Genomic DNA, 45,893 nt, shown 5'->3' with positions numbered 1-45,893 from the left:
CCTGCCGAAGCCGAAGATCAATATTATGCTGCCGCAGACAACATCGATATGGCAGCGTGACTCACAACCCAACGCCTCCGGCAGACCCGGCGCGGTTCACAGCGCCTCGCCCGGGTGGAGGATGCGCAATGCGTCGGCCCAGCCCTGGTCGAGCAGCCGGAAATAAGCCGCGCGCACCTCGGGCGCGAACAGCGCGTCGTCGAGCCAGCGCTCGGGTTTGTAGACGTCCAGTTCGGTCGGCATGACGTTGAAATCCCCGGCGAGCATCACCGGCAGGCCGGTTTCAAGCAGCCCCGCAGCATGCGCGATCAGGCGCTCGAACCAACGGAGCTTATAGTCGAACTTGGGGCCGGGTCTGGGATTGCCGTTGGGTAGATAGAGGCCGCCGATCAGGATTCCGTTGACCGCCGCCTCGATATAGCGGATGTGACTGTCATCGGGATCGCCGGGCAAACCCCGGCGGGTTTCGTGAATCTCGCCGACACGGCTGAGGATGGCGACGCCGTTCCAGCTCTTTTGCCCGTGCCAGATCGCATCATAGCCAAGATCGCGGATCGCTCGCAGCGGGAATTTCTCCTGCGGCGCCTTCAATTCCTGCAGGACGACGATGTCGGGCTGGCGTTCGGCCAGCCAACGCAGCAGCACCGGCAAGCGGCCATTGACCCCATTCACATTGTAGGTCGCGATGATCACAGGTCGGGAAGGATCTGATCGGCGCGCCCCCAATGGGCAAGGTTCTTCGACGCCGCGCGCTTCACCATCTCCGCTCCATCGCCGATATGCCAGTGCGATGGCTTGTCGAGATCGCGCAGTTCCTCCCAGGTCAGCGGAACCGCGATCGGCGCATATTCGCGTGTCCGCGCGCTATAGGGCATGACTGCGGTCGCGCCGCGCTGATTGCGCAGATAGTCGATGAAGATTCTGCCCGTGCGCTTCGCCTTGGCCAACGCGGCGGTGAAGCGGCCCGGCTCGGCCTGGGCGAGCGCCAAAGCAAAGCGATGTGCGAAGTCCTTTACTACCGGCCATTCGGCCGAGGGCGTGAGCGGCGCGATGACATGGACGCCCTTGCCCCCGGTGACCATCGGGAAGGTCGTCAGACCCATCTGAGCGAGCACGTCCTGCACATGGAACGCCGCCGAGACGACATCCTGGAAATCCAGTCCCTCGTCGGGATCGAGATCGAAAACCAGGCGATCAGCCTTCTCGACATCCTCGATCCGCGCGCCCCAGCCATGAAACTCGATCGTGCCCATCTGGACGCAGGTGAGCAGGCCGGCGGGCGTATCGACGAACAGATAGGGTTCGTCATGGCCGTCCTTCTCGCGGATGCCGACTTGTTTGACGTCGTCGCCAAAGCTGCCGGCGTCATGTTTCTGGAAGAAGCATTTCTTCGATCGACCCTGCGGACAGCGTACGAGGCTGATCGGCCTGCTGCCGGCCCAAGGCAGCATGATCGGCGCGACGATCTCATAATAATCGGCGAGCTGGCCTTTGGTGAGCTTGCCTTCCGGAAAGATCACCCGCTCGCGATTGCTGATCTTGACGCTGCTGCGGGCCGGGGTGGTCGCGATGGCAACCGGTGTCTCGGTCTCCAGCACGACGGCTTCGGGCTTCTTGTCCTCGCGAAGCCCAAGATAGCTCGGATGACGCAGCACGCCTTCGTCGGTGAACTCGACAAAGGCGATCTCGGCCACAAGCCTGGGTTCGATCCAATGCGCGCCGCGAACAGCGGCGCGGGGCGCGTCGACGGTCGGGCCTTTGCGCGCGAGCGGCGCCATGATTTCCATGAGCCGCTCGATCTCATCGGCGGTAAAGCCGGTCCCGGCCTTGCCGGCATAGCGCAGCTTCCCATTCTCGTTGACGCCGAGCAGCAGCGAGCGGAACCCGCGCTGCTTATCCGAGGGCGTCCAGCCGACAATGACGAACTCCTGCCGGCGGATACACTTGGTCTTGAGCCAAGTGCCCGAGCGCGAGCCGCTGTATCGCGCGTCGGCGCGCTTCGAGATCACCCCTTCGAGGCCGGCGCCGCAGAAGCTGGCTAGCAGCTTCTCGCCATTGCCGACGATGTGATCGGAATAGCGGATGCGCCCTTTGGCTTCGCCGATCAGCGCCGCCAGCTTCTCCTTTCGCTCGATCAGCGGCGACCGGGTCAGATCCTCGCCGTCCAGTTCAAGCAGGTCGAAGGCGAAATAGTCGATCGCGTCAGGATCGCTTTTGAGCGCCGCCTGCAGGGCCTGAAAGCTGGTACGGCCGTCGGGAAGGGTCACCACCGCCTCGCCATCGATCAGCGCGCTGCCGACGTTCAGCTTCAACGCGTCGGTGATCAGCCCGGCGAACCGATCGGACCAGTCGAGACCCGAGCGCGTATAGGCGCGCCCTTCGCCGCCACCGATCGCGAGGAGCGTTCGATAGCCGTCATATTTGAGTTCGTGCAGCCAGCGATCGCCCGGTGGGACATGATCGACGAGCGCGGCCAGCTGCACCGGCTGAAACGGCGGCAATAGGCCAGATTTCTTGCGGCGGGCGGGCGCGGCGGCGGGCGTTCTGGAATTGCCGGCCGCCGCAGGTGACGCTTTGGCGCCCGCCTTGCGCTTGCGCACAGCCTTGCCCGCTGCAATCTCCTCCATCGTGCGCCCCGTATCGACGCTGGTAAGATGGGTGCCGATCAGATCGTCTGAGCCGCCGGCGAATTCATCCTGCACCTTTCGCAAAATCCAGTTCTCGCCCTTTTCCTTGCCGCGCGGCTTCAGACGAAAGAGGATCCACTCACCCTGCATCCGCCGGCCGTGAAGAATGAAGTGGAGGTGACCTTCGGGCAGCGTCTGGCGAGGATCCTTGCCGGGGATCGATTCCCAGGTGCCATTGTCCCACAGCATCACCGTGCCGCCGCCATATTCGCCTTTGGGGATCGTGCCTTCGAACCGGGCATAGTCGAGCGGGTGATCCTCGGTGCGGACCGCGAGGCGCTTGTCGTCGGGATTGCTGCTCGGCCCGCGCGTGACCGCCCAGCTCACCAGCGTGCCGTCCAGTTCGAGGCGGAAATCATAGTGGAGGCGCGACGCCGCATGCTTCTGGACGACAAAGCCGTTGCCGGTGGTCGGCTCGGTTGCGCCCGACGGTTCGGCCGTGCGGTCAAAGTCGCGCTTCTCGCGATATTTTGCGAGGCGCTCGTCGGCCGAAGTGATGTTCGCTCTCGAGGCTTGTGCCATATCGATTTCCGATCAGCCTGTTAATTCGTGCGGTGGCGAACTCGTTCCCCACTCGCCCCTTCGCCGATCGTGCGGACGAAGCGATAGCTTGCCTGTTCGAACTTCAGCGAGCGGAAGAAATTATGGCTGTTGTCGATCGTGATGTCGCTCATCGCCTCGATTTGACGGCAGCCGGCCTTGGCCAGCGCGGTCTCGGCGGCCGCCAGCATCGCCGTTCCGATGCCTCGACGACGGTGGCTCTTGTCGACTATGAGCACTGTCACGCGCCCGATCGGGCCGCGATGGATAGTCCCTACAACCGCCCATCCGCAGCAGCCGACGATATCGCCCAGCTCGGCGACTACCATTCCGGCCTTCGCCTTTCGGCCGGCTGCGAGATTGTCGGCGACCTGCGTGCTATCGAGCGATACACCGCTGAGCAGGGCGAAAAGCGCCGCCAGGGAACCGGCATCGTTCGCGGTGACAGCGCGAATACGCAGCTCCGGTTCGGGTGCGGGCATAGGCTCGGGATCGGGCTGGGGCGCTGGCTCAGCTTTTGGGACGAGCCGGAGTGAAGGCTTTGAACGCGCCTTCTTGGAAGGTTTCCGTGCCGGACCTGGCTCTTCTCGTCTATGCGGCGCCGAACGATCTCGTAACACCGGTTTTGCCCGGCGGCGGATGGGTTCCTCGTCCTCCTCGGGCTTGGGCGGGCGGGGTTTCTCTCTGGGGGCAGGTCGATCGGGAGTCGCGTCGGCCGACTGCTTCCATGTGCTTTGCTCGCTGCTTCGCAGATAGTCCTGGATGTCGTCGGCGCTCGCGGTCAGGCCATCGTCGCCGATACCGAGCAGCGCCTTGCCACCCGCATCGGTCAGGCCATATTTCCCGAAGTCGCCGGTGCCGGGCTTGCGTCGCCGCGACTTGACCAGCCTCAGCCCCCGGTGCTGCGCCATCTCGCGGAGCTCGTCGTCGCTGACCTCTGCCATCTTACGACGAGCCTGCGATGCCAGTATTTGTCAGTGCGGCAGGGGCGCCTCGGCGTCTTATGGGTTCCAGATGGCGCGACGCCCGGAACGGCACCCGGTGATGCGCGGTTCTCCAGATATGCGCGCGCATCCCTTCTCCCAATCCTCGATGATCAGCCGCATCGGCTTCGACGACGATGCCGGTATCCTGTCGATCTCGTTTCGCGATACTGGCACATATCTCTATTACGACGTGCCGGCCGAGACCTTCGAGGCCTTCTGCCATGCGGCTTCTGCCGGAAGCTTCTTCAATGAGCTGATCAAGGACCGTTTTCGCTACGCACGCGATCCCGAACGACGGCGCTTCGGGCCGAACGCCTGATCGCTCAGGCTTCGCCAAGGGCACGGTAAACCGACATCAGATGCCGAGAAGCGATGGCCCGCGCGCGCGGCGACCTGATCGTCTCCTCATTGGTCTCATGAAGCATGGTGAGCATGTCGAGCACTTCCTGGCGGGGCGTGCCCGTTTCTCGCAAGTGCGTGCCGATCAACGTCAACAGATTGGCCCACAGCGTGATGGCGCCTTCGGCAAATGCTGCATCGTCGTCGACGGTCGCCGCTACCGGGTCGGATCTGTCCGCCACGGATCAGGCCCGCTTGCGCGCAGCCGGTTTCGTGGCTGGCTTGGCCGCAGCCTTCTTGGCGGCCGGTTTCGCGGCAGCCTTGCTGGTCTTCTTTGCCGTCGCCTTGGACGAGCCGCCACCCGATGAGCCGAGCGAGTTCTTGAGGGCGGCCATCAGGTCGACGACGTTGGAACCACGCGAATCGCTGCCCTTGTCATCGCTCTCGATGTTAAGCGTCTTGCCCTTCTTCTTGCGCTCGATCAGCTCCTTGAGCGCGTCGGCATAGCGATCGTGAAACTCCCTCGCATCGAACTTGCCGGTCTTCTTGTCGATCAAGGTGGTGGCGAGGTCGAGCAATTCCTCGTCCGGATCGGTATCACCGATCTCGCGGAAATAGCTCGTCGCCTTGTTTACCTCGTCGGCGTATCGCAGTGTCTCCATCACCATGCCGCGCCCGCAAGCCTTTATGCTGACGACATATTCCCGTCCGCGCATCGCAAGCTGGCCGAGGCCGATCTTGCGGGTGCGGCGGAGTGCCTCGCGCAGGACGATGAAAGCCTCCTCGGCGAGATCGTCGGCCGGCACGACATAATAGGGCTTCTCGAAATAGATCGCGTCGATGTCATGGCTATCGACGAACTGGGTCAACTCGAGCGTTTTCTTGCTCTCCAGTTTGACCCCCTCGATCTCGTCGTCGTCGAGCAGGACATACTCGCCCTTGGCATATTCGAAGCCCTTGACGATCTCATCGACGTCGACAGGGCCGATCCCCGGCACGATCTTTTCATACTTGATCCGTTGGCCCGATGGCTCATGGATCTGGTTGAACGCGATCGTGGCGCCGCTCCTCGTCGCCGAATAGATTTCAACGGGAATGGAGACCAGCGCCAGTCGGATCTGACCTTTCCAATAGGGACGTGCAGCCATCGATCCTCTCCTTCGCAGATTCTCCTAATCCCTAATGCCTTCGGCTCGTTCCCGCGCAATCTGCATCGCCGCGTAATCTACGTCGCCGCACCAGGCAAAGGTGTCGATGACCGGTGCATGGGGCTGTCGCTAGCCCGCGATCAGCGGCTCGCTGGTCGGGATAAGGAACGGCATCAGCAAACTTTGCTTCCCTATGGTTGAGTGCTAGAAGGCGAGGGCGCTGCGAAAAGGGCAGGGCCGGGACTGCTAATCCCGCAAATGGCCAAGGAAGCTCGGGAAACTCTGTTTTCCGGGATGCCGCCGTGCATGTCCAAACCTTCGGGTGAAAGACGGCGGCGCATGTCATTTGCGTGTTAGCAGTCCCGGCGGCTCCCGCGTCCAGTGCGCGGGAGTTCGGGATCGTCACCGCATCCGCCTCGGCACTTCCGCCTCATCCGCCATGGATGCGGGATGGAGATTCCCATGCACGAAAGCCGTGGAGACGATGCACCTTCCCTATCGGGCCGTACGGGCGATCACGTCACTGTCGAGGAATTCGAAAAGCTGCGACAGCGCGTTCCGCCGCGCGTCATGCATCTATGTCCCCACGACCGAATAGCGATCGAGCGCACGACGCGGATATTATGTGCCTGTCTCGATGACGGGCAGGAACGTGCGTTCGGGTACGGCTCGCTCTACTGGCTCATGCTCGTGGGCGACAACGCCGATCCGCAAAAGATCGACAAGCACCAACTTGAACTCTCCAAATTCGAACTCTGGGCATTCGTCGATCCCGAGTTCAATAAGGGAAGGGCACGCCATCTGGATGAGGCCCGACATATCATTAAAGCGGAAGTGGATCACCTGGCGACGATCACGTTGTCCATCTTCACCATCGATGAGCCCAAACGGTTCCGCGTTGAAGACAACCACTTCCTGACGGATCGCTATGACACGGGCATCGTTCTCTACGACCGCGCAATGGATGGACCGCGGGAGCCAAAGGCGCAGGCGCGTTTTGACAGGATTACGGCCGCTGCCATGAGGCTGCCCGAACCGCAGCATTCTGCCTTCGCCTGGTACCGGCGCCATGGGCTGGGCACGGTCAAGGGACTGGCGAAGTGCACACGCAGCTCAGCTAAAGAAGAGATGCACCTCGCTCAGGCCTTTGGGAAATTGCTCGGGTGCATCGGGGACGATGCCCTCCCGCATTCGCTTCGTCCCGGAGCGCGCAATCACCCATCCCGCAACCTCAACCTCTATCACCGCCCCCAGGACTTCGACCGGATTCTGGCGGTGTCTCATTACCGTCACGCCCTGTATTTCCTGGAGACAGCGGAGGAGACCCTGCCGAAATACGGGCTTGATGTCCTCGTCCGCCATGCCGCCTATTCTACCGAGTTTGGGCTCAAGGCGATCCTTTTGAAGGCAGGCTACCACGACCACTTGATCCGCCGGCAAATCGGCCTCGATCTCGAGCATGCCTTGCTGGACGCCTTGAGGAACGGGTTGCCCGAGCCCTCGCCAGATCTGATGCGGTTGATTGGCCCGCTCTCTCGCTATCACAGCCAGGGCAGAACCCCGGAGCTGGCGCGGGCCGTAGGGGCGGCGGTGCCGCCTGACGAGATTGTGGGGACGGTCTGCGCGTTGATCCGGTCCGTAGGGTTGGTGACAGGCTATGAAGGGTTACCCGCCGATACCGGTTGAGGAAGCGTTCTGCGAAAGGAAAGTCCCGGAGTGGACCGCGCGCCGCACTGCATTGAAATGCACCGCCCAAGGTCCCGAATTACCGAGGATGTGAAGGGCTCCTCGACGGGAGAACCCTGCTGGCAGCTTCGTGGCATGTCGCAAGCCGTAGCCGGCAGTGATGAAACGGCAATGCATGTCGCACATGCCGCTCTCGTCCGCATGCGCATGTGGCAAGCGCGAGATCATCACGATAGGAGTGTCCTGCAGGAGGGCGCCCCGATTGATGCCTCAGTTCAAAGATATATTTCGATTCAACACGCATAGTGCTTTGTTGGCGATGCCAGGGTTCGCCCTGTTGCTTGTGGGCGGTGTGAGTGCCGGCGCCGCGATGCCGGCCTCCATCGCAGCGGGTGCGGCGTTCTCGGTCGGCTTCGGGGCGACCAAGCGAGTGTTTCATAATCGATGGGCCGCGATGACGCTGGCTGGAATCGGCATGACACTTGTCGCCTTTATCGGCACGATCCTTGGCAACGATCCATATGTGACACTGGCGGCGACAGCCCTAATGGGAGGCCTTTGCGGTGCGTTGATCAGCCGCGACATCGATTTGTGGTGGGTCTGGCTCCAGATCATCATTGCCTTTCTGCTGGCGCTGCACTTCCCCGGAAGCGTGCTCGATGGTCTGCGCCGGGCTGTGTTGGTGGCGGGTGGGTCTGCGATCCAGATCGCAGCGGTCGGATTGATGGTGGGAGTGATCGGCGAGGGAAAAGAAATTCCGGCAGCGCGCAGCGATCGGGCGACCCGACAGGAAATGCTGCTCCACGCGCTTCGAGCGGCGCTGTGTATCACCATCGCAAAAGTCGCCGCGGACAAGGCAGGTGTCGAGCATGGCTACTGGGCTGCCCTGACCGCTATGGTCGTTCTCAAGCCGGGGCTACGCGATACCGGTGTACGTGGCATCGAGCGAATTGGCGGCACGGTCGCCGGCATTGTTCTTGCGACGATAGTGCTGCATCTGCTGGCTGCGGTACCGCTTCCGCTGGCGGGTGCTGCTGTGTTGTCCGCTGGTTGTGCGTTCGGGTTCCAGAAAGCGCGTTACGCGGTTCTGAGCGCGGCCATCACCATGAGCGTCATATTGATGATCGCGCTGGCGGGCGGAGAGATCAAAGGCGCGGAAACCGACCGATTGCTCGCAACGCTGATCGGTGGCGCTGTCGCCCTGGCCGGGGCAATGATCGCACCGCGCCGATTGCCGGGTCAGCGCAACGCCGATGACAACGAATGAATCTGCTGCAAATTCATGCGATCACCATTCGAGCGGGGCGGTCGCGCTCTGGCCATACCCGCTCCCATAAGGAAGGCCGCAGCGTTTAACCAAGAACGGCAAACCGCTGCAGTCTCAGGCTGACAGTGCCGGTCCTGGTGCGTCGGTGATACGGGACACTGCAACGAGCCCGCCATCGCAGAAATCGATCGCAGCCTCAGCTCCTTGCCAAGCGCAGTAAGGCCAGCCAGCTTACAGTCACGTCCAGAAGATTCTCCCTGGCGATCCTGTCGATGCCGGAAATGCCCAGCAGCGCGCGAACCTGATCGAGCGAGACCCAAGATCGCGGGCGCGCCGGAGGAAGGACAGCCGACCCATAGTTCGCCCATGGTGCCGAGTTGGACATAGGGCTTGCTTTGCGTCCTGTAGGGATTGCTGTGCAGAACTGCCGCCCGATATAGGTGGCATCGATTGCTAAGTGCCCACGTCCTTCATTCTCCCACATACCGACACAAGGTGCGCGCCTTGGAATGCCCGGTATGCCCAACCACAGCGTTGGGAAGCTGTACGGCTTCAGGATAGCGTTTCAACGCTCCTATCGACCGCAGTGGAGAGAATAACGGCTGTATCCTGCCAGGCGGCAGCCCCTCTTTCGGGGGCCTGGCAGGGCGTAACAACATCCATGACGCGGCTTGTGGCCCAAGATCGGCCGCCACGCACCGAAGCCGAAATGCCTCGGATCGGAACGAGAAAGACTGTAAGAACGGCCTTGTCGAGGCCCAGGAAAGAGATCGCCTGCTTTGAGCTGAAAGAGAACTTTCTTTCCGCCTTGCATAGGCTTGTGCCTCAAGGCATCCCATTAGGGGGATCAGGCTGAGGGCGGCGTACCCTGACAATGCTGCACAGCCCCCGCAGCGGTGATGAGAAAGGCTTCATCGCTAAAACGGACGGAAGGCAGGATGATGGATCAGCGTGTCACAGATCTTTGGAATCGCCTCATGGCTTACAATGAGGGCGACGCTATTCCGCTTGCCGCATTCCGTGACGAGGTTCTGCAGTTGCACGAGGCCATCACCGATGAGGAGAGCCGAATTGGCCTCATGCGGATCTTCAATCTTGTCTGTGACTTAGTGGCGGTGCATCTCGAAGAAACGGGGGGCGATCTCCACGCTTTTGCCGCTCATCGGCAAAGCCAGATTTGGATGTTCTTGCGGGCCGAAAGCCTTCTCGATGGCGTGCTGGACCGTAGCCGACTTCGTGATGTGACCGGGCGTGAGGTGCAGGCCGGTCGCATGACGCCGGACGATCCGCTGCGACTGTACGCCCTGGGCGATGATTCGGCTTTCGCCGAGTTCTTGGAAGCGCCGTCAGCGCAGCCGACGCGCCACTAGGACGGAACACCGGCCTGCGGGCTCGCAGCAAGAAACAGCGCAGCGAGCGGCGCAAAGCTGGCGCCGATAAACCACGACGCAGTCGCTTTTCTGCCTGCGCCGGTGTAACGATGCTTGGGTGAAAGCTGCTATTCACCGGCCTTGAGGACTGTCCGAAGGAAAGGCCGAGGAGGATGAATCCGAGGATTATGTAGATGCACTCACCTGCGCTGCCTTGGCTGAAAAGCTGGGGAGCAAATCCACTGCGCGCCGCAATCATCCCAGTCGAGCAGCCCAATCGGATGGACGCTGGACCCTCCTTGCGTTCCTTCTCGCCTGGGCGATCGTTGTGCTGACAATCGGTGGGGCGATCTGTATTATCTCAACGTCAATATGATGCCGATGCCCGCGAGCATATGAGCACCATGTTCGGGCATTGATGGAACCGATGGCGAGCAGCCGAAATAACGCCAGCAAAATACCTGTGGTGTCTAGTTGCTCCCCAACAGTAAGACGGTGCTCCCGATAAAACGATCGGGGCCATTTGGTCATCCTGTCGGTACCGGCATCAAGTATCTGCAGTGCTCTGCGACGCGGCGGTGCCGGAAATGCCTGCTTTTGCGAGATCTGGATTTTGCGCGACCTGTTGGTCGACGCCGTCCTGGGCGCCCTCTTTCGCCGCCTGCTTGACCGATTTTTCGAACATGCGCTTCAGCACCCAACCGACCGCGAAAGTCACCGTCGCGGTGACAACGGCGCGAGCTGCGGTATCCTCGAGCGAGCGAAAGAGCTGTTTGCGGCGCTGGCGTCCATTCTGACCGGCAATGAGGTCGGCTACTTTCTCTCGTTTGCGCATTCGATCACCTCCTGGTTTCGGTCGTAGTATGCGTAACGCACGAAAAGGGAGAAGGGTGGCCGAGATAAAAGAACAGCCGGCTGGCAGATGATCCGAGCGCCCTTCAGGGCGATGCCGGGGAAAATCCTGAGGACTACAGTCCGCCCGCGAAAATGGTTCTCAGAGGCGTAGCAGGTTTTCAGCCGGCCAGCCTCGTCACTCGCCGGTTTGGGCATCTGGAGCGGCAATCTGCTTGGATACTGGTGCTTCACCTTGGCGGAAGAATAGGGAAAGTATGAGTAGGACCGCGGTCGAGAGAAATTCGCTCTCCCAGTTTTCGAAGACCCTTCGGCAAGCTTTTTACAGGCGACGCCAATTGACGAGGAAGTCTGGGAAGCGGTTGAGCAGCTTTTACGGGCAGTCCGACGATCAGGTATCACGAGGCGGGATACACCTTTCCCTCTGTCGCGTTCGCCTTGATCATTCATCCCATGGAAGGAGAGATGTCATGGCACAGACCGATATTGCCACGGACGAAACCAATCGGCTAATCGCCTCGAACAAGGTTGAGGGCACCACCGTCTACAACGCCCAGCGCGAAAAGCTCGGCTCTATCTACAATTTCATGGTCGAAAAGCGCTCGGGCAAGGTGGAATATGCCGTACTTCAGTTCGGCGGCCTGTTCGGGCTGGGGAGCGATTATTATCCGCTACCCTGGGACGTGCTGACCTATGATACCGATCAGGGAGGCTATGTCGTCAATCTCGACAAGAGCGTGCTGGAACAGGCGCCCCGCTATGCAGGCGACAGCGAGCCGGCTTTCGATCGCAACTACGGGCGAGAGGTATATGGCCATTACGGCGTCGACTACCCCTATTGATCGGACAGAAGTGGCCGGCCCGTAGGGCCGGCTACTTTTTCGCGCTTATGACGACTTGTCGCTGAGCGCCTCGCCACCTTCCTCCTCTTCCAGCAGAACGGCTGCCGATCCGGCTGCAGACAGACGTACCTGATTGCCTTCGACAGCGGCCACCAATCCTCCTGAAAAATAATGGTGATGATCGGAGTGCGAGCCGCTGTCGGCTTTCGTCATCTTGATCCGATCGCCCTCGACCTTGTCGACAGTGCCGATATGGACGCCATCTGCGCCGATGATCTCCATATGCTCCTTGATTTGGCTCAGGTCCGTCATCTCAGTTCCTTTCATCTGGTGAAATTTCTGTACCCATTTGCCAGGCCGGGCTCGATTTTCCCGTCGCCGGGCAGTTGGTTTGCGCTATGTCCCGTCGAGCGGCAGAAGCGATCTAGCCGTTCACAATGATCCCGCCATTTGGATGGAGCACCTGCCCGGACATGTAGCTGGAATCCTCGCAGGCGAGAAACAGGAAGGCCGGGGCGACTTCATTGGGCTGGCCCGGCCGACCCATGGGCGTGCTCTCGCCAAAATGCTCCAGCTTCTCAGGTTTTGCGCCGCCGCATGGGTTGAGCGGGGTCCAGATCGGTCCCCGGTGCGACCGCATTCACGCGAATGCCATCGCCGACCAGATTTTCCGACAATGACCGAGTAAAGGCCGTGATCGCACCCTTGGTCGAGCTATAGTCGAGCAGATCCTTGCTGCCCTGGTACATGGTGACGCTCGTGCAGTTGACGATCGCCGCGCCCGGCTTGAGGTGCGGGCGCGCGGCGTGCGTCAGGAAGAACATGCCAAAGATATTGGTCTGGAAGGTTCGGCGCAGCTGTTCCTCGGTTATGTCCGTGATGTCCTCATCGGGATGCTGCTCGCCGGCATTGTTGACGAGAATGTCGATCCTGCCGAATGCATCGAGCGTCTTGCGTACGATCTCCTCGCTGAAATCCTTCTCGCCGATATCGCCGCGGATGGTGATCGCCTTGCGTCCTTCGGCCTCGACGATCCGCTTCGTTTCGGCGGCATCGTCGTCCTCGAGCAGATAGACTATGGCGATGTCAGCGCCTTCACGGGCATAAAGTGCCGCCACGGCGCGCCCGATGCCACTGTCGGCGCCGGTGATGATCGCAACCTTGTCCTTGAGACGCTCAGCCCCCTTATAGCGAGGCTGCCACTCGGGCTTTGGCTCGAGTTTGCTTTCATGCCCGGGAAGCGCATCTTCGTGGATCATCTGGGCGGTCTCGGTCATTGCGGCATCTCCTTTGGAGACAGAACCCTTTTCTTGCCGATGAGTTCTCCTGTCAGTGAACGGATGATCGCACGCCTGCGTCAGTCGACACCAAAGGAGACGATTGATGGCACTCAAGGCCCTGGCTCTCAATTGCACCCTTAAGAGCAACGCGAAGGAAGCCAGCTCAACCGACACCATGATCGCGGTGTTGAAACAGGCATTTTCCGACTGTCAGGTTACGATTACCGAGACAGTGCGGGCGGCAGCGCTCGATATCAGAGCCGGAGTAACATCCGACGAAGGGGACGGCGATGCCTGGCCTGCGCTGCGCGAGAAAATACTGGCGCACGACATCCTCGTCTTCGGCGGCCCGATCTGGATGGGGCAGATATCCAGCGTCGCCAAGCGCGTGCTCGAACGGATGGACGCGTTTCTCTCGGAGACGGACGATCAGGGCCGCATGCCCAGCTATGGAAAAGTCGCGGTGGCGGCGATCGTTGGCAACGAGGACGGCGCGCATTTTTCATCCGCCCAGCTTTTCCAGGCCCTGAACGATGTAGGCTGGACCATTCCAGCGGTCGCGGCATGCTACTGGGTCGGCGAGGCGATGGGGTCCACGGATTTCAAGGATTTGGCGACGACGCCGGAAAAGGTGACGGAAACTGCAAAGATGGTGGCTGGCAACGCCGCCCATCTGGCCGGCTTGCTGCAGAAAAATCCCTATCCCGGCTGAGCCAAAATTCTCGTTCTGATCAGCTTCCAGGGAGAAAGCTTTCGTGAAAGATACAGGATGGATTGCCGCAGGGGAGTTCGTCCGGCATCCGTCAATGGTCGGCTCGGCCTTTCCCGCAAGCGCCCGAATGGTGCGCCGTATGCTGGCCCCGTTGAACTGGTCTAACATCGAGGTTCTCGTGGAATACGGGCCGGGCAGCGGCAGATTTACCTTCGAAATGCTCAGGCGCATGCATTCGAAGCGCGCGTCGATCTGGCGAAGATCGCGCCAAAGCGCGATTTCTGACCACCAAGAAATTGCGGCGAGCCGATCGAAACAGATCGGGACGAATTGGCTGCTGCCGCGTTCAAGGGATTGGCGGTGGCAACCGACAAGGAGAAGGATCATGCCTCGCGGAGACAAGTCGAGCTACACCGACAAGCAGAAGCGCAAGGCCGAGCATATCGAAGAGGGCTATGAGGATCGCGGCGTAGGCAAGGAGGAGGCAGAGAGGCGCGCCTGGGCGACGGTCAACAAGGAGTCCGGCGGCGGAAAGAAATCTGGCTCTGGCCGCGGCAAGAAAGAAAACCACGAAAGTTCGCGCAAAGGTGGCCGCAAGGGCGGATCGAGTCAGAGCGCGGAAAAGCGCTCTGCGGCCGCGAAAAAGGGCTGGGAAACCCGCCGACGCAAAGGAAATGCCTGATGTCGACCCACAAGATGATGGCGCTGCACACGAATGTGAGTGGCGTGCATGACGCTGGGGTGTCCTGGTGACGCACTGCAAATCTTAATTTTCGGGATAGGCGTGTATGACGGAATGGATCACAGATATTGTCGAGCGGATGGGGTACTGGGCCATCGGCCTGCTCATGCTGCTTGAGAATGTCTTTCCTCCCATACCCTCTGAAGTGATCATGCCCCTGGCCGGCTACACTGCCGCCGACGGCGGCCTCAACATCATACTTGTCATCATATGCGGCACGATAGGGACGGTCACTGGCGCCGCCTTCTGGTGGTGGCTGGCAGGAAAATGTGGTGAACGGCGATTGAAAAAGCTGGCTGACCGCCACGGACGCTGGCTTACCTTGTCGGCTAACGAAATCGACCACGTTGATGCTTGGTTTGATCGGCACGGTTCCTGGGCCATTCCCGTCGCTCACATCATTCCTGGTCTGCGCACGCTGATCTCGATTCCGGCTGGCGTGTTCGGCACTCCTTTTCCAAGGTTTCTCATCTTGACCACGCTGGGATCGGCTGTGTGGAACAGCCTTCTTGCAGGAGCCGGATACTTCCTCGGCCGACAATTTTCGGCCGTCGATCGTTATCTTGGGCCTGCTGGCCTCACGATCATGGCAGCAGTGCTGCTGTACTACGTTTATCGCGTCATCACCTTTAAGCCGAGTGTCGAAAATGCTTGAGGACGATCTCTCCGTCACCCTCATGAGGCTCGGGCTCGCGACGCTTCTGGGCCTCGTGCTGGGGTTCGAACGCGAACGCCACGGCCATGATGCAGGCCTGCGAACACATGGTCTAGTCGCGCTGAGCTCAGGGATGCTTACCTTGTCTGCCCTGGAACTCGTGGAACACCATGGGGAGGGCGACCCTGTTCGCGTCATACAAGGGCTTGCACAAGCTATCGGCTTTATCGCCGGAGGCTTGATCTTTGTGCGCGGGGGCGATGTACGAAACATGACAACGGCGGCCAGTCTCTGGATGGCTGCGGCTGTCGGCATAACCGCCGGTGCTGGGCAGTATATTCTTGTGCTGGCAGGTACGGCCCTCGCCGTCCTACTCCTGGTCGCTGCGACCTTCGTTGAACGCATGCTCCCAAAAAATGGCGGATCGCCAGATAGCCAGAAATCGGTGCAGATGCCGAACCGGCGTGGCTCTGTCGTTCCCTCTCCTCCACCCGGTCAGCTTGGCGAGGAGGAAAAGTAGAGCCGCCTTGAGGAGCACCATAGCACAAGGCTTCGAGCCCTGACTGGGTTTCGCCCCCTGGAATCCGACCTAATGCAGGTACATGGAATTGGTCATAACGCGAGCGATGCCACGGCAGCGTGCGCCACACGCGGCCCAGAACCCACCCATAAATCGGCCAGGACGGCAGGGCTAACGGCCAGCCCGTGCTGCCGGTTAAGAGGAGTCCTTAGGAGCAGACTGTGCAGTTCGGGCCCGCAGGGCCCGCTGCTATATGGCGGGAAAGCTACATTTCCGCCTCCATCTGGCCAATTTCCGCAGAAACGCATGCGGGGCTTCGACGAAGGGCCTACAGCGCCCTTGCGTCGTCGTCAGATGACGTGGGGCTCGGATAGGGCATGATCAGCTTTCCGTCAGGGGCGGCGGTGAACGTCGTTTGCGTGGGATAAGGAATGGAAATCCCCTCCTGGGCGAACCTTTGCACGACCGCCACCATCAGCCGGTCGCGCAGCGGATGCGCCACGCCCCAGTCCTTGCCCGGCACGTCGACCAGCAGGCTGAAATCGAGCGAACTAGCGCCGAAGCTCTCGAACCCGGCCCTTGCCGCCTTACCGCCTTCCGCCTCGACAAGTTCGGTCAGGATGCCGGGAATGCGCGCGAGCGTCTCGGGCGGGGTCTCGTAGGCGACGCCGATGGTGAACGGCAAACGGATATGATCACGCCCGCTGACGTTCAGGATTTCCTTGTCGAGCAGGTTCTTGTTGGAGATGATCCGCAGTTCGCCCGTATAGGCGCGGATGCGCGTGGACTTGAGACCGATCGCCTCGATCGTGCCCGACGAATTGTCGAAGCTGATCTGGTCGCCCTTGGAAAACGGTCGGTCGAAGATGATCGCCAGCGCGGCGAACAGGTCGGCGAAGATACCCTGCGCAGCCAGACCTATGGCGATACCGCCGACGCCCAGACCCGCGACGAGGCCGGTAACGTTTACGCCGATGTTGTCGAGCAGCACCACGGCCGCCACCGCGAAGACCACCACGCTGACCAACAGGCGGATGAGGCCCATGGCATTAATGATCGCCTCGCCCTTGAAATGCTCGGCCGAGGTCTTGTGCTCTATCGCGCCGAGGATGAACTCGCGCGCCCAGATCGCGCCTTGCATCACCGCAGCCAGGGTGAACAGGAACGTTACCAGCTTGTCGAGCATCGGAGGCGTCTGCGCGTATCCGTCCACCGCACGGATGGCGACCATGATGATGAAGTAGTTGGTGGTCTTGGTGATGGCCCGGCCGACGATGGTACGCCAGTCGCCCCGCCCGCGCTCCTTTCGGCACAGACGCGCGCCAAGCCCGCGCAGGGCGTAGAGCGCGGAGACGATGGCGACGGCGATGGCCAATGCGATGATGATCTGCAGCCAGTACGCCTGGAACCACGAAACCGTCGATCGCGACAGGTCGCGAATTTGCGTGGATACGTCCGGGATGGCGGTTCTTGCGAGAGCTGGGGAAGTTGCAGCGGGCGTGGCTGCGGCGATAATCTGGATTACGCTCATCGTATGCACATGATCCTGCGTCTGTGGCGCGGTTGCGGATGGCGACCCGAACCGGCGGATTGGCGACGCTTGCACGACAGGCGCGCAAAGTGTCGGCGCGGGCCTCTAAAATGGACTGACCCCGAGTTTGTTCCCGTATCGAGTGATGAAGTCCCTCACGCTTTCGGGAATGCGACCGTAGCGGCGGCGATTGGCCTAATCTTGAACATCGTCAGCGCCCTACCGCTATCATCACCACGGGCACACGAGCATCACGATCATGATCATGGGCACCGTGACCATCGTCATGGATGAGCGCAAACGACAACTACCTGCGTTCGGCCTATCTGCCTGTTCTGGGCGGCGCACTAACGTCGATGAGGGAGATCGTCACGCTGCTGGCGAGGCATTGCCGGGGCTCGACGGTCCTCAACCCGCTGATGAATGTAATCGATTCGGTGGTCGTCGCGCGCCGCCGACGGGGAGAAAAGCCCGCAATGCCGAGCGGGATCCCTGGAATCGTCACCGGCTCGTACTCAGAGTCTGGCGCCCAACCAAACCCTAAAAACTGTTGCTGTTATTTTCCCACAGGCTGGGTATGCGAAGGGCGATGCGAGAGAACACCTACAGTCTAAATCGAACTTTCGGTTTCGCAATCGCGATGATCGCCCTCATTGCGCTCGTCGGCAGCGGAGGCGTCCTTATCACCTTGTCCCAATTGCATTCTGCGACGGCGTCGCGCTTCCGCTCTTCGCAGATCATTGTCGGACTGAGCGCCATCAAGAACGAGATGCTCAACCAGGAGACCGGCGCGCGAGGCTATTTGCTGACCGGACGTCGGACAAGTCTGCAGCCCTATGAAGAGGGGCGACGCAACTTCGACCATAGTATCGCGGAGCTGAAGGTTCTGCTGGCCACGAACCAACCTCAGTTGGATGCGCTTGAAGAAGCCGAACAAGCGGCGCGAAACTGGCAGCGTCAGGTGGGCGCCGTCATCATCAGGGACATGGCCTATCCCACGGCGCGCGATCACGCCCGTTCGATCGAAGCAGACGGGCAGGGCAAGGCCATGTTCGACACCTTCCGCGCACGGCTCGCCACTATCGAACAGCGCGAACAGGATTCGCTGGTTGTCCAGACCCGCCTGGTTGCGCGCGCGGAAGAAACCGCGCGGTTCACCCTGTGGGCTTCGTTGGTCCTGACATTGTTGATCAGTCTGGGGGTCGCAGTAGCCCTCAGCCGGTACATAGCCCGTCCCCTTGTGGGTTTGGCGGAAACGATGCGGAGGCTTGTCGCGCGTGACACGTCGGTATCCATCCCAAGCCTCAACCACCGCAATGAGGTTGGCGCCATGGCGCGTGCCGTCGCGGTGTTCAAAGACAGCCTCATCGAACTCGACCGCACGTCGGTCCTGCGGGTGACCGCGGATACCATGCCGGCGATGATCGCTTATATCGAGGCGGACAGATCCATCGGCTTTCTGAATGAGGAGTTTGCGCGCCGCTTCAGCGTTACGGCGGAGGACGTAGCTCATGTTTCGGGCCGAAATCTGGATCAATTGTTTCCTCAAAAGACGTTCCCAGGCGCTGGCGACGAACTCCAGACGGCACTCAGCGGGGAGGAAGTTCGGTTTGCCTTCCAGCTGCCCGATGCCGCGTCGCCGAGGGATTTCGAGGGTTACTTCCGTCCCCACCGCGCCAATAGCGGCCGTATCCTTGGGGTCGTCGCGCTCTTTACCGATGTGACGGATCGAAAGGAAATCGACCAGAAGCTGCGGCATCAGGCTCATGATCTCCAGCGTTCCAATGCCGAGCTCGAGCAGTTCGCCTATGTCGCCTCACACGATCTCAAAGCGCCTCTTCGCGGGATCGAGAACCTGGCGAGCTGGATCGAGGAGGACCTGGGTGACAAGCTGGAGGGCGATACCCGAACGAACATGGATTTGCTGAAGAGCCGGGTACGTCGGCTCGAGAGTCTGCTTAGTGATCTGCTCGCCTATTCGCGCGCCGGGCGCGACGACAATGTGATCCGGGAGGTTGATACGAGGGCGCTGGTCTCGGATCTTGCGGCCCTCATCAGCCCGCCGGAGGGCTTTCGGATCGAGGCGGACGCGAGTTTGCCTACGCTGGTAACCGCGCAAGCCGCGCTCACCCAGACGCTGCAGAACCTCATAGGAAACGCGGTAAAGCATCACCCGGATCCGGCCCATGGCCTTATCCAGGTTAAGGCGGCATCTGTGGGCAACATGTACGAGTTCACCGTCAGCGATAATGGGGCAGGGATACCCGAACAGTTCCGCGAACGGGTGTTCGGTATGTTCCAGACCCTCAAGCCAAGGGATGAAGTGGAAGGTAGCGGAATGGGGCTTGCGATTGTAAGGAAGCTCGTCGAACGGCAATCCGGACAGGTGTGGTTGAGCGAGAATGAGGCCCGCGGCCTCACCGTGCATTTCACCTGGCCCGCTATCTCCAAGGAATCTCGAGCATGAATCCAACCGTCAATCTGTTGCTCGTCGAAGATGACGAGGTCGATGTGCAAGGCCTAAAGCGCGCGTTCGCCAAAAGCCGGATCGCCAACCCGATCACAGTGGCTCGTGACGGCATCGAGGCACTGGAAGTGCTGCGGGGCGAAAACGGCCAGGAAAAGCTGCCCAAGCCTCACCTCATCCTGCTCGACCTCAACATGCCCCGGATGAACGGCATCGAATTCCTGGAAGCCATTCGGGCGGATGAGGAGCTGAAAGGCTCTGTGGTGTTCATGATCACCACCTCCAAGGCGGACGAGGACAAGGCGCGCGCCTATGGGCACAATGTCGCGGGCTACATCGTCAAGCAGGACCCGGCAAACACCTTTATGGAAGCCGTATCACTGCTTGAACATTATTGGAGAATCGTTGAGTTTCCGCGCTGACGATGCCGACCCAGACCCACATCCTCCTTATCGATGACGATGAAGTCGATCGCCAGGCCGTCCGGCGGGCGCTGTCGGCCTCTGACCTCACTTGGGTTCTGACGGAGGCAGCAAACGCTGCCGAAGGACTAGCGCTCGCAGGCGAGAAAGCCTTCGACTGCGTCCTGCTCGATTATCGCTTGCCCGATGCCGATGCCTTCGATGTGCTGGGGGCTTTGCTCGCTCCAAGGTGCGGTATCAATGCCGTTCTGATCCTTACCGGCGAGACCAACCCCGAGACGGCCCTCGATCTGATGCGAGCGGGGGCGCTCGATCATTTGAGCAAGGCGGAGCTCAACCCATCGGGCCTTGCGCGTGCAATCCGCTATGCCAAGGCAAGGCGCGCCTTTCTGGCGGAACTCGAGCAGGCGAAGCGGGAAGCCGAGGAAAAATCCCTCGCTCTCGATGCGCTCAATCGTCAGAAGGCCTTGCTGCTTTCGATCATCGCGCATGATCTGCGCAATCCCTTCCAGGCAATCATTGGTCTCTCGGACTCTTTGAGCCGGACCGCCGCGCAAAAGGATCCCGCGAAGGTTCAAATCCGTGCGCAGGCCGTGCAGGAGGCGGCAGTGCAGGCACACGCCCTGATGGAAAGCCTTTTCGACTGGGCACAGCTCCAGATGGATAGCGGCAATGTCGAACTCGAGATGGTCGATGTGGCTGCTATCGCACAGGAAGCGACGAGTGTGTGCCGCCACACGGCTGAAGAGAAGGGCGTATCGGTGTCATTCGATTGTGGCGGCGGGATGGTCCGTGCCCATCGCGACATGCTCGCGACGGTGCTGCGCAACCTGGTCGGCAATTCGATCAAGTTTACGCCAGCAGGGGGCGGCATCACCATCGCCTGCGAGAAAGGAACCGACGGGCGGTTCGTTATCCATGTTCGGGATTCCGGCGTAGGAATGTCGCAGCAGGCCATCGACAATCTCTTCCGCATCGATCGCCGCGTCACGACGCCAGGGACTGCGGGAGAGAAGGGGAGCGGGCTGGGACTACTGCTCTGCCGCGACCTTGTCGAACGGATGGGGGCAAGGATGGAAGTCGCCAGCAAAGTGGGCGAAGGAACCGCCTTTTCGCTAGTTTTCGAAGGCTTATCTAAGCAATAGCAGGAGCTTAGCCTCGTTACGCAGACAACATTTTGCTCACCGTGCGTAGCAAAACGGCGTGATCGACCGGTTTGGGCATGAAGATGGCGGACTGCGGCAGCGCGCCTCCATCAGGTGATATCGCGCCCGAGCACACGATTAGCGCGATTGGCGGATATGCATCATGGATATAGTTCGCGAGGCGCAGGCCGTCCATTGATCCGGGCATCTGAATGTCAGTCACGACAATGCGGATGGAAGGATGCGCTTTCAATAGTTCAAGTGCTTCGCCAGCATCGCCCGCTTCCTCCACCCGGAAGCCTGCATCCTCGAACAAATCCACCAAAACCATTCTGAGCAGCGGCTCATCATCAACGACCAGAATCTCCTCTCGGCAGATCGGATGGGCAGCGTCTTCCTTCATACCGCATAAAATCAAAATTCGGCGACATCGTTCCCGGTGGAAACAGAGTGTTAATCAGACAGTCGGCATTGCTCGAATAGTTCGCTGCGTGAAATAGTCACGCAAGGCTTTGCCGATCATGCGGCGAACCGGAATATCCCATGGCACGATCGCATAGTCCGCCGAGCGCCGGCAATCCTACTGGCACCTTCCTGCTTACCGGACATCTAACTTGCCTCTGCCCGACAGCATTTTGCAACGATTTCGCTTTGGTCGGGTTGGATGAGACATGCCCGGCGATTTTACCGACTCCAGGAACGGCAAATGAGTTTGCCCCCTCGTCAGTCGGGCCGCATCGCCGCCAGGGCCCATCACTCGCCCGCGGCTGCTATCCTTAGGAAGTTTGAACCGTTCTTCGTTATCGGCGAGGTATCCGGCGGCCCGCTGCTGATCGCGTCGATCGCCGCACTCGTGCTGATCAATACCGCTTGGGGTTCAACATACGCGCACATCTGGGACGCCCCCCTGAGGCTGACCTATGATGGCTGGGCAATAGCTAAACCCCTGTCGGGATGGATCAATGACGCGTTGATGCCGCTGTTTTTCCTCATAATCGGAACAGAGGTGAAGCGTGAGTTCGTGAAAGGGTCATTGTCTTCAGTTCGGACCGCGGCCCTCCCTGTCGTTGGTGCGATAGGTGGTCTCGTTGTTCCGGTGGCTGTTTACCTTGCCTTCAACCTTGGTACCCAAGCGCAGCATGGCTGGGGAACGGTAGCGGCGATGGATACGGCGTTCAGCCTGGCGATCGTCGGTATGTTCGCGACCTCCTTGCCGCCATCGCTTCGCGCCACGTTGCTCGCCTTCGCAGCGATCGACGATGTGTTTTGCCTGCTAGTTATAGCCTTTGCCTACACCGCTACGCTTCAACTCTGGTTTCTCGCACTGGCAGGAGCCGCATATCTTGGCATAATCCTGTTCCTGCGCCTTAACTGGGTCACTCCAATCCTTTATGTCTTGCTGGGCATCGTGGTTTGGATCGGCATATTGGGATCGGGGGTTCATCCCACGATAGCCGGTGTCGCTATTGGTCTGCTGCTTCCGACAAACTCGCGCCTTTCAGAGCGGCGCTTTGCAGCGCATGTCCAGCGACCCATCGACGAGATCAAGAAAGCCGAGGCTGCGGCCGCACGCGCCGACGATCCGGATGAAGAGGATACTCATCATCTGTCCGCTCAGAAAAACCTGGGCTACGTCCACGAGATGGCAGCGGCTACCGATGAAGCCGCGGCCAGGCTGATCCGGATATTGACGCCGTGGGTCTCTTATGTGGTCTTGCCGCTATTTGCTCTTTCCAACCTGCGGATACATTTCTCCCCAGACCTGCTGAGTGACATTCTGCATTCAAACCTGGCGATCGGCATCATCGCCGGTCTGGCGGTCGGCAAACCGGCAGGCTTTCTCTTCGCGACCTGGCTCGCGTGTCGGCTGCATCTCGCTCGCTTGCCGGAAGGGCTGACCTGGAGAATGATCCTTGGTATCGGGGGCGTTGCCGGCATCGGCTTTACCATATCCCTCTTCATCGCCGAACTGGCCTTTACGGACGAGACGCAGTTCGAGGAGGCCTCCCTGGGCGTATTCGCAGCCTCGGTCCTTTCCGGTTTGTTCGGGTACGCCGTATTCAGGAGCGTGCCCGCGAAAAGGTAGGGATGCTAGTGGTCGTTCTCGTAATCTAGGCACAGAGCTAAAGCGCTATCCTGTCCAGCGCTTCGCGGGCCGCAGTTCCGAGGCGAGCCGCCCAGACGGCTTGCCCCTGCGGATCATCGATCAGACTCTGCTTCACCTCGATTTCCACATAGGGCAGGGCGCGGCTGAATGCGTGGTACGGGACCGTATAATCTGTGTCGTCCATCGCATAGGGGACATTGTCGCCAACAACGATGCCAGTTTGTCTTGCCAGCGCATCACGTAGCCCAAGCGCGAAGTCCGTACGCCCCCGCCAATATAATATGCCGACGTCCCAAGGTCGGGCGCTTCCGTTCAGGATGGGGGTGAAACTATGAAGTGAAACAAGGACGGTCGCGCGGCCCTGGTGCTGACGATCATCCAGCATTCTTGAAATGGCTGCGTGATAGGGCACGTGAATGCTTTCTATCCGGGCCCTCCGGACGCTGTCCGGAAGGTTCATGTTTCCAGGGATATAGGTGCGGTCGGATATCTCCGGAACTGCGTCGGCCCGTTCGCTATGGCGATTGCAGTCGATAACCAGTCGCGAATAGATTTGACGCAGGAACGGACAATCCAGCTCGCGCGCAAGCACTTGGCCCAGTCCCTCGACGCCGATGTCCAGCGCGATGTGACGGCCTCGATCCTCCGGGCCTAACCCGAGACTTTTGAGCGAAGCCGGTATCGCTGTGCCCGCGTGATCGCCGAGCAGGAGGAACGGTGAGGCGCCGCCCGCGTTGTACACTTCGAATGGCGCCGGATCGTCGGGTCCAAGCAGGCTATCCGCCTCCAGCGCGGCCATCAGGAGTTACTCCCATGCCGCTGCTGACCATCCATCATTCCACGCTGTATCGCTATCAGCAGCCCGTATCGCTCGGTGAACATCGGATCATGATGCGACCGCGTGAAGGATTTGACCAGCATTTGCTATCGGCGCGTCTCAAGATCGAGCCGGAGCCCACCGGACTGCGGTGGCTGCACGACGTTTTCGGGAATTCGGTGGCGGTGGCGGCTTTCGATCGCCGCACGGAGAAACTGCTGGTCATCAGTGAGACCACTCTGGAACACGCACCGCTGGCTCAGCAACAGGTCGATGTCGAACCTTACGCTCGCCTCTTTCCTTTCACCTATTCGGCAGAGGATATGCCCGACCTGCTACGCTCGATCGAGCGCCAGCATCTCGATCCCGAGCGAACCGTGGACAATTGGGCGCGCGCCTTCGTCAAGAACGATGGCAACACCGAAACAGTTGCGCTCCTGACTTCCATCGCGACCAGTATCAAACGGGATTTCACCTATGTACCTCGACATGAAAAGGGAACCCAGACGCCGACGGAGACACTTGCCAAGCGACAGGGCACCTGCCGTGACTTTGCCGTGTTGATGATCGAGGCGGTGCGCGCGCTGGGCTTCGCCGCGCGCTTCGTCTCGGGCTATGTCTATAATCCCTCGCGCTCGGAGGGAGTGGTCGGTGGCGGAAATACGCACGCCTGGGTCCGCATCTTCCTGCCCGGATCAGGTTGGGTTGAATTCGACCCGACCAACGGCATCGTGGGCAATCGGGGGCTGGTCCGCGTTGCGGTCGCGCGCGATCCTTATCAAGCGATCCCCCTGTCGGGAACCTGGTTCGGGCTCCCCTCCAGCTACCTGGGAATGGACGTTGAAGTAGACGTTCATCGTACTGAGCATTCCCCCTCTCACTCCCGCGGCGATGGCGCCGTCAACAGCCGGCTTGCCGGCCCTTCGGAAAGGTCACAGAGATGCTGATCCGCTGCGGATATGACATTCGGTTCGAAACGCAGGCGAGAACCGCGATGGTGGCATTGCTCAGCGTTCACCCTTCACGCCACCAGGATTTACGCACTCCGCAACGACTCCTGGCAAGTCCGGACATACCACTTTATCAATTCGAAGATGCATTCGGCAACGTAGCTACCAGGCTCACGCTTCCGCTCGGCGAAGTGTCCCTCTCATGCGACTTCGTGATCGAAGATGAGGGTGAGCCCGATGAGGAGGCGCCTGATGGCCCGCAAAGCGCAGTCGAGGATTTGCCAGATCACGTGATCCCGTTTCTCCTGGGCAGTCGTTACTGCGAGACCGATCGCCTGATGACGGTGGCGTGGAGCAATTTTGGCCAACCTATGTCGGCTCGTGAGCGTGTGCAGGCGATTGTCGATTTCGTTCATAACCATATTGAGTTTGGCTACCATTACGCCCGATCGGACAAGACGGCCTGGAACGGTTATCAGGAGCGTCAGGGCGTGTGCAGAGATTTCGCCCATCTCGCCATCACCCTTTGCCGGTGTAAGAATATCCCTGCTCGCTACTGTACAGGCTATCTCGGCGATATCGGGGTCCCCCCGGTCGATGCACCGATGGACTTCAGCGCCTGGTTTGAAGTGTATATCAATGGTGGCTGGTACGTTTATGATGCGCGGCACAACCAGCGCCGCATAGGTCGAATCTTGATGGCGCGCGGCCGCGACGCAACCGATGTCGCTTTGACGACCGCATTTGGGCCGGCGATACTGCAGCACTTCGAAGTCCGAACTGAAGAGACCTCAACAATGGGATGATCGTCACGCTCTAAACGGCATACCCTCTCTGAAAAATGAGAAAATCTGTCACACTCCGGCTGCGATTTTCAAAACCTGGCTGGGCCAGACAAGTGGGGCAAAACTTAGGCGTGTCGCGGGCGAAGTAGGAGGGAGACCTTTACTTGAACCCCGCAGGCTCCGATAAGCCCTGCGGCTTTTTATTCTGTAATAGATCGCAGGCGGCTACAGTCAGGGGATCGCCGAATTCGGTCAAAAGAAATGCAGCGGATCGCCGCCTTCTCGTCAGAGTGCAATTTGCGCCCGATGCTTGGCGGCGTCTGTCGGTCCAGTCAAATCGAGCGACAGGCTCCCGGAGGGGTCGGGAGAGTTGAGCTTCACCGGCCGTCGTCTCCATTCTTGAGGCCCGCATTCATGGCTTCGACTATCGCGCGGCCGCATCGCCGGTATAGCGCAGCGCGCTCATGGGAACGGAAGCCGGGGCGCGCACGCCCCTGCTTCCCGATCTCCCGATCACGACATTAACGGCATTTCACTTCGCCCCTGTCAATCTGTCGGCCGACGAGGGCGCCGCCAGCTCCGCCGGCCAGGGTGCCCAGAGTGTTGCCACCGATCAGCTTCGCGAGAGCTGCGCCGCCCAATGCGCCCACGACAAGACCGGTCGTGCCATCCGAACGACGACAATAGGCCCGTCCGTCGCGGCCTCGATAGACCCGGTCATTTCGACTAAGACGCCGATCCTTGTAATTGCCGCGGTGGTAGCTCTGGGCCGGAGCCCAGTTCCGATCCTTGTCGCCGCGCCATTCGTGCCGGCTATCACCGCGAGTGCGGCTAACCACACTGCGTCGATCACGATTGTTGGAATGTTGCGCCTCTGCGGGAATGGCCGTGACAGCCAATGTGGTCGCTGCGAGCGAACCGAGAATTCCTGCCAGATACTTCATCTTTCGGCTCCTTCTTTCTCACGAGGATATCGATGTCGACCCGACTGGAGTAACCATCCGATGGGATCAAGGGTTGCCCGCCAGCGAGATGAATCGTCCCTAGTGCAGGAAAAGTCGCTTGAACGGCGCTCCAGGCAAATCACTGTTTGCACGCGGTCTTTGTCTACCTCTGTTGGCGTCTTCCCTCGACGGATTCAGGCGAGACATCCCATGAGGCGTTCCTGGCCTAAAGCAGAGAGGTCCGAACCGGGACGCTGTCGATAATCCAGGAACGGCGGGGCATAAGGCTGGAAATACGACCATGCCCGCCTACTGCAAGCGCGTTTCGGTACCCCGCATACGCGGAAGATCCGATGGCCGATCATACAGCGAAACCGGCTCCGAAGCTGTCAGCGCCTGCGGTCCCCATGTCGTCACGCTCGGAACGCAGGGAAAAACCTGCGGCAGAATCTGCGTGAACCTTGCCCAGATCCGATCCGCCTCGGTGACAATGACAAGGCGCGCGCTGCCTTGCCTGTCGATGTCCGCCGCCAGAGCCAGATGCCACATTTCGTTGTCCATGCGAACACGGCCCGCGCTGATCCCCTGGACGGCATCCCAGGGCACTTCGCAAGGGTTGCCGTCGATCATGAGAACCATGCCCTGCTCCGTAAAATCTGTGGGACGAAACCAGTCGATATTCCCGTTCAGCACAGGGGCGCACCATCACAAGACGTATCGCCGGCGATGATCCTGGCGCTGCGCTGACCGGTGATCCTCTCGGCGCGGCCGCGCAGCGTCTGGATCGACGCTTCGGGAAAGGCGATTTCGAAGACAGGAGCATCTGGGCCGGGCTGTCCCTTGGCATCGACAGGATGGAGGCGAGGTATGAGTCTGACGCGATAATCCATCAGGTCGATTTAGCGCGGCCTCTCCGGGGGATAAAGACGGGTGATGTCGAAATAGGTAGGCGGAATGTTGTGGGACACGCGCCGAAGCTGGCTCTATTCAGCTCCGCTTCCCTGCCGCCCGCCAGCCAACAGTAATCCGGTCACCTTCCGGCAAAAATCCACCTCTGACTCCGCAGTCTTGCAACACCGATCTCCCAGGCCCGTCGCTATCTCGTGGACAGCCGATGCGATCGGCGCAGAGGGCCGATTTGTATGCGACCAGGCAAATCGATTATCGTGCGCCGCGCCTGCAACTGGTACGGGGACTTTGAGGATGACATCGCGAGACGACATGGTCGCGACGTGGCTCGCGGCGATAGAGCAATTTCGGAAGAGCCGCCATGCCTTCACCGAGTGGCGGGCGAGCACGCCCTGTCCTGATCCTAATCTCACCCCCGAAGACTATGATAAAGCCTGTGCGAGGGTACACGAATGGGAACGAACCGATGCCAGTTTCGCCGTCCCCTACGAGTCTGCAGTCCAGACTCTGCTATCCCTCCCGGCGCCGAATATCGAAGCGGCGATCGTCAAGGTGCAACTGGCTCGTGAGGCGTTGCGCGATCAGGACGTCGAGGAAATCATCGTGCCGATCCTGCAAACCATCGAGCAGGATCTCCATCGCCTTGCCGATGAAGAGAATGGTTCTGAGACCGAGCCTAACTAGGTGGCGCCACAAAATCGCGCCATCTACTCCGCACGCCCGGACCTCGAGCGAAAAAATTGAGCCTTCCGCATGGACACTCCCGGAAGGCTCCAGTCTTGAGCGCCGCCTCACCGGTGGCGTCCTTCGGGTCGCTGCCAGTGAATAACTCATTTGGGCCGTCAAATCGCGTTACAATATTGCAAGGTCGGACCATGGTATGTGCAGTCGAACATAGCATGTTGACCACGTTCGTCCTTGCTGCGAACGTTGCCATGCGGCGGGGCATGGTTCTCGGCACGACGTCCTGAAACATCATGCGAAAAAGAAGCTGGCCGCCAGGGCCAGCCTTTAAAAGTCAGGAGAGGATGCCCAAAAAGGCTGTGGATTGGCTGCGCTCGTTCAGAACCTGGTGCAACATCAGATTTTGCATGAGGGCGTTCGATAAATAAGAACGTCGTTGGCTCCAATGCCTTGGGCGCGGCAATCCCGCATTGATTAGCTATGGGGCCATCGGAAAAACCGCCCTCACGCGCCGCCGTTATAGCGGTAAGTGCCTCGTTCCCGATCGTCGAAAGGCGGCCGAACGATGTTTCCCGCCGCCAAGGACGTGTGCAGCAGGATCGATGATGGTGACGCCATCGTGTGAATTGCTCGCGATGGCATCGGCCATGCCGAACAGTTCCACCCGTCCGCCGTCGTTGTAGATGCGCCCGGCGACGGTTCCGCGCACCACGGCGCGGGCATCTTTCTCCACCCGCAAATCGCCGGCGATCGTGCCATGGAGGATGAATCGCTTGCCGCTGCGAACTGTCGCGCCCCCGGAAATTCTGCCGTAGAGTGCGATATCCTCGTCGAGCGCGAGAGGGCCATCGATGTTGCCGTGAACTGCCTTCACTTCAGCTACTCAAAATATCCGTACCATATCCGCGCCGGCAATATGTCGCGCCGGGAGGCATCCATGCCAAACGGCACTCATCTGCGAGGATCATACGCGAAGCGGGCCCATACTGTTTATAGCGTCGGGAGTCAGTACGCCGCGGAGCCATTCGTCGCTGAAGCGGGTGAAACAAGCGCTCAATGCAGCTGCACGGCCCGGCCCATCCGCGTCTTCCGACGAGATTCCCGAAGACCGGATAAACTCCTCATGCTGATAGCGTGCCATCACTACGGCTGTCTTGCCGGATCATCCTTCTGTTCCCTCTGCCGGTTCTGCTCTTCATGCAGTTCCCGCGCGATCTGGCGGCCAAGAAGCTCCGCCAGACGCATGATGGCAGCCTCGGCTCGCGGCGACAGAGCAGGGCAAGGCTCGGGATCGCGCCGCTTCCGCTTCGTCACGGTGACCTCCAGGACGGCAGCGGCCGTCTCGCCTGGAAAACGATCGGTGAGCGTCGGCGGGGAGGGTGGAGAGGAAGGGAGGGAAGGTGGGTAAAGGCGGCGATGGTTCGCATCGTCTTTTCCCTCGACCCACCGCGCCAGGTTTCTCTGCTGTGGGAGCCTGTGCTATTCTCCTCTTCGGAAAGGCTCTGCACATGCAGGATGTTGATCACGTCGAACCGGCAGAAGAGGCGCCCCCGCCATCGCCGCGCGCGGCCGACTGGTTCTGGCGCCCCTGGTATGCCAAGCTCTACATGGCTCTGGCGCTGCTCTACTGGATCGGCCTCGAACTGATGATGGCCACCCCCTTCGATCGGCTGAACATCTATCTCGCTAACACGATGGTGTTGCTGATCTTTGTGTTCAACCCAGTCACGGTGGCTGCTGTCCTGGGATATGGCTTCCTCAAGGCCAAGGTTGCCTGTGGGGAATGGGTGATTATGTCGGGGCCACCGTCGCAAAAACCTATGATCGATCCCTATACAGATCCGTTTGATATACGATCTGGGAGCATCTACCACAGACATATCGGCCTGATGAAAGATAAACATTAGGGATCTCGACGCTCTTTAAACGTCGGATCTCCGTCCGCAGGGCCATGATCTCGATCCATCAACAATCGACCCGAACTCAGAATCGATGATTGTTCCATCGACGTGAGTGGGGCGGTAAGCTGCATAGTACCGCGGCCGGAATCTGCTTGCTCTAGGTAACGATTTCGAAGTCCCTGATTGCCGAGAACTCCGTCGCTCAATCCTTTTGCAAATGTCTCCTCAGGACGTCCCGAACGGGCCGCGGCCTTCTCTGCGGACGCGATCACCTCACGAACGTCGTAGTTGACAATGTCCATCGATGACTGTGCCGAAACGGTTGCAGCGCCTCGATCGGAGATATCCATTCCCACCTTGCCACTTAGCGATCCCACGGCGTTTCCGGAACTTCCCGAATTATCGTCCTTGCCCTTGTCCTTGGCTTTGCCGCCACTGCTTACGCCTCTGCTCGCCGTTGCTGAGAGATCCCCAGATACGCTCTCAGTGTTTGACGTCTGATGGTCTGCGTTTCGGGAAAGCGACCTTTGCCATCCCGTCTGCGCGATGATCGCGGTGACGTCGCGTTCCAGCGTATCGGCCACCTGGGGCTTTAGCCTCCAGTTGCCCCGCCGATCCATTTCGAACCCGCCGCGAAGCCAGTTGGCCATGGCAGCCTGACCCTCCGGGCCACTGCCAAGGAAATGCTCGATCGTGTCGGGGCCGGCCTGTTTGCCGGCCTCGAAGCGCGTGCTGGTGTCATTGCGCGCGGACCGGCTGAACCCGGTGCTGCTCGAGACGAGCAGATCGTTGTGCGCGAAACTGAAGCGCGCATGCCCGCCATTGGCGATGGCGCCGAGCTGGCTTTCGTTGATGAGACCGCCGCGCCACATCTGCGCCGCGAGTTCGGGTGTCAGGTTGAGACTGACATCGCCATTCTGGTCCATGGCGATCTGGCGCTTCGACATTGCGACACCATGCGCGCGCAGCAGCGCCTGGGTGCGGGTGAGGCGCTCCCGCTCGACGATCCCGGTCAGGCGCTCGTTGCGCGCACGATCGGCGATACCTTCCGCGCCGCCCTCGGCCATGTCGACCTGGTTGCCAGCGGTACCGGCCAGCGCGCGGATGAAGGCATCGAGACGCGCAGCTTCCCGAACCGATGCTCCGGCCGCCGCAGCCCCTTCGGCAAAGCCGGCATTATCCGCCTGCCGCCGCTGCTCTCCGATCTGCGCATTGCTGCGCACCCCGTCGGGCCCGATCTCGCGCTGGGCGTCGAGCTTGCCCGACCGCTCGGCGAAGTCGTAGCCCGCAGCCTCCCGCGTGCGCCCATAGACGCTGGTGCCTTCACGCGCCGCCTCGGCACTCGCGCCATCGGCCGTGCCGACCTGGACCGCGGCATTGTAACTTTCCAGCGCGCGCAGCACTTGCGCTTCGCTCCGCCCGGTCGCGCGGGAAAGTTGGCTGATCGCGGTCGATCGCGCCTCGCCCGAGAGAGCATTGATGAAGCCGATGCGACGGCTGGTCTCGGTTACGGAGAGGCCGAGCATACCCGCAGCCTGGCGCTGACCCTGGTTGCCGCCGGTGCGATGCGCCTGCTCGGTCGCGACATTGCCGCGCTCGACGGCGGCGACCCGGTTCCCCGCATAGTCGCGTCGGCCCTCCATCGCCCCGATCTGCGTCTCAGCTGCGGTCAGGTCATTGCGCAGCATCTGCTCCTGGTCGAACGCATTGGCGGTCAGCTTGGCGAAGGTCGGATCGGCGCCTGCCTGCCCGATCACGGTGGAGGCCTTTAGCGCCGCATCCTTCGCGTCATAGCCGCTGCGCTCAAAGTGCCGCTGTGCGCCCGACTGCATCATCTCGTAGGCTTGGCTGTCGCCGAAGGCCTTCCACTGCACCATGTTCTGCGCGAAGGCGGCAAAGGCCCGCTCGCCGGGCTGTCCTTCCCCGAGATACGTCGTGCCAAGCTTGCGCAAGGCATCGCCCTGGGCGAAGTTATGGATGGCCGATGTCGCGGCATTGGCGCGAACCGCGTGGGCCGTCGCCGGATCGCTGAGGTCCCGCCCGGCGAGGGCAGGGGCGAGGCCACCCAGTTCGCGCGCGGCGTCGGTCCGGCCAAGCCCAAACGCGGCAGTCCCGCTCGCGCCGCCGCCCTGTTCGCCGAGCACGGTGCCGGAGGAGCCGAATGCCCGGTCGAGACCGAAACTGCTGCGCTCGCCGAAGTCGCCGAACCCGGAGGACGCCGATCGCCGCGCAGCCGTGCCGCTCGCCGACGCCTGCGCTTCAAGCGCCGAGGCGTAGCCCTCGCTGGTCCCGACCGTCGCCGCTGCCATGCTGCCCTGGCCCTGGACCCCGAGCATGCCCGAGGTGAAGGCGGTGAACATGTTGCCCGAGAAGCGGAAGACCGTGAACACGAACGCGCCCGCCAGGCCAGCGGCTGCTGTACGGAACGAGCCGAAGATCGCGAGTGCTTTCATCGCCGCCGAAGGCGCGAGAATCCAGCTGTCGGCGGCGACACTGGTCGCGCGCAGTTCGGCCAGAACGTCCATCGCGCGGCCGAGGGTCAGCTGGTAGATGCCGGCATCGATCACGCCCCACAGCGCGACGAAGACGAAGAGGCCGAGCGCGAAACTCGCGACCCGAAGGTTGATCGGCGTCAGGATGAAGAGCAGCGCGATCGGCATCATCATCAGCATGATCGCGAAGACCGAGGCGCGGATGGTCGGCATCCACTCGTTGGCGGTCGAGAGCGTGGCGAGCCCGTTGGACTCGATCGCGCGGTTGGCCATCACCCGTGCGGTCGCCGCCGGCGAATCCTCGAACAGGACGTCGCCCACGGTCTGGCCGAGCAGGATGTTGGTGAGGAACTTCTGCCGGTTCATCGCTTGCCCCAGCATCATATCGCCCAGGCCGTCGATCTGCTGGCGGCAGCGATCGCGCTGGGCCGTCTGGGTCACGTCGAAGCCGGTGCGCGCGCAGACCTGGTCGCTGTAGGCATCGAGCAGCGTGGAATCCGACAGACGCTCGGAAATGTGGTTCCATGCCGCCTCGCAGCTCACTGTCGTTCCCGCCTTGTCGCTCGCCGTGAACACGGTCGAGAAGGTTGCCGGCCCGGCCATCGCTGCGAAAGAGGCGGGAAGGTCGGTCGAGGTCCGGAAGAGCTGGTCGTCGTCGACGCCGTAGGCCGGGGAGACGCGCGCCACCGGATAGCACTGGCGCACATAGTCCTTCACCGTCGCATCGAGGAAGGTGTCGACCATCGGGCTACGCGGAGACACCGCGTTCAGGAAGAGGTCGAACGCGTGACCACCTGCTCCGAACTCCAGCTTGGCGTTGGGTTCGGTGGTGTTGTCGTCGATCGTCTCGGCAAGCGCCCGCTCCATCAGATTGGTGACGCCCGCGACCAGCACGATGAGATTGGGGACATCGCCCACCGGCTGGTAGGCGTTGCGAACTCGGTCGTAGACATGGACCGTGCCGGTAGTGGCGATCAACCCGGCGAACAGGCCGATGCCGACCAGCATCTGGAAGCCAAAGGCGACGAGCCCCATGCCCGAGCCCCGGATGCTGGCGATCACCGCGCCGAAGGCGATGCCCGCCACCGCGATGATCACCACCAGCGTCTCGTAGCGCGGATCGCCGAAGATCATCGCGATCAGGTGAAACGCATCGACGGTCTCGGAAAAGCCGTCCCAGGTGTAATAGCTGGAATCGATCGCCAGCGCGGGCGTCGCGACAAGCGAGCCGGCGAGGGCAATCAGCAGGCGAAGGAGGGAGCGCATGACGGACCTCACCGGTTACGATTGGCGTTGGCGCCCGCGGCATCGCGGGCGTCGCGGTCGCGCTGGCGCAGGACCCCGGCATAGCTCGCGGAGAGGTTCGCCTGGTTCATCGCGGCCATGTAGGACTGGCGCATCTGCGCGCGCTGGCGCAGCACCTCGTCCCGGAGTTCGCGAAGCTGCTCGATACCCTTGGTGAGAATCCGCGTCTGGCACACGTTCGTGTTCTCGGCATCGGCCGCGCCCGCCGTGGTGACGCCGCGCTCGGCGTTCTGGAGGGCGAAGTCGATCGAACGGGTCAAGTCGTTGAGCATCTGGTAGGCGAGGGTGAGGGCGACCAGTTCGTCGGTGTCGGCGATCACGCTGTCGGTCAGGCCCTGGCGGACGCCCCATTCAAGCAGGCGATAGACTGGCAGGGTCCGCACGTTGGCGACAAACTGCTTCTCCTCGCTCGTCAGCGCCGAGCGGGTGCGGATCTTCGCGGCGACCGATTCCATCTTCTCGCGCGCCAGCACCAGCGCGCCGCGCCCGCTGCCGTTCACCGAACAGTCCGAGGCGGTGGCGGGAATGTTGAGCGCACGGGTCGGCACGCGGCCGGTCAGGAAATCGTCCGCGCTTTCGGTGTCCTGGTGCGGGCAGGCGGGAATGGCCGAGAACACCGGCACCTTGTCGTTCGCATCCCAGCGCATGTAGACGTCGCCGACCCGGGCCCGCATGACGCCCGCCCAGTCCGAAGCGCCGACTCGGGCGGCGGCATGCGCGAGGAGCGAGCCGGTCTTGAAGATCTCGGTGACCTCCGCCGGGCAATTCTCGAGCGCGTCCTTCAGGTCCTCGGTCGGATTGCCCTTGTTCGCCTGGATCTTCTCGCGGCTCTGCTGCCAGCTGTTGGCATAGCCCTCGCGGATCGACTTGTAGCCGGTCATCTCCTCGAGGATCCCCGACATGTTGTCGTCGCCCTTGGCGATCTGAACCATGCGGTTGGCAAGACGGCAGTCGTTCACCTGGATCGAGTTCAGGTAATTGGTCGCGGCCTCCATCTTTGAAATTATATTCCCCATCTTCTCGTCGAGGGTTTCCAGCAGATACTGGAAGGCGACTGCGGGCGCGGCCTGGAGGATCGTCTCCAGCTTCTCGACGAGATATTCCGGATCGAGGAACGACATACCGCCGAGGAACATGTCGATGCCGCCGCAGCCCGCCTTCACCTTGGGGAGCGTCAGGCTCATGAGATAGTCGTCATGGACATCGACCCGGCCCGACATCCCGCCCGCGGTCACGTAGCCGCGGGTCTGGTCCTCGAAACTTCCGGGCGATGTGTAGGTGACATTGTCGAACCAGCTTTCTGCCCAGCTCTGCGCATGGGCGGGAACCGCTTGGCCGCACGACGCGACCACCAGGAAGAGTACTAAGGCAGGAGCGCGACGGTTCAGGCGGCGTGGATTACATTCCATGGCGGGCATCCCGGTGAGGTGGAAAGGTGACGCGGCCCCGCCATGATCAGCGTCCCTTCGGGTTGGAAGAGGAGGCCGGCGCCCTCACGCCGACGATCCCGGTGAATTTGGACATGGCGCGCACGCCGACGGCGGGCCGCGCCCCGGTCAGCATCCGGGCCGCGAGCCAGGCATTGCGCGCGATGTTGGGTCCGTGGTCCGTACCGATCGCGATCGGGACCATGCGGTTCGGATCCGTGGCCGCGCGGACCCATGCGACCGGGCTGCCGACCCAGGGGAGCCCCAGACGCCCCGAGCGCAACATCGCCTCCTCAGCGCCAATGGTCCGCACCTGCCAGCCGTAGCGGGCGCGGAATGCGAGCAGCTTCGACCACAGATCGGCGCAGGGCAGGCAAGCGGGCGCGGTGCTCATCTCGATCACATAGAGCGAGGCCTGGCCACGTAGCATGGTTTCGAAGTCGGGGGGAAAGGCGTGTGTGACCGGAGCGCGCGATAGCCACTGTCGCATGTCGGAGGCGGTCGATACCGGGTGAATGGCGGCCCGCCTGGCGATGTCCCTGTTCGCCTGCTGCGCGGCAGCTTGGTTCGCCGCGCAAAATCCTGCGGTGATCAGCAGGGCGTATCCAAGACGCACGCGCAGCCTCATGGTTTAGGCTCCCGCACATCGATAAGATCGCCGCCGATCACGCGCGGATCGGTCGAGGAGACCGGGCCATTGGCGAGCGCATCGAAGAAGCCGTCTTCCTCGCCCGCGCCGGTCAGCCACTGCTCGGGCCGGATATCGCCGCTGAGCAGCCGCACCGCCTGGTAGGCCATCTGCGCGATGTTGGGATAGGTCTCGACCCCGGCGGCGATGACCATGCGCTGCTGGCTGTTCCGGCGGATGACCATGGTCGTGGGTGTCACCTCCACCCCGAAGCGCTGCCCGAGTTCGGGTTTCCGGTCGAGATCCATGAGGCTGACCTGCCAGCCCATCTCGTCCTGGAAGCGCTGAACGATCGGCCACTGCACCCGGCAATAGCCGCAGGACCCGCGCGCGAACATGACGAGCGCGAATTCTCCCGCTTTCGAGCGCAGATACTGCCGGCGCAGCTGTTCCTTCTGCGCGCCGAGCACATCGCGCGCCTCGCCGACCATCGGGTTTGCCGCCCTCGCATTGAGCTCGGGATGCGTGAGCATGGCGAGCTGGGTGACGCCTGCGAAGGCGCGGGCCTTGCGCCGCGCGAAGTCCTGCAGCCGCCAGAAGTCCGATACGGCCTCGACGGTAAGCACCGTCGCGGCATAGTCGCGCTGCTGTTCGATCAGCGTGCGTATCTTCGGCGGCGTCCAGGTCGCCAGTTCCGCCATCGGCGGGATCACCGGCTTCACCAGCGCGTCGGGATCGGGCTTCTCCTCCTCCACCGTGGCCGGCGCCTGATACCACCAATAGCCACGTGCTCCGCTTTCCATGGCGGCAGGGCCGGTTGCCTGGGCCAGCACCGCCTGGGTGGGGAGCAACAGCGCCGCGGCGAAGGCAAACTGCCGTCTCACAGCAGCTTCTCCATCCGTGTCAGACGATCGATTGCGACCGGCCCGTAATAGCGGCTGTCATATCCATCGGGATGCTTCGAGCCGACGAAGATCATGCCCTCCGGAATGTGGGTGACGCCCGGGCGCCAGTGCGTCAGCGCCTTGCCGCCGCGGCCGACCGGCTTGCTGGCGCCCATCAGGCGGCCGTTGCAATAGTACCATCCATTGCCGGGCTGCCCGAGGCGACCGGCCTTCTCGATCATGACGATCCGCTCACCCGACATGCACAGCGCATATTTGGTAACGTTGACCGCCCTCGGACCCGCCACCGGGTCAGACAGCATGAACGATACGAGATCGCCGCGCCCGATCGGCCCGGGCGCGCGGTGCACCACCCAGGCGTCGATCGACGGGGTCATCACCAGCGTCATGTGCGGCATCGCCCACCAGGCGAAGAGACCGATCGGGAGAACGATACCGTAAGCCTTGAACAGCTGCGCGGGGCGCGCCGGCTGGCCAAGGCCACTGGCGCCGAGCGCCACGGCGGCGCGCAGCGGCAGATCCATGGCCTCGCGCCAGAGCCGCTTACCGGCGCGCCAGGCGAGCGAGAGCATCCCGCACCTCCTCTCCGCCGCCGAGGCGGCCATATTCCTCGAGCAGCCCGGTAAGCGCCGCGTCGCCGAACACGAGATGCCGCGCGCGCGGGGCCGTTTCGTCGCGCTCGCAATAGGGCTGGGTGGGATCGCCGGGGACCATTGCCAGCGCGGGCACCCGGGTGACGCCATGCTGGCGGAAGACCAGCGGATCGACGATCAGCTGCACATCGCGCATGGCGCAGGCGGGACCGTCGCAGCCCGGATCGATGCGCAGGATCGCCGCCGACAGCTTCGCCATCGGCGCGACCTGCCGCATCCCGCCTGGCATTCCCCGAAACGCCATGACGCCGCCGGCCCGCTCGAGTTGGCCCGCGTAGGTCCGCAGTGTCGCGACCGGCATCGCGGACGACACGAACAGCACCGGCACCCAGCGCGTCTCAGCACCAGCGGAGACCACGCCGGCCAGCGCCGCGGCTTCGGGCTGTTCCAGTCCCAGCGCCTGCGCGACCCGGCGACTGGCAGCTTCCCGCTCGGCGGCGAGCGCTTCGCGCGCCGCCGTGACGTCTTTTTCCGCGCGTGCCGACATGGCAGAATCCGTCTTGCGGCGGCGAAGCCCCTCGAAAGCGCGGCGCTGCGTGGCGGTGTCTGGCATCGCGGGCAGAACGGGCGAGGGGACCCTTGTGGCCTTCGCTTTGCCGGCGGCGCGTTTGACGCGCTCCATCGTTTGCGCGCCCTGGCCCTCGATCCGCGTGCGGGCGTTTTTGTGCTGTGCCTGTTCAGTCGCGACCGGCGGCTCGTTCGCCTCCGCGACGGTCGCGAAACAGGTGAGGCCGACCAAGTAGACAGGGCCTGCCACGAGCAGGCCACGCCTAGTTGCTGATCGTCTGCATATAGGCATCGATCTTGTCCTTCATGTCGATCTGGATTTCGCTCTGGGCGCGCGTTTCGATCTCCTCGTAATATTCCGAGAGATCCATCCTGCTGAAATCGAGCGCCTGGAATTCTTCCGCCGTGAAGCCGCGGCAGTAAGGCTTCTTCGCCGTGCCCCAGCCCTTCTCGGCGAAGCTCTTGAGCTGGGGGCGTCCCTGTTCCTGGATGATGCGGCCGAGCTTGGTGTTGAAGCAGCAGTGGCCTTTCGCTTTCTGCACGCAGATGCCCAGGATCTTCGACGAGCAATAGCTGCCGACCTCGTGGCACATCCCCGAGCCGCGCAGCATGCCCACTTCCATGTCCTCCTGGTCGCAGCCCTGCAGCAGCACCTCGATCATGAAATTGACGGCAAGGCTGATCGCGATCGAGGTGGGATCGAGGCCGACGATGATCGCATTGGCGCCCGCGCTTGCCGCCTGGCTCGCGGTCGCCCCCGCCTTGAAGGCGGTGTAAGCCGCTTTAAGCCCCGTGAAGACGCCCTTGGCGACGGCGATCTTGGTCGAGATCGACGAGATCGAACCGCCCATGCCGTCCTTGACGATCTTCCCCTTGTCCTTGCAGCAGTTCTGGAACGTGGTGCTGAGACCTGCGGGGCGACAGCGCGCGGCGCGGCCCGAAAAGATCTCGATCGTACCCAGGCAATTGCCGCCCGCATCGACGCCGCCGTCGGCCTCGACCCCGGGATCGTCGAGCGCCGCGTCCTCGACGACAGGATTGGCGCTGGTGTCGATGCAGGTGTTGGCCGAGCAGGCGGCCGCGCCGCCGCTCGCGGGAACCTCGCATGCGTATTGATCGCCGAGCGGGCAGTGGAGCGCGCCTGCCGTGTCCGCCTCGCACGTCGTCTGGCCGATCGGGCACATCCATCCACCCGAAGCGGTCAGATGGCAGGCGGCCGTTTCGCCTTCGTCGGCCGCATCGCCGTTGCCGTCGAGATCAACGGCGCAAAGCTGCTGCGCGGCCGCGCCTGCGGGAAACACCAGCACGCCGGTCATAAGCAGCATGGCCGCTGCAAGGTGGGACCGCACGGCACTCATCGCACGCTGCTCGTGCAGACCATGTCCGCCCCGCCAAGGCGCACCGTCTGCATCATCACCGCCGCCTCGGGAAAATCATCGAGACAGCCGCAGCCCTCGACGAGCTCCTCGCCGTCCCCGGCCGGGCAAACGTTGCTGTCCTGGCAGGTGCGGTAGTAATAGTCCCAACCTGTCGGATCGGTCTGCTTCGATCCGGTTACGCCATCGGGGGCGACTGCCGTGTTCCCTTCCGCCTTGCGGGTCTTGCAGATCGGCTCGCAGGCGCTGACGCTGCCGCGATCGGGCATGGAGAAACTGCGGGTGGTGAGGCTGTAGCTGCCGTCGGTATTCGCCACCCGGTCGGCTAGCAGGGTCTCGGTCGAGTGGTCGATGATATAGGCGCCGCGCGAGAGATCGGGCTCGGCCGATGTTCCCAGATCGACGGTGCACCGGTAGGTTCGCTCGCGCAGGAAGAAATCGCGAGCGACCTGCGCGGTGCAGGCGCCGGTCCCGAACACCCGCGTCTGCGGCAGCGGGGATAGGCCGGTGTTGACGCCGCTGCGAAACGTCGTAACCCCGTCGACCACTTCATCCTGCAGCCGGCAGGCATCGTTTGCCCCATAGCCGGAACAGGTGTCGACGAGCTGCTCGCTCGTCTTGCATCCGGTATCGACGCTGGCATCGATCGCGGCATAGGCTTCGCCGCCTTCGGCCACCGCAACGCGCAGCCAGATGTCATGATCGCCTTGTGTCATCCGCGAGGTCAGATCGAGCGCGGGGTTCAGGTAGAAAGCGCCCTTCTTCTCGCATTTGCCCGGCGGCAATCCGGTCCCGGTCCAGCTCTGCGGCCCGGAACCCAGCAGTTCGCCGTCGATGCGGATCTGCGCCCAGTCATCCGCGCCGAAGCGGGTGAGGAGGACCTGGCGCAGGCGGTCGCTGTCCTTGACCCGCAGTGTCATGTGGAAATCGAAGATCGAGCAGGATCCGCCCGAGAGGCTGTTGTCGGACGGCGAGCCCATGAGGAAGGTGACGTTCTGGGAGCCCGTGACAGAGGTCGCATAGCCACCCGCGACCCGGTCGATGATCTTCTCGATGGTGATTTCTTCCTGGGTGATCTGCCGGGTGATGGTGCAGCTACGGCTGACTTCGGACGTGCCGGTGCCGGTCGAGGAGGCGGCGAGTGCCTGGAATACGCTGCTGGCCTGCGCGGCGGCGGAGGCGTCGCTCGAGATGGCGCCCGGATTGCTCTTGTACGCGGTGGCGCCGACATCGGACTGCGCTGTGCACGAGGTCGTCTGGGCGCCGGTGTAACGGATGACCGGCCCCTCGATCGACGCTTGCGAAACGGCGATGCGCGCGTCCGACGTGGTGAGCGCGCCGACGACGCCGCCGCCGAGGTCCTTCAGCACCGAGGCGATGTTGCCCCACACCAGGTTATTGCCGCAGCTGTTGTTGACGCAGTAACAGCCGGCAAGCTCGGTCAGATCGACCTCGCTGAGCTTGAGCGCTCCCGAAGTCGCGGTATCCCAGCGGAAGAACCGGCAGGCATCCCACGTCCCCGGGGTGCAGGAGATGATCCCGTTCGCGCAGATGCCCGAGGTCACGACGGGTACCGTCAGCGCCTCGTCGAAGCTGCCGTCGAGATCGCTGTCCCGCGAAATGCTGAGCGTCCCGATATCGCCGGTGGTATTCGGCTGCGCGAGCAGTTCCAGATAAGTCGCGGTTTTCTGGCAGGCGAGATCGGGAGTGAACGCTTTGGAGGAGTCCACCGTGGTGATGCTCCGGCCTGCCAACCCCGGCGTCACGTAGTTATCGAGCAGCGCATCGCTCTCAGCGCTTTTGGCGCGCGCGGCGGCGGCCGCGGCGCGGGCGCGGTCCTCCGGCGTCTGCGCGTGCAGCGGCGCGCAAAGCCCGAGTACCGTGACAAGGAGCAGGGCGCGCGCCTTCATGGCTGGATCTCGCCTGGAACCACGCCGCGCGAGCCGCGACGCAAACGAAACAGCAGGACGCCGCCGTCGCTGACCGGCCTCTCGGCCCTGAACACGGCCTGCCCCTCGAAGACGGTCAGCGTGGCCGCGACGACAGACGGCGAGGAGGGGAGCACCGCCTGTCCATCGTCTGTGTTGAAGGCCACGCCGACCGTCCGACCGACACCGCAGGGGGGAAACGGTGCCGGTCTGACCGCGATGGAAACGCTCGGGCTGAGGGGCTGACGGGCAGGCCACCGGCTGATCCCGGGCGTTTTCACGCGGTTGTCGGAAGGCGACCTGCTCACGGCGTCGATACTCCCGCGCAGCAGATCGTCTTTTCAAAGAGCATGAACTGGGCGTTGTCCTTGCCTGGCGCGTGCTTCGCGCTGGTCCAGAGCGCACCGGGCCGGCCGACATTGACGCAGCTGCCGCCCTTGACCGGCTCCATCAACTGGAACTTGTAGCGGCTCTTGGTCCACACCGGTTGGGGGATGAAGGAGCAGCCGTCGGCCGAACTGATTGTGAGCGCGCCGAGCCTCCCCATCATGAAGAGGCCGCGCGCGGCAAGTCCCGCCCAGGCCTCGACGCTGTCCCCGAAATGAATGTCGCCCGCAACCGGATAGGTTGCGCCCCACGAGCCCATGCACCAGAACAGCGGATCGACGACCTTGCCCGCGGCTGCCGCAGCGCTGTCGGCCATGCAGGCAAGTCCCGCGGCCGGATTGCCGAACAGGATCGCCTCGGGCTGGATGATCGCGCCGAGCGTTGCCGATTGCCAGGTTGGCAGGACTTCGGTGATGAGGGCGACGTCGAAGCCGTCGTCCTCGATGCACGGCAGGTCGGTGAACATGTCGAGCATCTTCCAGACCGGCGAGATGTAGTAGTGCATCTGCGCGAACATCTTGCGCGTGTTGGTGCCGTCGGCGAGGCTGCTCTGGCTCCCCTGCAGCTTGCCGCCCGTCGGCATGATGTCCGCGCCGAGCGCCATCATGCAGCCCGGTTCGGTCACCACATCGACCATCCTGTTCGGCGACCAGAAGCTGACTTTCACCCCGAACCAGAAGGTCACGCCCTTGCGACAGGCGCAGAGCGGCTTGGAGGCCGACTGGGCGTCGAGCGCCTTGCCGAGCGGTTCACTGGGGCCGACCTTCACGCCGCCGATGGTGATCGGGAAGATGCAGTTCCAGCGCACCTTGGTGATCGGGTTGAACGCCGTGCCCGCTTCGCATTTGGACGCATGGGCGGGAGCCGCGACCGCCAGTGCGGCAAAGCCGCAACCCAGCGCGAGCAATCTGCGAAGCGACAATAGTTTCATCGCACTGCGCTCCGGTCGGTTTTGCGCCTGTCGACTTCGGTAAGCACGAGCTTCTGGCCGTCCTGCGCGACGATCACCGGCGCGACGGTCAGGCCGAGCCGCGCCTTGACGCGTTCTTCGAGTAGGAACAGCGCGCGGCCGTGCCGTTCGCCCAGGGTGATCACATCGGCATCACCGGGGCCTCCTGCTGCAAGCAGGATGAAATCGGCCGGTCTTGCGGTGCGTAGCGCCCAGTCAAGCTCGCGCGGATGCACGACGATCAGCCGCTGGGGCAGCGACACGTAGGCGAGCGGGTTGAAGCTGTAGCCCTTGGCATAGAGCAGCTTGCCCTCTGGCAGGCGGATATCCTGGTCGAGCGTATAGAAAGGGACCACCGTGCGGGTCCGATCCGCGTGGGCAATTCCGAGCGACGCCGCCTTCATCGCCGACCAGCGCTCGCGCGGGCCGAAGGCCCTCGTCATTTCGGGAACGCGCGCCGCCTGGCCCTCGATCTCGCGCAGCGCGTCGGGTTCTGCGATCGGCCAGGTCCGACCGATGGTGCTGGTCTCCGCAAGGGCCGCTGTCGAGGTCGCGAAGGGAAGGGTCAGCGTCGCCAGCGCGTACACGACTTGGTTGGGGCAATGTGTAGACCTAGCGACCATGACGACGTCTCCATCCAGGCTGGCCGCCATCGCGATCCTCGCCGATCGCCGCGCTGATCAGCGCTGCAGTCGCAATGATCGCGGTAATGACGACGAGCAGGCGGAACCGATCGGGCACGGCGGGCAGCTGCCAAGCGATGCAGGACTGCACCAGCAGCAGGCCCTGGCTGCCGAGCACCAGACGGATAGGCCCCGGGGCCGGTGTCGAGGAGAAGATACCGTTCACCGCTGCCTCCACTGCCGCACCTGCGCCTTGAGGCGCTCGCCTATCTCGTGCCAGGGGACGAGGGTGAGACCGGAACTCGCTGCGCCAAGACCGGCGGTTACGCCGATCGCGACGGCGCTTTGGAACGGAGCATCGAGGGTTCCGGAGAGGGCAAAGGCCAGAAGCGAAGCGTTCGCGATGCTAACACCCAGAAGATTGATGTAGCTCAGCCGCGCATAGCGCCGTTCCGCTGCGATCACCGTCACGATAGCGTTTGCCACCGCTTCCATGCCGATCACCTGGTTCTCCAGGCTTCGCGCACAGGCGAGAAGGTCGCGAAGATCGTGGGCCGGATCGCCCTTCGCGCTCATCGTGCCCTCCACGGCCGCAGGTGCGACACCAGCTTGCCGCAGGCGCCGGAAAGACCGATCAGCAGCATGCCGCTCGCAAAGCAGGCGGCCGCGACGATGATCCCGGCGCGCAGCGCGGGCAGGACCGGCTGGTGAAGCGCGAGGCCGGCGATCGTGACCAGCGCGCCCATCATGAAGGTTTCGATGGCGACCAGCCGCAATCGCCAGCGGATAGCTGCTGCTTCTGCTCGCTGGGCCACGCGCGCTTCGATGGCGGCCTGCACGGCCGGGTCCTGCTCCCAGTCGAGCAGCAGCTGGTCGGGATGCGGGGAGGGCGCGCGTGTCATGCCGAGGCCCCATCCGATTGGCCATCCCAACAGCGCTCCCGGCCGCCGGCATCACCCAGGATTTGTACAGGATCGACGCCGGCCAGTTCGCACACCGCTTCCAGCGGGCTGCGCCCGGCACGCAGCAGAGCCTCGAAGGCGGCGACCTCGCCTGGCGCCGAGGTGTTGATCCAGTAGCTGAAGGGATCGACGACCAGCCGCGCGATCCCCAGGCCAAGCGGCGAATCTATGAACACTTCGGAATAGTTCGGCTTGGCGTTGCGCACCGATTTGAGGAGGTCGAGGACGAAGCCCGAATAGTCGAGGATCTTGTTGTCGACTGCCTTGTCGTAAGTCGAGCCCTGCAGCAGGAATTTCGTCGCCGCATTCTCGAGGATCACCTGGCCGGTGCCGCCGAAGAGCGTCAGATCGTTCATGCTCTGAAGGACGATCCCGAAGCTGCCCTGGTATTTGCGCGCCCGGCGATAGCCCTGGCCGAAGGCTTCGGCGAGACGCGAGAGATCCTGCCCGTCGCTACGCGTCATGAACTGGGCGGCCTCGTCGCACAGCACGAAGCGGGGACGGCCGCGGTCGGAGAGATAGAGCTCCTGGGTGACGGCATTGACCACCACCATGACGATGACATTAAAGAGGTCCGGCAGCGCTTTGAGCCGTTCGAGCTCGAGCACGACGAATTCGTCGCTGCGGATATCGAAGGTCGAAGGCCCGTTGAAGAAATGGCCGTAAGCGCCCCCGGACCCGAAATCGCGCAGGTTGAAGGCGAGCTCGCGCGCGACGGGCACGAGATGCTCGACGCGGTCGAGGTCCGAGACGGCGTTCTCGGGATAGCGGCCGAGCCACTCGCGCACCGCATCGATGCCGTCCTCGCCGCGCCCGCCATCGACTGTCCACTGGACAGCGGACTTGAGGAGATTCCACTGCGAGGTGGTAACGGGCTTGCGGGTGGCGGCGTTGGCCATTTCCGCGACGATCGCGACCGCCATGGCGATCGCCGACTGCTTGTCCTCGCCGTCGAGCGCGAGCCCCATGTCGAAGGGGTTGAGGACGAGCCGTTCCTCGCCGATGTCGATGTAGCGGCCCGAGCACAGCGTGCAGAGCTTGCGATAGCTGCCGCCGATATCGATGATCCGGATCAGCGCGCCTTGCGCGTAATATTGCTGGCACAAGTTGTTGAGCAGGAAGCTCTTGCCCGCGCCGGACTCGGCCGAGACGATGAAGTTGTAGTTGTTGATCCTGGGATCGAAGAGGTCGAGGGTGATAAGCTGACCCTTGCGGCCCACGTACAGCAGCGCCGGGCGCCCGCCCCCGCGAAAATCGGTCTGCACCGGCGCCATCAGCGTCGCCGCCTTGACCGGCATCCGGAAATCGCGCTCGAGCAGCTTCATCGTGCGCTTTTCGGGATAGAGGCCGAAGGGCAGGCTGGCGGCGAGCAGCACCGGCAGCAGATAGCTCTCCTCCTGGACCATGAAGGGTAGCGGTTCGGACTCCCACAGTCGCTTGGCGCGCGCGGCCATGTCGCGCGC

Annotated in this window: 45 protein-coding genes and 3 pseudogenes; 17 read left to right on the top strand and 31 right to left on the bottom strand. The window is 62.4% G+C overall.

What is annotated here, in order from left to right:
• Positions 1–105: 105 nt before the first annotated feature.
• From DI606_RS09280 to DI606_RS09270, 3 genes and pseudogenes are all read right to left on the bottom strand, one after another.
• Positions 106–693, bottom strand: a pseudogene (locus tag DI606_RS09280) (exodeoxyribonuclease III); the annotation flags it as partial.
• On the bottom strand, positions 690–3,209 hold the full coding sequence (gene ligD / locus DI606_RS09275; protein WP_004212614.1) for a DNA ligase D: 2,520 nt from the start codon (positions 3,207–3,209) through the stop codon (positions 690–692). The pseudogene DI606_RS09280 and the gene ligD, both read right to left, overlap by 4 nt.
• A 20-nt stretch (positions 3,210–3,229) precedes the next feature.
• Positions 3,230–4,171, bottom strand: a complete 942-nt coding sequence (locus DI606_RS09270; protein WP_004212616.1) for a GNAT family N-acetyltransferase — start codon at positions 4,169–4,171, stop codon at positions 3,230–3,232.
• A 70-nt stretch (positions 4,172–4,241) separates the two neighbouring features.
• Here DI606_RS09270 and DI606_RS09265 point away from each other — a divergent pair, with 70 nt between their 5' ends.
• Positions 4,242–4,532 (top strand): KTSC domain-containing protein, encoded by a 291-nt coding sequence (locus DI606_RS09265; RefSeq protein ID WP_199909653.1) that lies wholly within the window; start codon positions 4,242–4,244, stop codon positions 4,530–4,532.
• A gap of 4 nt (positions 4,533–4,536) precedes the next feature.
• Here DI606_RS09265 and DI606_RS09260 read toward each other — a convergent pair whose 3' ends face one another.
• Both DI606_RS09260 and DI606_RS09255 read right to left on the bottom strand, forming a co-directional pair.
• Positions 4,537–4,794 carry a hypothetical protein gene (locus tag DI606_RS09260; protein WP_004212618.1) on the bottom strand — a complete coding sequence of 86 codons (258 nt, stop codon included), beginning with the start codon at positions 4,792–4,794 and terminating at the stop codon, positions 4,537–4,539.
• Positions 4,795–4,797: 3 nt separating this feature from the next.
• Positions 4,798–5,700, bottom strand: a complete 903-nt coding sequence (locus DI606_RS09255; protein ID WP_004212620.1) for a Ku protein — start codon at positions 5,698–5,700, stop codon at positions 4,798–4,800.
• Between the two features lie 450 nt (positions 5,701–6,150).
• Between DI606_RS09255 and DI606_RS09250 the strand changes: the two genes are divergently transcribed.
• The 3 genes from DI606_RS09250 to DI606_RS09240 all read left to right on the top strand — a co-directional run bounded on the left by DI606_RS09250 (position 6,151) and on the right by DI606_RS09240 (position 10,023).
• Positions 6,151–7,386 (top strand): HEPN domain-containing protein, encoded by a 1,236-nt coding sequence (locus tag DI606_RS09250; protein ID WP_051156936.1) that lies wholly within the window; start codon positions 6,151–6,153, stop codon positions 7,384–7,386.
• 454 nt (positions 7,387–7,840) lie between these two features.
• A complete protein-coding gene (locus DI606_RS09245; protein WP_293981923.1) occupies positions 7,841–8,653 on the top strand; it encodes an FUSC family protein in 813 nt (270 codons plus the stop codon).
• 977 nt (positions 8,654–9,630) lie between these two features.
• Entirely contained in the window at positions 9,631–10,023 is a 393-nt protein-coding gene (locus DI606_RS09240) for a hypothetical protein (protein WP_004212624.1), read from the top strand.
• Between the two features lie 547 nt (positions 10,024–10,570).
• Here DI606_RS09240 and DI606_RS09235 read toward each other — a convergent pair.
• Both DI606_RS09235 and DI606_RS20335 read right to left on the bottom strand, forming a co-directional pair.
• Positions 10,571–10,858, bottom strand: coding sequence for a hypothetical protein (locus DI606_RS09235; protein ID WP_004212625.1), 288 nt, complete (start codon positions 10,856–10,858; stop codon positions 10,571–10,573).
• A 195-nt stretch (positions 10,859–11,053) separates the two neighbouring features.
• Positions 11,054–11,134, bottom strand: coding sequence for a hypothetical protein (locus DI606_RS20335; protein ID WP_322785798.1), 81 nt, complete (start codon positions 11,132–11,134; stop codon positions 11,054–11,056).
• 211 nt (positions 11,135–11,345) lie between these two features.
• Between DI606_RS20335 and DI606_RS09230 the strand changes: the two genes are divergently transcribed.
• Positions 11,346–11,717, top strand: coding sequence for a PRC-barrel domain-containing protein (locus tag DI606_RS09230; RefSeq protein ID WP_004212627.1), 372 nt, complete (start codon positions 11,346–11,348; stop codon positions 11,715–11,717).
• Between the two features lie 45 nt (positions 11,718–11,762).
• On the opposite strand, the gene DI606_RS09225 is transcribed toward DI606_RS09230, so the two are convergent.
• Positions 11,763–12,029, bottom strand: coding sequence for a DUF2171 domain-containing protein (locus DI606_RS09225; protein ID WP_004212628.1), 267 nt, complete (start codon positions 12,027–12,029; stop codon positions 11,763–11,765).
• 112 nt (positions 12,030–12,141) lie between these two features.
• Positions 12,142–12,994, bottom strand: a pseudogene (locus tag DI606_RS09220) (SDR family oxidoreductase).
• Between the two features lie 106 nt (positions 12,995–13,100).
• Between DI606_RS09220 and DI606_RS09215 the strand changes: the two are divergent.
• The 4 genes from DI606_RS09215 to DI606_RS09200 all read left to right on the top strand — a co-directional run bounded on the left by DI606_RS09215 (position 13,101) and on the right by DI606_RS09200 (position 15,626).
• Positions 13,101–13,709, top strand: a complete 609-nt coding sequence (locus tag DI606_RS09215) for a flavodoxin family protein (protein WP_004212632.1) — start codon at positions 13,101–13,103, stop codon at positions 13,707–13,709.
• Positions 13,710–14,094: 385 nt separating this feature from the next.
• Positions 14,095–14,391, top strand: a complete 297-nt coding sequence (locus tag DI606_RS09210) for a hypothetical protein (RefSeq protein WP_004212633.1) — start codon at positions 14,095–14,097, stop codon at positions 14,389–14,391.
• 106 nt (positions 14,392–14,497) lie between these two features.
• Positions 14,498–15,106 (top strand): DedA family protein, encoded by a 609-nt coding sequence (locus tag DI606_RS09205; RefSeq protein ID WP_004212634.1) that lies wholly within the window; start codon positions 14,498–14,500, stop codon positions 15,104–15,106.
• Entirely contained in the window at positions 15,099–15,626 is a 528-nt protein-coding gene (locus DI606_RS09200) for an MgtC/SapB family protein (RefSeq protein ID WP_037491505.1), read from the top strand. Before DI606_RS09205 ends, DI606_RS09200 begins: the two co-directional genes overlap by 8 nt.
• A gap of 328 nt (positions 15,627–15,954) precedes the next feature.
• On the opposite strand, the gene DI606_RS09195 is transcribed toward DI606_RS09200, so the two are convergent.
• Positions 15,955–17,157, bottom strand: a complete 1,203-nt coding sequence (locus tag DI606_RS09195; protein WP_004212638.1) for a mechanosensitive ion channel domain-containing protein — start codon at positions 17,155–17,157, stop codon at positions 15,955–15,957.
• A gap of 589 nt (positions 17,158–17,746) precedes the next feature.
• Between DI606_RS09195 and DI606_RS09190 the strand changes: the two genes are divergently transcribed.
• The 3 genes from DI606_RS09190 to DI606_RS09180 are packed head-to-tail and all read left to right on the top strand — an operon-like array spanning position 17,747 to position 21,191.
• Positions 17,747–19,624, top strand: a complete 1,878-nt coding sequence (locus DI606_RS09190; RefSeq protein WP_159078589.1) for an ATP-binding protein — start codon at positions 17,747–17,749, stop codon at positions 19,622–19,624.
• Positions 19,621–20,046: a response regulator gene (locus tag DI606_RS09185; RefSeq protein ID WP_004212641.1), complete on the top strand. Its 426-nt coding sequence runs from the start codon at positions 19,621–19,623 to the stop codon at positions 20,044–20,046. The genes DI606_RS09190 and DI606_RS09185 overlap by 4 nt, the downstream gene beginning before the upstream one ends.
• Before the next feature lie 2 nt (positions 20,047–20,048).
• A complete protein-coding gene (locus tag DI606_RS09180; RefSeq protein ID WP_004212643.1) occupies positions 20,049–21,191 on the top strand; it encodes a hybrid sensor histidine kinase/response regulator in 1,143 nt (380 codons plus the stop codon).
• Positions 21,192–21,207: 16 nt separating this feature from the next.
• Here DI606_RS09180 and DI606_RS09175 read toward each other — a convergent pair whose 3' ends face one another.
• Positions 21,208–21,594: a response regulator gene (locus DI606_RS09175; RefSeq protein ID WP_004212645.1), complete on the bottom strand. Its 387-nt coding sequence runs from the start codon at positions 21,592–21,594 to the stop codon at positions 21,208–21,210.
• 303 nt (positions 21,595–21,897) lie between these two features.
• On the opposite strand from DI606_RS09175, the gene nhaA reads away from it, so the two are divergent.
• Positions 21,898–23,277, top strand: coding sequence for a Na+/H+ antiporter NhaA (gene nhaA / locus DI606_RS09170; RefSeq protein WP_293981905.1), 1,380 nt, complete (start codon positions 21,898–21,900; stop codon positions 23,275–23,277).
• Positions 23,278–23,314: 37 nt separating this feature from the next.
• Here the strand turns inward: nhaA and DI606_RS09165 are convergent, their stop codons facing one another.
• On the bottom strand, positions 23,315–24,097 hold the full coding sequence (locus DI606_RS09165) for an N-formylglutamate amidohydrolase (protein WP_159832381.1): 783 nt from the start codon (positions 24,095–24,097) through the stop codon (positions 23,315–23,317).
• A 14-nt stretch (positions 24,098–24,111) separates the two neighbouring features.
• Between DI606_RS09165 and DI606_RS09160 the strand changes: the two genes are divergently transcribed.
• Complete coding sequence (locus DI606_RS09160) at positions 24,112–25,062, top strand: transglutaminase family protein (protein ID WP_293981901.1); 951 nt, start codon at positions 24,112–24,114, stop codon at positions 25,060–25,062.
• Entirely contained in the window at positions 25,056–25,871 is an 816-nt protein-coding gene (locus tag DI606_RS09155) for a transglutaminase family protein (protein ID WP_293981899.1), read from the top strand. Before DI606_RS09160 ends, DI606_RS09155 begins: the two co-directional genes overlap by 7 nt.
• A 500-nt stretch (positions 25,872–26,371) precedes the next feature.
• Here the strand turns inward: DI606_RS09155 and DI606_RS09150 are convergent, their stop codons facing one another.
• On the bottom strand, positions 26,372–26,794 hold the full coding sequence (locus DI606_RS09150; RefSeq protein ID WP_293981897.1) for a glycine zipper 2TM domain-containing protein: 423 nt from the start codon (positions 26,792–26,794) through the stop codon (positions 26,372–26,374).
• Positions 26,795–27,103: 309 nt separating this feature from the next.
• Positions 27,104–27,433 (bottom strand): hypothetical protein, encoded by a 330-nt coding sequence (locus DI606_RS09145; protein WP_103094813.1) that lies wholly within the window; start codon positions 27,431–27,433, stop codon positions 27,104–27,106.
• Between the two features lie 564 nt (positions 27,434–27,997).
• Here DI606_RS09145 and DI606_RS09140 point away from each other — a divergent pair.
• Positions 27,998–28,387, top strand: a complete 390-nt coding sequence (locus DI606_RS09140; protein ID WP_146037180.1) for a hypothetical protein — start codon at positions 27,998–28,000, stop codon at positions 28,385–28,387.
• 517 nt (positions 28,388–28,904) lie between these two features.
• Here the strand turns inward: DI606_RS09140 and DI606_RS09135 are convergent.
• Complete coding sequence (locus DI606_RS09135; protein WP_103094727.1) at positions 28,905–29,261, bottom strand: hypothetical protein; 357 nt, start codon at positions 29,259–29,261, stop codon at positions 28,905–28,907.
• Positions 29,262–29,530: 269 nt separating this feature from the next.
• Positions 29,531–29,701: a hypothetical protein gene (locus DI606_RS09130; protein ID WP_170065827.1), complete on the bottom strand. Its 171-nt coding sequence runs from the start codon at positions 29,699–29,701 to the stop codon at positions 29,531–29,533.
• Between the two features lie 86 nt (positions 29,702–29,787).
• Here DI606_RS09130 and DI606_RS09125 point away from each other — a divergent pair, with 86 nt between their 5' ends.
• Positions 29,788–30,294, top strand: coding sequence for a hypothetical protein (locus tag DI606_RS09125; protein WP_293981887.1), 507 nt, complete (start codon positions 29,788–29,790; stop codon positions 30,292–30,294).
• On the opposite strand, the gene DI606_RS09120 is transcribed toward DI606_RS09125, so the two are convergent.
• The 15 genes and pseudogenes from DI606_RS09120 to DI606_RS09050 all read right to left on the bottom strand — a co-directional run.
• The gene (locus DI606_RS09120; protein WP_293981884.1) at positions 30,291–34,046 is read right to left on the bottom strand and encodes a conjugal transfer protein TraG N-terminal domain-containing protein; all 3,756 of its coding nucleotides are present in this window, start codon (positions 34,044–34,046) and stop codon (positions 30,291–30,293) included. The genes DI606_RS09125 and DI606_RS09120 overlap by 4 nt on opposite strands.
• An 8-nt stretch (positions 34,047–34,054) precedes the next feature.
• Positions 34,055–35,494, bottom strand: a complete 1,440-nt coding sequence (locus DI606_RS09115) for a conjugal transfer protein TraH (protein WP_048939502.1) — start codon at positions 35,492–35,494, stop codon at positions 34,055–34,057.
• A gap of 46 nt (positions 35,495–35,540) precedes the next feature.
• Entirely contained in the window at positions 35,541–36,140 is a 600-nt protein-coding gene (locus tag DI606_RS09110) for a hypothetical protein (protein ID WP_048939484.1), read from the bottom strand.
• On the bottom strand, positions 36,137–37,024 hold the full coding sequence (locus DI606_RS09105) for a conjugal transfer protein TraF (RefSeq protein WP_048939485.1): 888 nt from the start codon (positions 37,022–37,024) through the stop codon (positions 36,137–36,139). The genes DI606_RS09110 and DI606_RS09105 overlap by 4 nt, the downstream gene beginning before the upstream one ends.
• Positions 37,021–37,617 (bottom strand): S26 family signal peptidase, encoded by a 597-nt coding sequence (locus tag DI606_RS09100; RefSeq protein ID WP_048939486.1) that lies wholly within the window; start codon positions 37,615–37,617, stop codon positions 37,021–37,023. Before DI606_RS09100 ends, DI606_RS09105 begins: the two co-directional genes overlap by 4 nt.
• Positions 37,589–38,320 carry a type-F conjugative transfer system pilin assembly protein TrbC gene (locus DI606_RS09095; protein ID WP_048939503.1) on the bottom strand — a complete coding sequence of 244 codons (732 nt, stop codon included), beginning with the start codon at positions 38,318–38,320 and terminating at the stop codon, positions 37,589–37,591. The genes DI606_RS09100 and DI606_RS09095 overlap by 29 nt, the downstream gene beginning before the upstream one ends.
• A 148-nt stretch (positions 38,321–38,468) precedes the next feature.
• The gene (gene traN / locus DI606_RS09090) at positions 38,469–39,563 is read right to left on the bottom strand and encodes a conjugal transfer protein TraN (protein WP_293981874.1); all 1,095 of its coding nucleotides are present in this window, start codon (positions 39,561–39,563) and stop codon (positions 38,469–38,471) included.
• On the bottom strand, positions 39,560–41,491 hold the full coding sequence (locus DI606_RS09085; protein ID WP_159365839.1) for a hypothetical protein: 1,932 nt from the start codon (positions 41,489–41,491) through the stop codon (positions 39,560–39,562). The genes traN and DI606_RS09085 overlap by 4 nt, the downstream gene beginning before the upstream one ends.
• A complete protein-coding gene (locus tag DI606_RS09080) occupies positions 41,488–41,676 on the bottom strand; it encodes a hypothetical protein (RefSeq protein WP_234893134.1) in 189 nt (62 codons plus the stop codon). Before DI606_RS09080 ends, DI606_RS09085 begins: the two co-directional genes overlap by 4 nt.
• A 137-nt stretch (positions 41,677–41,813) precedes the next feature.
• Entirely contained in the window at positions 41,814–42,827 is a 1,014-nt protein-coding gene (locus DI606_RS09075) for a TraU family protein (protein ID WP_159365840.1), read from the bottom strand.
• Positions 42,824–43,432: a conjugal transfer protein TraW gene (locus DI606_RS09070; RefSeq protein ID WP_159367926.1), complete on the bottom strand. Its 609-nt coding sequence runs from the start codon at positions 43,430–43,432 to the stop codon at positions 42,824–42,826. Before DI606_RS09070 ends, DI606_RS09075 begins: the two co-directional genes overlap by 4 nt.
• A 25-nt stretch (positions 43,433–43,457) precedes the next feature.
• Positions 43,458–43,694: a hypothetical protein gene (locus DI606_RS09065; RefSeq protein ID WP_159365841.1), complete on the bottom strand. Its 237-nt coding sequence runs from the start codon at positions 43,692–43,694 to the stop codon at positions 43,458–43,460.
• Complete coding sequence (locus tag DI606_RS09060) at positions 43,691–44,044, bottom strand: hypothetical protein (RefSeq protein WP_159365842.1); 354 nt, start codon at positions 44,042–44,044, stop codon at positions 43,691–43,693. The genes DI606_RS09065 and DI606_RS09060 overlap by 4 nt, the downstream gene beginning before the upstream one ends.
• Positions 44,041–44,370, bottom strand: coding sequence for a hypothetical protein (locus DI606_RS09055; RefSeq protein ID WP_159365843.1), 330 nt, complete (start codon positions 44,368–44,370; stop codon positions 44,041–44,043). Before DI606_RS09055 ends, DI606_RS09060 begins: the two co-directional genes overlap by 4 nt.
• Positions 44,367–45,893, bottom strand: a pseudogene (locus DI606_RS09050) (conjugal transfer protein); the annotation flags it as partial. The pseudogene DI606_RS09050 and the gene DI606_RS09055, both read right to left, overlap by 4 nt.

Source organism: Sphingobium sp. (assembly GCF_003248505.1).
In the GTDB taxonomy this organism is placed as follows: Bacteria; Pseudomonadota; Alphaproteobacteria; order Sphingomonadales; family Sphingomonadaceae; genus Sphingobium.
Note: the sequence above shows the minus strand (reverse complement) of the source record. Positions and strands in the feature narration are given on the sequence as shown.

Coding starts and splice junctions, on each gene's coding strand:
- ligD (WP_004212614.1), bottom strand. CDS start 3,209: ATGGCACAAGCCTCGAGAGCGAACATCACTTCGGCCGACGAGCGCCTC.
- DI606_RS09270 (WP_004212616.1), bottom strand. CDS start 4,171: ATGGCAGAGGTCAGCGACGACGAGCTCCGCGAGATGGCGCAGCACCGG.
- DI606_RS09265 (WP_199909653.1), top strand. CDS start 4,242: ATGGCGCGACGCCCGGAACGGCACCCGGTGATGCGCGGTTCTCCAGAT.
- DI606_RS09255 (WP_004212620.1), bottom strand. CDS start 5,700: ATGGCTGCACGTCCCTATTGGAAAGGTCAGATCCGACTGGCGCTGGTC.
- DI606_RS09250 (WP_051156936.1), top strand. CDS start 6,151: ATGGAGATTCCCATGCACGAAAGCCGTGGAGACGATGCACCTTCCCTA.
- DI606_RS09245 (WP_293981923.1), top strand. CDS start 7,841: ATGACGCTGGCTGGAATCGGCATGACACTTGTCGCCTTTATCGGCACG.
- DI606_RS09240 (WP_004212624.1), top strand. CDS start 9,631: ATGGCTTACAATGAGGGCGACGCTATTCCGCTTGCCGCATTCCGTGAC.
- DI606_RS09235 (WP_004212625.1), bottom strand. CDS start 10,858: ATGCGCAAACGAGAGAAAGTAGCCGACCTCATTGCCGGTCAGAATGGA.
- DI606_RS09230 (WP_004212627.1), top strand. CDS start 11,346: ATGGCACAGACCGATATTGCCACGGACGAAACCAATCGGCTAATCGCC.
- DI606_RS09225 (WP_004212628.1), bottom strand. CDS start 12,029: ATGACGGACCTGAGCCAAATCAAGGAGCATATGGAGATCATCGGCGCA.
- DI606_RS09215 (WP_004212632.1), top strand. CDS start 13,101: ATGGCACTCAAGGCCCTGGCTCTCAATTGCACCCTTAAGAGCAACGCG.
- DI606_RS09210 (WP_004212633.1), top strand. CDS start 14,095: ATGCCTCGCGGAGACAAGTCGAGCTACACCGACAAGCAGAAGCGCAAG.
- DI606_RS09205 (WP_004212634.1), top strand. CDS start 14,498: ATGACGGAATGGATCACAGATATTGTCGAGCGGATGGGGTACTGGGCC.
- DI606_RS09200 (WP_037491505.1), top strand. CDS start 15,099: ATGCTTGAGGACGATCTCTCCGTCACCCTCATGAGGCTCGGGCTCGCG.
- DI606_RS09195 (WP_004212638.1), bottom strand. CDS start 17,157: ATGAGCGTAATCCAGATTATCGCCGCAGCCACGCCCGCTGCAACTTCC.
- DI606_RS09190 (WP_159078589.1), top strand. CDS start 17,747: ATGCGAGAGAACACCTACAGTCTAAATCGAACTTTCGGTTTCGCAATC.
- DI606_RS09185 (WP_004212641.1), top strand. CDS start 19,621: ATGAATCCAACCGTCAATCTGTTGCTCGTCGAAGATGACGAGGTCGAT.
- DI606_RS09180 (WP_004212643.1), top strand. CDS start 20,049: ATGCCGACCCAGACCCACATCCTCCTTATCGATGACGATGAAGTCGAT.
- DI606_RS09175 (WP_004212645.1), bottom strand. CDS start 21,594: ATGAAGGAAGACGCTGCCCATCCGATCTGCCGAGAGGAGATTCTGGTC.
- nhaA (WP_293981905.1), top strand. CDS start 21,898: ATGAGTTTGCCCCCTCGTCAGTCGGGCCGCATCGCCGCCAGGGCCCAT.
- DI606_RS09165 (WP_159832381.1), bottom strand. CDS start 24,097: ATGGCCGCGCTGGAGGCGGATAGCCTGCTTGGACCCGACGATCCGGCG.
- DI606_RS09160 (WP_293981901.1), top strand. CDS start 24,112: ATGCCGCTGCTGACCATCCATCATTCCACGCTGTATCGCTATCAGCAG.
- DI606_RS09155 (WP_293981899.1), top strand. CDS start 25,056: ATGCTGATCCGCTGCGGATATGACATTCGGTTCGAAACGCAGGCGAGA.
- DI606_RS09150 (WP_293981897.1), bottom strand. CDS start 26,794: ATGAAGTATCTGGCAGGAATTCTCGGTTCGCTCGCAGCGACCACATTG.
- DI606_RS09145 (WP_103094813.1), bottom strand. CDS start 27,433: ATGGTTCTCATGATCGACGGCAACCCTTGCGAAGTGCCCTGGGATGCC.
- DI606_RS09140 (WP_146037180.1), top strand. CDS start 27,998: ATGACATCGCGAGACGACATGGTCGCGACGTGGCTCGCGGCGATAGAG.
- DI606_RS09120 (WP_293981884.1), bottom strand. CDS start 34,046: ATGCGCTCCCTCCTTCGCCTGCTGATTGCCCTCGCCGGCTCGCTTGTC.
- DI606_RS09115 (WP_048939502.1), bottom strand. CDS start 35,494: ATGGAATGTAATCCACGCCGCCTGAACCGTCGCGCTCCTGCCTTAGTA.
- DI606_RS09110 (WP_048939484.1), bottom strand. CDS start 36,140: ATGAGGCTGCGCGTGCGTCTTGGATACGCCCTGCTGATCACCGCAGGA.
- DI606_RS09100 (WP_048939486.1), bottom strand. CDS start 37,617: ATGCTCTCGCTCGCCTGGCGCGCCGGTAAGCGGCTCTGGCGCGAGGCC.
- DI606_RS09095 (WP_048939503.1), bottom strand. CDS start 38,320: ATGGAGCGCGTCAAACGCGCCGCCGGCAAAGCGAAGGCCACAAGGGTC.
- traN (WP_293981874.1), bottom strand. CDS start 39,563: ATGAGTGCCGTGCGGTCCCACCTTGCAGCGGCCATGCTGCTTATGACC.
- DI606_RS09085 (WP_159365839.1), bottom strand. CDS start 41,491: ATGAAGGCGCGCGCCCTGCTCCTTGTCACGGTACTCGGGCTTTGCGCG.
- DI606_RS09075 (WP_159365840.1), bottom strand. CDS start 42,827: ATGAAACTATTGTCGCTTCGCAGATTGCTCGCGCTGGGTTGCGGCTTT.
- DI606_RS09060 (WP_159365842.1), bottom strand. CDS start 44,044: ATGAGCGCGAAGGGCGATCCGGCCCACGATCTTCGCGACCTTCTCGCC.
- DI606_RS09055 (WP_159365843.1), bottom strand. CDS start 44,370: ATGACACGCGCGCCCTCCCCGCATCCCGACCAGCTGCTGCTCGACTGG.